The following is a 57671-nucleotide window of genomic DNA, read 5'->3' as shown; positions in this document are numbered from 1 at the left end:
TTTATTTGAGCCTACTCAGATGCAGAATCTCTTTTATAATTCGCCATCAATTTATACGGCAAGAGTTCCAATAAACAGAACGGCACAGTTTGGCCCTGCGCTTGAAGGAAATGCTCCTGTAACTGGAAATTTAGCACTTTCTGTGCCTGCAGATGCATGTACGGCTGTAGCAGCAGGAAGCTTAACCGGTAAAATAGCGGTAGTAACTGCGGCGACTTGCGGTTTTGCAGTTAAAACCAAAAATCTGCAGAATGCTGGTGCTATAGGCGTGATACAATATCACCCCAATAGTGATACTCCGGTAGGTTTAGGTGGTACAGATGCTACTATTACTATTCCGACCATAATGATTGGAAAGACGGAAGGACAATTCTTACAGTCTGAAATTACCAATGGAGCAACGATTAGTGCAACATTAAAATACGATAAATTAAATTACGTTTATAAAGACGGAAGCTTAGACAATGGGGTTATGGCACACGAATACGGACATGGAATCACCAACCGTATGACGGGTACCGGAAACAACTGTTTAAATTACGGAACTTCCAATGAGCAGATGGGAGAAGGATGGTCTGATTTCTTTGCCTTGATGCTAACCAACAAGCCGGGAGACAACGCTTCTGTTCCCAGAGGAATGGCTACTTTTACAGCCAGTCAAACTACAAATGGAGCAGGGATAAGACCCGCGAAATATTCACCTGATTTTACCGTTAATAATTACACCTATGCCAGAACTAATGGGATGAAAGTTAACGATAATGTAAGATTAACTAATGGTACCGTAATTCCGGTTACCAGAGCAGATGTTCACAGTATAGGATTTGTATGGGCAACGATGCTTTGGGATCTTAACTGGAAATACGTAGAGAAATATGGCTATAACAGCAATGTATTGGCAGATCCGAATAGCGGAAGTGCAAGAGTACTTCAGTTGGTAGTTGATGCCCTTAAACTGCAGCAGTGTAACCCGAACTTTATACAGGGAAGGAATGCCATCTTAGCGGCTGACATGGCAAAAACCAACGGAGCAGATAAATGTATGATCTGGAAGGTATTTGCGAAAAGAGGGTTAGGCGTTAATGCAGCACCGGGAGGTTTGGTTGGAATATGGCAGGATTATAATCAGCCTGCTCCGGACTTAAGCGACCAGGTTGAAAATTTCGACGTTCCGGCTGAATGTAATACCCTGGCAGTGAACGAAGCTTCTGCTGCTTCAAAAGGAATATCCATCTATCCGAATCCGGTGCAAACTGAATTCACGATAAAAACGCCATCAGGAATGGATCTTTCAGGGATTACTACCGTTTCAGTGTATGACTTGACAGGAAAATTGGTTTCTTCGGAAAAAATCAATCTGAACAAACAGACCACTGTAAACGTTAATACGCTATTGAACGGAGTGTATATGGTGACCATCAAGGGGAATGCCATTGATTACAGCCAGAAAATTATTGTTTCAAAATAAAAGTAGAATAATAACAGTATAGAGAAGGAAGTCCTGAAGCTCTGCTTCAGGGCTTTTTTGTTGCGGATTACATGAAAGTGGATGGATTTACGTGGTATGGGGTACCGTTTTGAGGGGCAGAGTGTTTTTGGGTTTTATTGTATTTTAGTTGCTTGTTGCTAAACTTAATATATAAAGTCTCATGTCCCATATCTGATGTCTAAAATCTCCTAATCATTCTCCGGATTCAGTTTATTCAGAAAAAGATAGGTGGCAATTCCGCAAATAGCGGACATCGATGTCGCTAAAATAGCACTTCCGATTACATATTGAAGCAGATTGTTTTTAATCAGTTCGAAATTGAGCTCGCTGCTTAAAATATTACTGTCGCCATGTACAAATGGGGAACCTAAAAAGAGAGAAGCCGCAATCACAAAAGGAATAAAAGGCGGAAGACTCACGTTGGACGCCACAAAGGCCAAAACTTTATTCAGCTTAAAAAGTACGGAGAGTGAAATCACAAGCAGGGTATGAAATCCCCAGAAAGGTGAAAATCCGATAAACACACCGAGTGCGATTGAAAATGCCTTCGTCCGGTTGCTGCCGTCACTTTCCAGGACATCTTCTTTTATGAATCTTTTAAAGCTTTTTTTTTTGAAATTATTCACGAAGTTTCGCGGAATAATATAAAGCAGCGTGATGGTTACCAAAATAGTATTCAGAATGCTGATTCTGGTAAAATCTTTGAACGGTCTGAAATGAGAAACCCTTTCTGCAGGATCATATAAAACCTTGATGGGAACATTTTTTACGGGAACATGTCTCCAGGCCGTCCTGACAATGATTTCGATTTCAAATTCAAATTTCGGGGTAAAATATTTCCTGGGAATTTTTAATAGTGGATATAATCTGTAGCCGGATTGCGTGTCTTCCAGTTTTATTCCGGTCTCAAACCAGAACCAGAAATTAGAAAATCTGTTTCCAAAGCTGCTCTTTTTCGGAATTCCATCCTGAGACATATTTCTGTTTCCGATCAAAAGTACATCTTCTTCTTCCTGAATCATTGCCTCTACGAATACAGGAATGTCATCCGGATAATGCTGTCCGTCTGAATCAATGGTAATGGCATAATGATAACCCAGTTTTTTTGCCTTTCTGAAGCCTGTTTTAAGCCCGTTTCCCTTTCCTTTGTTCTCTGGCAGGGAAATCACGGTGATCTGCGGATACTGCGCTAAAATGTGAGATGTAGAATCTGTTGAACCGTCATTGACCGCAATAATGTTTTCAGTGTAATTCAGAACACCGTCTATGACTCTTTTCAGAGTTTTTTCATTATTGTAAGTAGGGATTAAAATGCAAATCTTTTTTTCGTTGATGGCATTTTGTACTTCAGGAAAGGTCATCGTTTTATTTTATAGTGGCTCTTTCTGCGTCTGTAAAGGATTTAGACTGCATCACAAACTTTTTCACATAGCTTTTCAACGTTGCGTTTTGCTTACTGTAATTACTCATCAGGAATGCTTTGTCGTCCTTGATACTGCCTCTGTAACCCACTATTTTCGGGATATTTTCCTGAACACTCAGCCTGATTACGCGAAGTTCTATAGTATTGGGATTACTTTTAATAATGCTTTCAAGACTTGTTGCTCCTGTTTTCACAAGCGCTTTTCTGTTCTTTTTGGTAATCTTGGCCTCCATAATCTGTGCCGCTGCTTTGTAACCGTTGGTTACGGCATCAGAACCCGATTGCTTTTCTGCAAGATTGATGAACGCTTCCGTATTGGCATTGGAAAGATTAGCTTTAGCATAGCTGTTTCTTAACGCTTCAATGTCCGTCTGGAAAAAGAAAATAAAAGCCGTTACAAGAGATAAGAGAAGTTTCATGATGTTATTTTTTATAGCTTACAGACATTTTTAATGCAATAGTCTCGCCAAAAGAAGTGATGTTTTTTACTTTAACATCTTCTTCATTTTCAGTAATATCCAGTTGGAGTTTCAGGTCCGGAGTCTCAAATGGATTGATGATCGCCATGAATTTTACATTTGATGCTGTTTTTAAAAATAATTTTGAACCCGTAAATTCTTCTGTCAGTTCTTTTACGATCTGCATCATACAAACCCCTGGTGTTACAGGATTTCCGGGAAAATGACCTTTAAAAATCGCATGGTCTTTATTCAGATGAATATAAGCGGTATAATTTCCGGTTTCTGCTTTTTCGTATGATTCTAAAGTATAAAAGTCTGTAAGAATAGTCTGCATAAAATTATTTTTTCATGTTAAAGGTATAATAAACTCCCGTTTGAAATGTTACATTCGTATGGTCGCCATTAATATATACAAAGCCCTTTTTAATTCTGGCTTCTACTCCAAAATTTTTGGTAATATCATATCCTGCTCCAAATAATAACCCTAAATCAGCATCTGTTGGAGATTCAATATTTTTATGATCGGTAAGAAGTTCCAAAGTCGGACCAAAATGAATATTGAATTTATCGAAATAAAATTTATTCACTACCGCTCCTCCTATATAAGAAAGGCTCACCGTTTTAGAAGCTACCGCTGGGTTTTGACTTTCATATTTGGCTCCCTGACGGGTATAGTAAATTTCCGGTTGAAGAGCATAGAATTTAGCAAATCGGATATTCGCCTGAAAACCAATATAAAAATCAATTTTTGATTTGATATCATACGTATTGCTTCCGCTATGATAATAGTTTTGATTATCAATGTAATACCAATAGTCGTGAACAGGACCATCCGAAAAATGAGCAATATTGGCGCCCACTCGTATGCCGGGATTAAAAGTTACCTGGGCAAAAGAAAGGCTTGAAATTAAAGCAATTGCTAAAAATAGAAGTTTTTTCATGTTAATTCTGTTCGGTTTCGGTTATTTGAAATAGTTTTATATTGATCTTAAAATCCTTATGCCGGAGGTTTAAGCTGTCCGCGAAGATATGTTTTTTTGCCTCAAAACTGAAATCAATTTTTTCCTTAGTGTTTTTGGTGTAAATGATGTTCTTCAACAATCTGTTTTCTTTACTGAAGAACAGATAATAAGCCTTGTTATCCGCTTTAGACAGATAGATTTTCGACTGATCATTTTCAAAAGATTCACTCACAGGATATGATCTTTTCAACAATTCACGAAAGTCATTTCTTAGAAAATTAATAACGATTTTTTTGTCCAGATCCGGAAGTACATAATTCAGTTTAAAATCATTTTCAGAAATCTCGAAATCAATCAATTTATTTCCAAAATCTGAAGTCATAGCCACACGGTGGGTTGTTTCATTCAGTTTTTTGATGATCAGAATACCACTTACATGATTTTTATAAATATCCATCTGACATTTATAAACATAATCTTCGCCTGATGAAAAATATAGATTTTCAACCGTCTTTTCCGTGCTTTGAACTGGTTTTGCATCTGTAAGCTTGTAGCTTTTACAGGAAACAAACAGTAGAATAACCAGGCTATAAATTAAATTCTGAAGCTGCAATCGCTGCATTGATTTTGGTATTTTTGAAAACAATATTGGTCGTATCTCCTGAAGCTTCCGTCATATTCACCTGCGAAACCGTAGATTGGTTTTTAGGGAAATGTAACTCGATCTGTTTGATGTATTTCAGTAATTGAGCCGATTTCGGAATGAATTTGGCCACATTGAAGTTTCCGTTTTTAAAATAGGTAACGGTAAATTCCGGGTCACTGAACATTTTCCCGTTTGAACTTCCTACGATCAGCTTATTGATCTTCTCAAACGTTTTACTCTTCGCGTCTACAGAAGACTTTTTGCCCTGGTCATTAATGAAAATTTTACTGTCTTTAAAAACAATGCTGTACTGGTAAGGTTTGGTGTACTTCCAGCTCAGCATATTAGGCGATTTTAGTGACATCTTACCGTACGTAACGATATTCTTATCCAGAAAATCCATTTTTTTGGTCTGGGTAAAATCGCTCTGAAGGGTTTTGATCTCCTGAGTTTCAGAAGATACTTTCGTCACAAATGCTTTAGCTTCTGCTCCGGACATGGCTGTCATCTGTGCAGAAATGAACCCGGAAATTAATAAAAATGCTCCGAAAGCAATATTTTTAATCATTTTTATTTGATTTTGTAATTGAATTGACGGTAAACGTCGAATATTTTTTGTCCTTCAAAAATAACAATAAATCGACCAAAACGTTATAAGTCTTTTCAGAGGTATCATGGAGAAGAATAATACTTCCTTTTTTAAGGTTACTGGTAACTCTTTTGTAAATCTTATTTTCATCGTCTGTCACCGTATCCAGTGAGCGGACATTCCAGCCGATGCTTGTTTTGTGGGTTTTTCTAATGGCTTTGGCGATATTTGGATTGGTAACCCCAAAAGGAGGACGGTATAAATCTGTTTTAAGGTGGCCCACACGGAACATGATTTCATCACACTTCTCAATCTCGGAAATCATTTTGACAGCAGATAAAAATCCGGTATTGTTTGAATGTGAAAATGTGTGATTACCAATGGTATGACCTTCAGCAATAATTCTTTGAAAGGTTTCCGGATATTGCTCAATCTGTTTCCCGATACAGAAAAAGGTAGCTTTGATCTGATGTTCTTTAAGTAAATCTAAAAATCGGGGGGTAAACTCAGTGGGTCCATCATCAAAGGTTAGGGCAACTTCATTCATTTTGGTTCTTTTGTGAGTCATGCTATTCACAAAATACCCCAACGTAATATCAAATGAACCCCATACTACCAGAACAGAAAATGCAAATAAACAGACCAGATACACCCAGAAAGTTCCATGAAACGCATAAATGAATACATTGCAGAAAAGATAAAATAGAATAAACGGGTAATGTTTCATCTTCTGTTATTTTAAATTGTCCTTATTTTTCTCCCTGTCTCAAAAAGATCTTTGCTGTTTACAAAGCCCGTTCCAATAATACCAGACTGTGATCGCTTCCAGCCAGATGATTGTAAATAAGAATAGATCGTATCTCCTCTTTTTTCGTGGCATTGATCATCATGACGTCCGGAATCTGTTGTTCTTTTAAAATATGACAAGCCATAAAGGTTGAAAAACCACTCGCGGTATTAAACTCTCCACTCAGATGTTTGTAAAAAAGCAATGCTGAATTTTGAAACAAATCCATTGCTTTTGTATAATACACATCAGATTTTGCATCGCCACTGAAACCTAAAATAACCGCATCAATATCTTCTTTCTTTACCTTATTTTTGGCTAAAAAGCTTTCAATACATGAGTTTATTTCTTCAGTGTTCAATCGGTTAATGATTTGAATATCTTTAAGTTGAGCGTAAGAATTTTCAGTCTTGTCTTTTCCTAAAACAAAGAAGGCCGCGCCTTCACCCCAGATCACCCCGTCCGTCTCCGAATGTAAATAATCAGCGGGAAGATCCTCTTCTTTTTTGATGGTATTGTTAAGACGGTATAATTCCATTGTTCTGTTAGTTTGCTCATCTGCAGCGCCTACAAGAACATTTTCAGCCTCTCCGTCGTTGATCTGAAGTTGAGCATCCAGAAACGAAAATTCCAGAGATGAAGAGGTATTGACATACGTGAAATTGTATGCATGACATTGAAGTCCCAAAGCAATCTGTCCGGCAACCGTATTGTGAGTAGACTGGATAAAAAATGTTGGCGTCAGAAATTCTTCATTATTGTCGATGACATTTTTCAGAAACTTTTCAGAATCCTGTGAACATCCCATTCCGGTTCCTACAATAATGGCGTCCGGTTTTTCAATTCCAGCCTCTTTTAAAGCGTAATTTGAAGCTACTGAGCTCATTTTTACGGTTTTAGACATTCTCCTGATCATGGCAGGAGGAATGAATTCTTTATAGTTCGGATCTATAGCTTTTAAGACCTGAACCGATGGGTCTGCCTTAAGATCCTGAAAAAAATGATCTTTTAAAGTGTCCTGTACAGAGATGCAGGATGCACTGTTGATGTATACTGCACTCATGATTTTGAGAAAATTAAAGTAGAACAGTTTCCACCGAATCCGAAGGAATTGGAAAGAACATGATTAATGTTTTTCTCTTTCAGCTCCGTCACCGGAGTTAAATCAAATTCTGCCATTTTCGTTTTAAAATTCAGATTAGGAAAAATAACATTATGCTGCATAGCCAAGATGGAGAAAACAGCTTCAATGCCTGCTGCCGCTGCCAGTGTATGTCCGGTAAAAGCCTTGGTGGAACTGAATTCAGGAACCTGTCCTTCGCCAAAGATTCTGATCATAGCAATTCCTTCTGAAAGATCATTATTTGGAGTCGCCGTTCCGTGAACGTTGATATAATCGATATCATTTTTTGATAATCCTGATATTTTCAATGCCTGCTGCATCGCTAAAAAGGCTCCCTGTCCATTGTCTGAAGATGCAGTCTGATGGTGAGCATCATTCGCATTCCCGTAGCCGGAAAGATAAGCCAGGACTTTTTTGTTTTCTTTTTTTACCACCTCATCAGATTCAAGAACGATAAAGGCTGCTGCTTCTCCCAGATTCAGACCTTTTCTATCGTTATCAAATGGAGTATTATAAGAATCTGTAAGGATCATCAGCGTGTTGAATCCATTCAGTGTAAATTTTGAAAGGGAATCTGTACCGCCTACAATTACACGGTCTAAAATTCCGTTTTTGATCAGTTTAGCGCCCATCATGATAGCATTGGCTGCAGAAGAGCAGGCTGTACTGATGGTAGAAACGATACCTTTTAGTTCAAGATAGTCTGCGATGGCCAGTGAGGAATTTCCTGCGTCGTGGGCATCGATGTATTTTTGCTTTTCAGGAAAGTCTTCGTAAGTGTAGAAATACTTCTCAGTGATATCCATTCCGGCTACACTGGTAGAGGATATCAGTCCGGTTCTGTATTCATTGATGTCAGAAATTCCGGCTGATTCTACAGCTTCTTTAGCCGCTATCATGCCTAATAAAGAAGTTCTCGTTACATTATTATTTTCAGGCAGCTGAAGCTTCTGTACAAGATCTTCATTAGACCATTTTATTTCGCCGGTTTTGATTGTTCCGGCATGGCGGGTGTCAAACATTTCAATGTCCGAAATTCCATGTTTTCCGGTCTGTAAAGAAATAAAATTTTCCTCCACGTTATTTCCGATGGAAGAAATGATGCCCATTCCTGTTATGGCAATTTTTCGACTCATTTTATCTTAAAATGTAATAATGCATCCATCTACCAGTATTACAATATTGATAAACTGGTAGATGGATACATTGCTAGATTGAATACATTATTTCGTTCTGTTGTCCTCAATGAACTGAGCCATTATTTCGATAGACTGGAAAATTTCCTTTCCTTTTTTAGGATCGGCTAATTTTATTCCATAATCTTTATCCAAAAGAACAATAAGCTCAAGAGCATCGATAGAATCAAGACCCAATCCGCCTCCGAATAAAGGATCTGTATCTTTGATCTCTTCTACAGAAACGTCTTCCAGGTTAAGAACTTCAATAATTTTGTGCTTCAATTCTGTTTTTAAATTTTCCATAATTATTTAATTTACCAATGTATCAATGTACCAGTTTACCAATTTTAGGATTGTTACATTGCTGCACTGTTATATTGTTACATTTTTACAGGGTTAGCAAATATACAAAAGCTTTATAATTTTCCTGATAAAGTTCTGTCCAGCCACAGAGAACTTTTTCTGCTTTCCCGGATATCAGGATCTGTTCTGCATAATCGTTTAAAAATTGTTCATCCAATTCATCCAGAACAAAAAAAGCATTTTCCGTTTGCATTTTATGTTTAATACTGATTTCACCTACACAAATGTTAGGTAACGTGTAAACAAATACGGCAGGACTTGGGAAGTAATTCTCCTCCGAGTTGATGCTTTCCTGGTATTTAAAATCCGTATCCAGACTTGATGATCTGTTGGCCAGAACCACTGCTGTTCTGCTGTGGTCTTCCTCTTTTAAAATCATATCTGCGGCAAGAAAAGCCAGCTTGCTCAGATGATCCATCTTGTGAAACTTGGGATAATTAAGTTCTAAGCTTTTATAGGCTTCTTTCGCAAAGTCATGAAATGTCTCTGTCTGGCTCTCAAAAACAGGATTTCCGTTAACAGTTATTTTTGAGTGTTCTATGGTACAGGTGTCGGTTTTTTTCATCACTTTCATTTTAATATTTTTCCAAAACTATCGCTGCATTGCATCCTCCGAATCCTGAAGCTGTTTTTAAAATATATTGAACCGATGCCGGCTGGTTCTCTTCAATAATATTTAAAGGCTGGGAAACTCCCATTTCTTTAAAATTTTTAGAGGGAATCAACAGTCCGTGACGGGCGCTTTCCATGGAAATAATGCTTTCCAGAAGTCCTGATGCTCCGAGACAGTGGCCGTAATAGCCTTTCATACTGTTTAACGGAACATGTTGAAGTTCCATCCTGTTGAAAGCAATCGCTTCCATCTCGTCATTATACAGGGTCGCGGTTCCGTGGGCAGAAATAAAATCAACCTGCTTTGGGGTTACATGAGCTTCAGTCATTGCATTTCTGATGCTGGCATACAATCCGTCTCCTGTTCTGGATGGTCCGGAAATATGATTGGCATCATTAACGGCGGAGTCTCCCAATATTTTAAACCTAAACTTTTCGTTTTTATCCAACGCAGAAGTAATATACATTGCTGCTGCTGCTTCACCTATGTTGATTCCATTCCTGTTTTTGTCGTAAGGTTTACAGGGCTCTGTTCCAATGGCCTGGAAAGAATTGAATCCTGAGATTACAAACTCTGAAACCTCATCGCCGGCCATTACAAAAGCGTCTTTATATTTTCCGGCCTGGATCATATTTTTAGCAACCGCAATGGCCATTACACCTGAAACACAGGCATTGGAAACCACAATGGGTTTGGTTTTAAACCCAAAATGATCAGCCATCTTCTGGGCTAAATTTGACAGATAAGCACCTTCAGGCAATTCGGTCTGGTTTTTTAACAAGCTGATGTTTCCTTTGGTGGTAGATAATATGAAAGCGGTTTCTTCCGAAATTTCATGCTTTTCTATAAGAGGTTTAAGACTGAGAAGAAACATTTTTTCCAGTCTTGTAAAATTTTGACTATCAAAATTGTTTTTAAATTCTTCTTCAAGCTTTTCGGTATCAATAATGGAAGCATAAAAAGCTTCCTGATTTTCTATCACCTGATGCAGACCCACGCCTGATGTTCCTTCTACCAGATGATTCCAGTTAGAAGTTACATCAAACCCTAAAGGAGTGACGCAGTGGTAGTCTGTAATATAAATTTCTTTCTTCATCACAATCCCATTTTATCTTTCCATGCCTGAAAAAAATCAGGATTATACAGGCACAAGCTTCCGCTACTGTCTAAGAAAACCTGGATGGTTTCACCACTGCATACAAGTTTATCCTCCTGATTGAACAGTTCGTAGGTATAGATGAGTTTTGCCGATACGGAATTCACAAAAGTCGTAACAATCCTGAACGTTTCTCCATATTTTAACGGAAGGAAATGTTCACAGGTGCTTTTCACAATAGGTGTCACATAGCCTTCTCTCTGAATATCAAGATAAGTAAGGCCGTGCTCTCTTCCGAAAGCTTCTCTTCCGTCTTCGAAATACACGATATAATGTCCGTGCCAGACGATACCCAGCGGATCTGTTTCATTGAACCTTACCCTTACTTCTTCCGTACAGGTTAATATGTTTTCTTTAGACTGCATTTTGTTTTTGTTCGTAAAAAATAGAAATAGATACCATGGCAATGTAGAATAAGAACAGGAATGCAAGTTCTTTCGCAATACCTCCAATACCACTGTTTCTTAAAATAATATCGTAGTAGGCGTTCAGTCCCCAGTTCATCGGGGAAAACTTGGCCACGGTCTGCATAAATTCCGGCATTAAAAATACAGGAACCCATATTCCTCCGATAGCGGCCAAAACCACGACTGAAGTAGCTCCAAAAGGGGCTGACTGTTCCTGAGTATCTGCAATAGTTCCCAGTAAAACACCAAATCCTATAGCTGCCAATCCGGAAAACAAAGTCACCACAATAAGCTGGAACATTTTTCCTGAAACATCGAAAGCAGGCAGATCCATATATGGGAAAAGATAGATTCCCACTGCCACCATGAGTAAAAACTGAATGATACAGATGATCAGATAAGTGAATGTCTTCCCTAATATATGGACAAAATAAGGAGTAGGACTGATCCTTGCTCTTACGCTGGTGCCCTGACTTTTTTCCTTAACCAGGTTGATTGATAAAGGAACTACAATAAAAAAGATCGCAAAAAGAGTCCATGCAGGAACGTTGTGCTGAACGGAATTCGGCATGACATCTATGATTCCTTTTTTAGGGGTGATCTCTTTGAAACTGATCAGGCTTTTATTTTCCTCCAGATTTTCTTCAGTTCCGAGCTGATCCTGAAATGCTTTATAGATCTTTTTGTTTTCGATCTCAAAAACCATTTTATTCACTGAATTCATGACTGAATTTTTGAATCCCGCATTAGTAGCAGGGTCAAAATACAGATGAATGTCTTTCGCCTTTGGTGCGGTTTTTTTTACCACGGCAGAATCACCTTCCAGGCCAAATGAACTTACGATCGTCTGAACTTTGGAATCAATATTTAAATTTAAATCTTTTGTTAAATTTTCTGGAATGACGATGGCCATCTGGTAATCTCCGGAAAATACGGCATTCTGCGCTGATTGTTCCGTGTAATTCGTTAGTAACTGGAATGTTTTGCTGGTTTCCAGTTCTTTTTTTATGTTTTTTGATACCTCAGACTTGTCATTATCAATAAAAATAATCGGGATTTTTGAACCTTCCAGATTTTTGAAGGTAGAATCCTGAATTAAGGTAATCGTTACAATAAGCAGCAACGGCATAACGAAAATAATGACTATTCCTCCAATATCTCTCTTCAGAAGAAGGATTTCCTTCACGAAGCTTCTCCAAAGTTTATACAACAACATCTCTTAATTCTTTTCCTGTTAATGAAATGAAAACGTCTTCCAGGTTTTCAGCGTGGGTAATCTGTGACACCAGTTCTTCAGGTGTTCCTACGGCATGAATTCTTCCTCTGTCGATAATAGCGATCTTGGTACAGAATTCTTCTGCCTCGGAAAGGTGATGGGAGGTATAAATAATACACGTTCCGTTTTTATTCAGTTCCTGTAAGAAATCGATGATTACTTTTTTAGACTGAACATCAACACCTACAGTAGGTTCATCAAGAAATAATACTTTAGGAGTGTGAAGTGTTCCTGCGATAAGGTTGCAGCGGCGTTTCATTCCTCCGGAGAACTGTTCTACTTTTTTATCTGCAAATTTTGAAAGTCCCATCGTCTCTAAAGATTCATCGATGGTTCTTTTAAGATCCTTATGCTTTAAGCCGTACAGACTTCCATAAAACATCAGGTTTTCTTTGGCAGTAAGGGTAGGATAAAGCGCGTATTCCTGTGGAACGATTCCGATAATCTGTTTGATTTTAAAATTGTCCTTCTGGGGTGAGAATCCATTGATGGTAAATTGTCCGGAAGTAGGTTTTATCAATCCTGAAAGCATGGAAATCAAAGTGGTTTTTCCGGCGCCATTGGGCCCCAGAATTCCATAGATCTCATTTTTCTCAATATTCAGCGAGATGTCATTGACAGAAAACTCTTCGGAGTTTTTATATTTTTTATAAAGATTTTTAATCTCAATCATATTCTCTGCCATATCAGATCGCTTTTCTCAGTTTTTTATAGAAAGCTTCTTCCAGATCAGCAATGTGAAGCATAGATTTTGAAAGGTTGTTGTAGATATCACTTTTTGAATTCCTGTTTTTGTAAACACGGGCAATATCTACGGCAAAATCTCTCCACAGATCACCAATGGCGGTGATTTCTTTGGATAATTCCTTTAATTCATCATTTTTGAGAATGACTGCTGCTTCCTGAAGAAATGCTCCATAAATAAATCTGAAACCACCTCCTCCCGTCCCAATCTCTTCCTGCATTCTGATCAATTGACCAAGATAGTGATTGGTGACTTTGGTGCCTTTCTTTGCAGCCCATTTCGGGATGCTTTTGGCGACCCATCTCATGGCTTTTACACCAATAAGCGGAACGGGAGCAAGCATATTTTTACAGGTATCCTTGATTCCTTTTTTGATGGCTTCTTCAATGTTTACTTCTTCAGGGATGTAAGTAGGGTAGTACATATGTCCTTTTGGCGGAAGTGCACCTTTAGCATATCTTACTTTTTCCAGCTCGGCCTCGGATAGTGACGTTGTATAATCCATTACCGGATCGCTGATCAGGAATTTTCCGTCTTCCTTTCCATATACCACAAGGTTGTGGGCATTGAAGTGGAATTTATATTCTTCAGGAAAATAGGTAAGGTTGAAAACGCCCACCTGAAGTCCTGTCGGGATATTCTGATTTAAGTTCCGCTCTAAAGCGGACTGTGCCTCTTTAGGGTTGGAAAATTTTTCTCTTTTGATTTTAATGCCCAATCTTTTCGCTGCTTTACTGAAAATAGCACCGGGCATCGGACGATAGCTGAAGCCTGGAGCAAAATTAACTTTCAAAAATGGCAGATAGACAAAAAACAATCCGGAGCCGATCCCGAAGATCATGGGTTCACTGAGTTTTAAGCCTTTATTGAGTAACAGATTGGAGGCGACACCGTTTTCGCAATGCGCGGTCTGATGGTGTTCAAAGTTAATTTTCATTTGCTGCTTTTATCTTTTTCATTGGCGAAATGAAATTGTGCATAAAGTGTATGCTTCATTTTCCGTGTTATTTTCCGTCAAAGTTCTTTAGTTCATCCACTGAAATTCCGAATGCATCGGCATATTTTTTCAGTACGGTTTCGCTTAGTGTTTTGAATACTTTGGGTTTGGTATGTCTTTTCACTCTCCACTGCCACATTCCGACATAAGAAGAAAGAACCCCCAAATCCATTTTATTAAGTTCCATGAAATAAATAATGGGACTTACCGTGTTATTGGCAACCTCCTTTCTGGCCTCTTCAATTCTTTCATGAATAAGCTCCAGAGATTCTTCCAATGCTGCTTTTTTAGCTTCCCAGCCTATGCTGTTGGCAGTCGTATAATTGTCGTTTTCGTCCGTCACATACAAGACTTCGGTCATGTTTGCTGACTTCAGATTGCTTTCATCCTGAGGCAGGTCTTGTTTTTTCATGTAAACCGTATTATTCTTTTACTTTAAGATGAAAAATGCATCACCTTTTTAATGAGTTGGCTAAAATAGTGAAAATACATTATATGTAAATCATATTAAATCCCAATGACCCGGATCGGTATTGTCAGAGTGTAAATTCAATTTTTAAGCCGAAAATCTTAATCTCAGATTTGTAATGAATTTGCTGTAACAAGTGTGCTGTAAATGGAGACTAATAGAACTCTTAGAAATTTGGATTAAATAAATAAGACTTATGAAGAAATTTTTTATTTCTGTATCGCTTTTCTGCATGTTGCACGCAATGGCACAGAAGTTTGATACTCAGAAGGTGACGGACAGCCAGGGGTATACCTATGAAACCGTGAAAAATGATCAAACCGGGGTGAGAGTTTATACCCTGAAAAACGGATTGAAAGTGTATCTGGCTAAAAATGATGATGCGCCAAGAATTCAGACCTATATTCCGGTAAGAACGGGATCAAATAATGATCCGGGTGATAATACCGGTTTAGCTCACTACCTGGAACATATGGTTTTCAAGGGAACTTCTCATTTGGGAACTCAGGACTGGGCAAAGGAAAAAGTACTTTTGCAGCAGATCTCTGACCTTTATGAGCAGCACAAAGCTGAAAAGGATCCTGAAAAGAAAAAATTACTCTATAAAAAAATAGATGAGGTTTCTCAGGAAGCGTCCAAATATGCCATTGCCAATGAATATGACAAAGCGATTTCTTCATTAGGAGCAACAGGAACAAATGCCCACACATGGTTAGATGAAACGGTTTATAAAAACAACATTCCTTCCAATGAGCTTGAAAAATGGCTTAAAGTAGAAAAAGAACGTTTTTCAGAATTGGTATTACGTCTTTTCCACACAGAATTGGAGGCGGTATATGAAGAATACAACAGAGCTCAGGATAATGACGGACGTCTTGTCAACTATGCGATGATGGAGGCCCTTTTCCCAAAACATCCGAACGGACAGCAGACAACAATAGGAACTTCAGAACACCTGAAGAGTCCATCAATGGTTGCTATTCATAAATATTTTGATACGTACTATGTGCCTAATAATATGGCTGTTGTTTTGGTAGGAGATCTGGATTTTGATAAGACCATTAAAATGGTAGATCAGTATTTTGGAACTTTCAAATACAAAGAGCTGCCGATGAAAAAGATGGTATCTGAGCAGCCGATGGAAAGCATTGTGACAAGAACGGTAAAAAGTCCAAGTACACCGAGAATGACGATGGCCTGGAGATCGGACTCTAATGGAACTCAGAACGCGAGGTTGGCTGATGTGGTGGCAGAAATTTTAAGCAACAGAGGTGATGCCGGTCTTATTGATCTCAACATTAATCAGAAGCAGAAAGTACAAAGTGCAGGAGCTTATGAATCCCCTTTCAAAACATATGGTGCTTTTGCAATGTCTGTAACTCCGAAAGACGGGCAGAGTTTTGATGATGCTAAAAAGCTGTTATTAGATCAGCTGGATTTAGTGAAAAAAGGTCAGTTCCCGGATTGGATGCTGAAAGCAATCGTTAATGACAAGAAGGTGCAGCGTATGAAGACCTGGGAGACGGCAGACGGTCTTGCCACTAATCTTTACAGCACCTACATCAACGGAATAAGCTGGGAGCAGGAGCTTGATGATATTAACCAATATGAAAAAATAACGAAGGCAGATGTTGTAAAATTTGCAAATGAATTTTTCAAAGATAATTATGTGGTCGTTTACAAGGAAAAAGGAGTGAATGATAAACTGGTTCGTGTACAGAATCCCGGAATTACTCCGATCAAGCTGAACAGAGATGCTCAATCCCCATTCCTTAAAGATATTTTAGCGGCAAAAGTATCTGAAAGCAAGCCGGAATTTATCGATTATAAGACTGCAATCCAGACTTTCCAAATCAAAGATAAAAAAATAAGCTTTGTAAAGAACAAGTATAATGATGTGGCTCAAATCAGTTATATTTTCCCTTTCGGAACAGATAATGATAAAGAACTTTCAATAGCAGTAACCCTTTTCGAATATCTTGGGACCGATAAATATACTCCTGAGCAGCTGAAAGGGGAGTTCTATAAATTAGGAATCACTTACAGTTTCAGGACGTCCAATGACCAGATCTTTATTACATTAAGCGGATTGGAAAGTAATATGAAGAAAGGCGTAGAGCTGATGAATCATTGGCTGACCAATGTAAAAGCGGATAAAGACATTTATAGCAAGACAGTGAAGACGATTCTGGAGTCCAGAGATGCTGCTAAAAAAGATAAGACAAGAATCATGAATGCTTTGACGAACTATGCTAAATATGGAAAAAATTCCAGAATGGCAGATGTTGTTTCTAAAGAGCGTCTTGAAAGCATCGATGTGGCAGAATTGACCAAAAAGATCAAAGCGCTGAACCAATCACCTTATGAAGTTTTGCTTTACGGACAGGATCAGTCAGGTCTGGAGAAAGCGGTGAAACCTTATATTGCAACAGCGAGCCTTCAGCCTGCAACAGCTAAAGAATATCAGGAGCCTGCAGCAGAAGGAAAAGTATACTTTACAAACTACGACATGGTTCAGATGGAAATGTCTAAAGTAGCGAAAGGAAATGAAGTGAATGTAAGCAACTTCGGAAAAGCGAATGTTTTCAATGAGTATTTCGGAAGAGGTTTGTCTTCTATCGTATTCCAGGAGATCAGAGAAAGTAAGTCACTGGCTTATTCTGCTTATGTTTCTTACGCGAATGCTACCGAAAAAGGGCATGCCAATTATATCACGAACTATATCGGAACTCAGGCTAATAAGCTTCCTTTGGCAGTTAATGCGATGAGTGACCTTATGGCATCTCTTCCGCAGATTCCGGCACAGTTTGAGAACTCAAGAGGTTCTGCGCTGAAGCAGATTGCTTCAAACAGAATTAACAGAACGAATATTTTCTTTAGCCAAATGGCGCTTAAAAAACTAGGGGTTGACTATGATATCAGAAAAGATGTTTATTCTGAAATTCAGGGATTAACTTTGCCTCAACTTACCAGTTTCTATGATACTGAGGTAAAGCCGGTAAAATACAACACGGCCATCATCGGTAAAAAAGAAAACCTGAATATGGAATCTATCAATAAAATGGGAACATTCCAGGAGGTATCTCTTGAAGAGATCTTCGGGTACTAAACTTTGATAATACCAATTTTGTAAGCGGAGCAGCAATGCTCCGCTTTTTGTTTTCTGGATTTATTTTTTTTCTTCCTGTTTCCCTGTATTTAAGGTGAAGGAGTTTTAGATTGGGAGAATTTTCGGTTTTTGAATACTTCGGCAGAATAAGTCTGATCTACCTAATATTGTTATTTTTTTTCTATAAGGCTTTTTAGAAATTTAATTTCTTCATCTTTTTGTTTTAGCCTTTCTTCGTATTGTTCGATGAGTTTGTCTGAAAGATTATAGTTGATCGTTTGGTTCTGAATTACACCACTTCCATTATCATTAGAAGATTCATTGTTATTATTAACCTGAACAAATCCTTCTTCAGGTTTTAAAATATCATCCAAATTTACTTCCAATGAGGTACAGATACTTTCTATATGATTGATCCAGGAATTGGTTTCGCCATTTTCCAGCCGCTGATAGGCAGAACGTGAAATTTTTAGCCTTTCTGCGAGTTCCTCCTGAGAAAAGCCTTTAGCTTCTCTGAAGTTTCTTATTCTTTTGCCAATAGTTTTGTTCATCGGAAGTTTTTTTTAATAATGAACAAATATAATTTTTTTTTGTGATTGTCAACCTTTAATAAATAATGAAAATTTTCAATATGGCGACTGTGAAAAATGAAAAATGATCGTGATAAAAAAGTGTTTGTATAATATTGTTAACATGCATCGAAAATAGGGCAGAAATACCCTGAAAAGAGGTATTGACTTTGGATTTTATTTCACATATTTGTGGAGTAATAAAAAATATTTATATTTAGCTCACTAAAAAAAACACGCTTATGAGAAAAAAAATTATGCTATGGCTATCGATGATGGTAGTTCTGGGTTTTGTGCTTCATTCCTGCGTCCATGATGATGTGATTTCATCCTCTGATCCCCCTCTGATTTATTCTAAAGAATACACCAGTAAAAGTCTGTGGAAAGAAGATGAAACCTACATAAAAAATGTAATGAAGGTCTATCATGAAAATGAAGCTCAAATCAAGAAAGTAAATGGAATACCTCTATGGGATTATGCTATGACCATGGGCTATACCGATGAAAGCTTTTTAGTAGTTCCTGTTGCCAACGGAAAAGACATTGTTGCGTGCATAGAAGTTCCCAGATATGGTGATCAGATAACATTTGTCTATGATAATAATAAGGAACATCTTAAGTTCTTCCAGGGATATACCACTGCAAAAAAAAGAAAACCTGTAGAACAAACCAGAGAACAAAGCTCTATGGCGGGAAGATTAAAATTGTGTTCTGTTACTGTGGTAGAAATGTGGTATCCTGATAATGAAAATGAACCCAATGGTTCTGGTCATTGGGAGGTAACGGGATATATTACTAAATGTGATGAAATGCAAGGCGGAGATGGACCTTCAAATCCTAATCCTCAAGGACCTACGTATCCTTATCCCGGAGGTGGTGGTACTCAATCGCAACCTCAAACGCCTTGTGCTAAGCTAAAAATTCAGAATAATGATGCCACTTACAAAGCGAAGGTTGATTATTTAAAAACAAAAACGGGAGAGTCTTTTGAATATGGTTTTAGAGTAAATAACCCTCCACCTGGACAAACGGCTACACAATATCAGCAATTAAGTAATGTGGTAGGATCAAACACTATAGATTTTAAATTCTTTAATACAACGTACGGATATATGCACAGTCATCATGAAAGATTAATTCCTATATTCTCTCCCGATGACATTAATACTTTCATTAAACTCCTTATTAATGCTAATAATAATGGTATTCCTCAGGAAAATGTGTTTATGAACGTTGTAAACCCAGATGGTACCGTTTATCAATTAAGAGGTGATGGTATAGATGTTGCCAGTTTGTCTATATTTGATCAGAATACGATTGATACTGAGTTAAATAAGAAATATGTTAATGATTACGATTTAGCAAAAGCTAATCAATCACCTGAATTTTATCAGAAAAATTTTCTGAAATTTATGAGAGACAAAATGAATATAAATGGAGCGAAAATGTATTCTATAGATAGTAATGGTAAAAGCTCACAAATTTCATTAAATGGAAATTCATTAGCGAACCCAATACCTTGTCCTTAACTTAAATAAAATAAAACAATGAAAAATATATTCTTACTATTGATATTAATATCAAATTTAATTTATTCACAACAAATCTATCCATTATATACTGAAGGAAAAATTGATTTACCAAGTGGTTCGTATTTTAAAGATTTGAATAATGAACTGAACCCTTATGTTGGTTTATGGAAAGGAAATTGGAATGGGAAAATAGTATATCTAGAGTTTAGAAAAATAAAATACCTTTCTGGAAAATTATCAGATGTCCATTATATCTATTATGATAGAATAGTGGGTGAAAGGAAAATTATTAATTCTAATGGTGCTGTTGAGATAGATAAAATTTCAACTTTTGATAACAATCCATATCATGAATATGATGGAATTAACTTTAAATTCTCCAATCCATCCCAAAAGCAAATTTATTTCGTTACTGGTATATGTGGTAAAACAGCTAATCTGGATGTTACTTTTTTAGATAATGCCCAAACCCAAATGAGCTTACATTTGATCTACAATCCAAGCACTATAGATGATACTTGCCCGTATTACAATTCTGTAATACAGGGTAATGATTTCCCTATTAATTTTCCTAAAGATATAGTGCTAACAAAACAATAAAATAAACCTCCTTTTTGGAGGTTTTAGGATAACGCAATTATGAAAAACATATTTTTATTACTGATAGCATTATCATCCTCAATTTTTTATTCACAACAGATATATCCTTTAAACATTCATGTTGAGGATGCACCTAGAGGATCATATTTTAAAGATTTAGACGGAGAACTCAACCCTTATATAGGATTATGGAAAGGAAATTGGAATGGAAAAATAGTATATCTGGAGTTTAGAAAAATTAAAACTGCTTCAACTGGTAGTCACTCTTATTACAAAGACAGATTATATGGAGAAAGAAAAATAATTAATTCTAATGGTGTTATAGAAATCGATAAAATTACGTATTTTGATAATAATCAATTTCACGAATTTAGCGGAATACATAAAAAATTTGATTCTTCACAATCTCCCCAGCTTTATTTTGCGCCTGACAATATGTGCGGTAAAACAGCTAATCTGGATGTAACATTTTTAAATGCTGCTAAAACCCAAATGAGCTTACATTTGATCTACAATCCAAGCACTATAGATGATACTTGTCCGTATTACAATTCTGTAATACAGGGTAATGATTTTCCAATAAATTTCCCTAAAGATATCGTGCTAACGAAACAGTAAAATGAACCTCCTTTTTGGAGGTTTTAGGATAACGCAATTATGAAAAACATATTTTTATTACTGATAGCATTATCATCCTCAATTTTTTATTCACAACAGATATATCCTTTAAACATTCATGTTGAGGATGCACCTAGAGGATCATATTTTAAAGATTTAGACGGAGAACTCAACCCTTATATAGGATTATGGAAAGGAAATTGGAATGGAAAGATAATTTATATAGAATTAAAAAAAGCTAAATATTATTTAGGAACAACTCCTACCAACGGTGTTTATCAAGATAAAATATTAGGTGAACGAAAAATAATTAATGCAGATGGAAGTATTTTGATAGATAGGATTTCTAATTTTGATAGCAACCAATATCATGAATTCAGTGGGGTTAATGCTAAATACTCTAATCCATCCCAAAAACAATTTTATTTTGTACCGAAAAATATGTGTGGTAAAACAGCCAATCTGGATATAACATTTTTAGATGCTGCCAAAACACAGATGAGTTTACATTTGATCTACAATCCAAGCACTATAGATGATACTTGCCCGTATTACAATTCTGTAATACAGGGTAATGATTTCCCTATTAATTTTCCTAAAGATATAGTGCTAACGAAACAGTAAAATAAACCTCCTTTTTGGAGGTTTTAGGATAACGTAATTATGAAAAACATATTCTTAATATTATTATCATTCATATCAGTATCAATATATTCTCAGGTTTATCCTTTACATACAGAAGGGAAAAGTGATTTACCAAATGGAGCCTATTTTAAAGATATGGATGGTGAACTTAATCATTATATTGGGCTGTGGAAAGGTAATTGGAATGATAAAACAATATATCTGGATTTAAGAAAAATAAAATATTATTTAGGAACTAATCCTAATGATGGAATTTATATTGATAAAATTTTAGGAGAAAGAAAAATTATTAATTCAAGTGGCGCAGTTGAAATAGACAGAATTTCTAATTTTGATGAACAATTACCTGAATTTAGAGGCATTTCCTCAAAGTTTAATAATCCATCGCAAAAACAATTTTATTTTGTACCGAAAAATATGTGCGGTAAAACAGCTAATCTGGATGTTACTTTTTTAGATAATGCCAAAACCCAAATGAGCTTACATTTGATCTACAATCCAAGCACTATAGATGATACTTGCCCGTATTACAATTCTGTAATACAGGGTAATGATTTCCCTATTAATTTTCCTAAAGATATAGTGCTAACGAAACAGTAAAATGAACCTCCTTTTTGGAGGTTTTAGGATAACGCAATTATGAAAAAGATATTTTCAATAATAACAATATTACTAAGCTCATTGTTATTTTCCCAACAAGTATACTCTCTAAATGCAAATGGAGCAGATGCGCCCAATAACTCATACTTTAAAGATTTAAATGGAGAATTAAATCCATATATTGGATTATGGAAGGGAAATTGGAATGGAAAAATAGTATTTCTTGAATTAAAAAAACAAAAATATTTTCTTGGTATAAATGGAAAAGGAATATAAGGATATGATTTTAGGAGAAAGAAAAATAGTTAATACTAATAGCATTATTGAAGTAGATAAAATAACTAATTTTGATAATAATCAATTTCACGAATTTAGCGGAATACATAAAAAATTTGATTCTTCGCAATCTCCCCAGCTTTATTTTGCGCCTGACAATATGTGCGGTAAAACTGCAAATCTAGATGTAACATTTTTAAATGCTGCTAAAACCCAAATGAGCTTACATTTGATCTACAATCCAAGCACTATAGATGATACTTGTCCGTATTACAATTCTGTAATACAGGGCAATGATTTCCCTATTAATTTTCCTAAAGATATTGTATTAACAAAGCAATAATGTAAAGCCTCTGAAGAGAGGCTTTAATAAAATTATGAAAAATATAATAATTTCACTATCGATATTTTTATCAATTATAATATATGGACAAGAATACCCTCTAAATTACGAAGACAGATTGAATATACCACAGGGGTCATATCTCAAAGATTTAAACAGCGAACTCAATCCATATATAGGATTATGGAAAGGAAATTGGGATGGAAAAACTATTTATATACAATTTAAAAAAGTAAAATATCCTTTAGGAAAGCCCAATAGCCCTCATTTTATTTATAGGGATAGAATTGTAGGTGAACGAAAAATTATCAGCTCAAATGGTTCAATTGAAATTGATAAGATTTCTACTTTTGATGAACAATATTCTGAGTTTTATGGTGTTGCTCCAAAATTTTCTAATCCATCCCAAAAACAATTTTATTTTGCACCGAAAAATATGTGTGGTAAAACAGCTAATCTGGATGTTACTTTTTTAGATAATGCCCAAACCCAAATGAGCTTACATTTGATCTACAATCCAAGCACTATAGATGATACTTGCCCGTATTACAATTCTGTAATACAGGGTAATGATTTCCCTATTAATTTTCCTAAAGATATAGTGCTAACGAAACAGTAAAATTAACCTCCTTTTTGGAGGTTTTAGGATAACGCAATTATGAAAAAGATATTTTCAATAATAACAATATTACTAAGCTCATTGTTATTTTCCCAACAAGTATACTCTCTAAATGCAAATGGAGCAGATGCACCCAATAACTCATACTTTAAAGATTTAAATGGAGAATTAGATCTTTATGTAGGATTATGGAAAGGAAATTGGATGGGCAAAACTCTCTATATTCAATTTAAAAAGGTAAAATATTTTGTAGGAACTAACGGAGAAGGGATTTATCAAGATCGAATTTTAGGAGAAAGAAAAGTCATAGAAGCAAACGGAATAGTTTCCATTGATAGAATTGCTAATTTTGATAACCAAAAACCTCAATTTAAAGGAATTAATTTTAAATTTTCCAATCCTTCTCAAAAACAAATTTATTTCGTTACTGGTATATGTGGTAAAACAGCGAATCTGGATGTGACATTTTTAGATAATGCCAAAACCCAAATGAGCTTACATTTGATCTACAACCCAAGCACTATAGATGATACTTGCCCGTATTACAATTCTGTAATACAGGGTAATGATTTCCCTATTAATTTTCCTAAAGATATTGTATTAACAAAACAATAAACTCTAATTATGCGTAAAATATTATTTGTATTTGTCTTTTTACTCTTCTCCCAATCTTTATTTTCTCAGGATGTTTATGTGAAATTTCAACATTCAAACGCAATTATAATTGGAAAGAAGGTTGATATTTCGTTCGAAGCCTTCAAAAGAAATGAAATCATAGTTTTTGTAAAGAAAAACAAAAATATAGGATATAGTTCAAAAATCTCGAAGAAAAGATTGGATAAAATCTGTAATGCAATTCTAAGGATTAAAAATGATACAATTTCAGTGAAGAATAATTTAATGGATGGATCTTTCACAACAATAACTTTAAATGATGATTTTGGAAATAAAAAAAAATATTATGCTTCAGGATTAAACAGTAAATCTCAGAGGAGTGCATTTCAAAAAGATTTTTGGTATGCTACCAAGTTGATTGTAATGGCTGCGGGGCTTAAAATGGAAGATTTAATAGATTATAGATAAACCAAAAATAATGTTATGAAAATCAGAATAAATAGCCCATGTCCTGAACAATGGGAAAATATGCAGGATTTTTTGCAAGATAAGTTCTGTGAAAAATGTTCTAAATGTGTAGTAGATTTTACAGGCAAAACCAATCAAGAGATTCAAAATATTATCACTAATGCCGAAGGTAAGGATGTCTGCGGGAGAATTCCTTCAAAACGTTTATCTATGATTGCTGCTGGGATTATTTTGGTAACAAACCTAAATTTTTCACAAGCTCAGGTTAATAATAACTTTCCTACGGCTGCTGAACAAACAGTAACGGATAGTACAAAAATATCAGGAAGGCTTATTTTTAAAGAATCTCAAAAAGTGATTTCTAATGCGGAGGTATTTTTTATTTCTAAAAGCAAATTTATAAAAACCACTACTAATGAAAATGGATATTTCTTATTAATAGTCCCTAATGATTTTATTAAGAGTGAAAATGTATTGTACTTTAATTTTGACAAGCTTAATGAAACAAGACGAAACGATAATAAAGTACAGGATAGTATCAGTGGTTACGATTACGGAGATCAGTCAATAATTTTCTCAAGAAATGAAAAAATTGAAAATAAAAAATTTGAAATCAACTATGGAGGATTTGAAATTGGAGCTGTTGTGATTGTAAGTGATCCGCCACCAGATTATTACTTCTTTAATGGGGTAAATATTAGTCAAGAAAAATTCGAAAAATTAAGAAAAGAAAATTCTCAATATCAATATTTCTCTTTTAAAGGGAAAGAAGCGGAAATTATTGCAAATGATAGCTTTATTGACACATTATACTTGCTATATTCACAGTAGAGGTCACTCTTCAAGATTTTAGAGGGGAGGCTTTATGTCAAAAAGGAAATAGAATCAGATGATAAATACTCTTTGGTTTATGTTGATTCGGATTTTTGCAACACTACGGGAAATATGATTATCAACTTTACAGATTCTTCCAAAACACAGCTTAACTGGAAACTTAATCTAGAGAGTAACATGATGAAAACGGATTACCAATATTATAATACCATCCATTTCCACAGGCACTTCCTAAAGAAATTATTCTAACAAAACAATGAATGTTTAGAACATGTATTCGTCGGTCCTATCTATTAGAAATTCAACTATGAAAATTACATCTATTTATATCATCTTGTGCTCTCTTTTCTTGCTTTCCTGTACTTCACAAAAGAATGCAAAGGAATATATTCAGCTTAAACATGAAAATGTAATGGTGATAAAAGGAGATCAGCTTTTTGTCACTTTAATCCCTACAATAAGCAAAAGAAAAAAACCTGTGATTGTAAAGTCTTCAAAGAATAATGAACAATATGACAATAGAAGAATTACTATCGCAGAGTATAAAAAAATCTGCGAACTCATCATAAAAACTCATCAAAAAGATATAGCGCTGCCGCAAAGTCCAAATCGGCTGGTGGGTATTTTGGATGGAGGAAATAATTCAATTATTCTAAAAAAAGATTCAATCGAAAAGAAATTGTATGCTCAAGGGATTTCTGAACAATATCATGGGCGTTTTTATGAAGCGGCCAAACTTATTCTAAAAGCAGCGAAGCTTAGAATTGATGAAATTAATTAAATCTTTTTTTTCTCTACCCAAAAAGGTTTTCTTCCGCTACTAAACTTTGATAATACCAATTTTGTAAGCGGAGCAGCAATGCTCCGCTTTTTGTTTTCTACATTTAATATTAAAAAGGGTTTTTACTTCCTTTGTCTGTAATTCAGCTTGACCAGCAAATAGACTTCTTGCTTTTCAAGATCATTGCACCAGGTACGTTGTGAAACCACTGCGTCATTATACAGATAAAGGTCTTCCATATTATTGTAGTATTCTATCCTCTCGGAAGTCTGGTATTTGAAAAATGAAAGAAGATTCACTTCGTCACCTATTACCGGGGCTACCGGAAACTCCACAGAATTTTCAAACTCAAATTCAACCTGATCTGAATAGAATCTTACTTTTACACTCATGACTTTATTTTCATCAAATATATCGAAAAATAAGGGTTATTAAATATTGGGGAGAAAAGCTGGAGATTACTGGTGGTATTTCAATGTCTTATGAGGTTGGGTAAAAGAACAGTAAAAGTGGCTTTGAGAACTTCTGCTAATTCAGTATCTTCTCATTATACAGTTTCTCTCTTTACTACCTCTCAAAGAAAAAACCAACCTTTTCGGGTTGGCTTAAATATTTTAAATCAATTGATTCTTAAGATTTTTAAATATTGGGGAGAAAAGCTGGAGATTACTGGTGGTATTTCAATGTCTTATGAGGTTGGGTAAAAGAACAGTAAAAGTGGCTTTGAGAACTTCTGCTAATTCAGTATCTTCTCATTATACAGTTTCTCTCTTTACTACCTCTCAAAGAAAAAACCAACCTTTTCGGGTTGGCTTAAATATTTTAAATCAATTGATTCTTAAGATTTCACTTCCTGAATAAACAGATTGATTTCCGCTCTGATCAGCAATTCACCTTGATTAAAGGTTTCGCAAAAGATCGTACAGATATTTTCGTACTGAGAGATCAGCGAGGCTTTTGAAATGATCTTATCGCCTGTTTTTGGAAGGGCAAACAATTCAATTTTTTTGATGTTGGTAATAAAACCAATCACTTTGGTATCTGCTTCAGGATTTTCGAAAAAACTCTGTCCGAGAATTGAAGAACAGGTCTGAGCCAGATTTTCAATAAGTCCGGCTTCTACAAATTCATCGTTGTGGACAAAGATATTATCTTCTTTTATTTCAAAGGAAGTCACAACTTTTTCTTTGGTCAGTTCCAGAATATAATCTGCCATCAGCATGGGCTCACGATGCGGCAGAAAGTGATGTATATTGATGAGGTCTTCCTTGATTTCCATTACAGTTATTTTACAGCAGTTTTCATTTGGGATTTTGCAATGATGGTGCCATTCAGTTTGGTTACCACGTCTACCAGCGTTACTCCCATTACTTCATTCAGGATTGCCACTTCCGATGTCAGGCGGTCTCCTGTTTCCGGAAGAGTTTCTGCTTCAAAAGACTTGATAGCACCAATATATCCGGTAGGAGCATCTTTTCCTAAAAGGAAGTACTTGTAACCGGTATGTAAAGCAACACTCTGCGCCTGATGCTCGATAAGCCCTGAAGCCTGGAAAATACCCTCCTGCACAAAGATGTTGTCTTCTTTTATTTCAAATCCGGATATGAGGTTTTCTTCATTGTATTCCATGATCTCATGGACCATGACAAATGGGAAGCGCTGCGGAATAAGACTTTCTACAAAGTTTTGGTCGGATGTGGGTAGTTGATGCTCCATTAGCAAACCGTTAATAGGGCACAAGAATAGGCAAATCTTCCACTTTCAGGAACACACAATAATACTTGCTCTCCTTTTTTCAGCTTTCCTGAATTCATCAGTTCTTCCAATGCGATAAAAATAGAGCCGGCACCAATGTTTCCTACTTCAGAAAGATTATAGAACCACTTTTCTGCAGGGAAATCCATTCCTTTCTTAGCAAATTCTTCTTTAAGACCATCTTTAAAATAGCCTGAAGAAATGTGGGCCAGAACATGGTCAATCTTTTCCGGATCTAGATTATGCTTGTCAAAAGAAGATCTTAAGCTTTCGGCTCCTTTCACCAGGATGTATTTGTCCAGGATTTTGGTGTCCTGTTTGATGGCAAAGATGGATTGTTTCAGCCATTCATCAGAAGGATAATCTGCCCATGATTTCAGGCTTCCGTCTTCCTGTTTGTCACATCCGGCATACATACATGCTTCAATCTCGTGAGCGTAAGAATAAAAATCGATGAAATCTATTCTTAAAGAGATCCCATTTTCTCTTGGCTTATTTTGAAGAAGGAAAGAACCTGCACCATCAGAAAGCATCCATCTCAGGAATTCTCTTTTAAAGGCAACAATAGGTCTTTCTTCCAATGCTTTTAAATTTTCAGCTTCATGGTTGAATTTATCTGCTGTCATCCATGCAGACATTCTTTCTGATCCTGCACATACCGCATTTTCATTCACCCCGGCTTTTACAGAAAGAAATCCGTAGTTCAGGGCATTCATTCCGGAGTTGCAGAGACCTGTAGCAGTATTGATTTCAATAGATTTGCCGATATTCAGCTCACCATGAACCATGGAAGCATGTGAAGGCTGCATCTGATCCGGAGAAGTGGTTCCTACAGATAACAGTTTCATATCTTCTTTTTTGAAATTTTCATCGAATAGTCCTTCTACAGCTTTTGCAGTCAGCTGTGCATTGGTATGAGTAGGATTTCCTTCTTTATCCAAAGCATAGTATCTTGTTGTGATCTTGTTGTTTCTTAAAATCAATGATTTTGCTTTAGAAGGAGCGTCATTTATCAGACCAAGATAAGTCTCCATTTCATCATTTGATACCGGGTTATTAGGTAAATATGTTGATGCTTTTGTTATAAATACGTCGTACATTCTATTTTAAATTAATTCCTTGTAAATATGTTTTCTGTTTTTGTCTTTTAAACCAAAATATGGGGGTTGTCAGTAAGTGTAAAACTAAGACGATAGGTGAGATAATCCATATCGCGGCCATCAAATATACCTTAAAGAATTTTATCAGCAATGGGCGCTTCTCTTTTTTCTTGATAATCAGATTAGACCATACAGTGAAGATCTTGTTTCCTACTTTTTCTACTCTTACCAGAAAAGGACGGATCTCTACAGCTCCGTTTTGTACCAGATCAGGCTGAAGGCCAGACAGGTTTCCGCTGCTGAGATGTTTCTCTATAATAGTGCCATACTTTGAAGATCCTGAAATTTCTTCATCTGAGATCCCGGCAGCAGGAAGCATTCCTGATTTTTCTTTCTTTCCTGTCGTCAGCCAGCGCAAGATGGTGAGTACACTTGTATAGTTGTCGTGCCTGTCTACTAAAGCAATATTTCCTACCAGTTTTGCTCCCAGATCTCTTAAATGTACTTTCAGTTTCTCCTGAGAAAGCATCCACATATTTCTGGTTCCCGAAATCGTAACCACATCTGTGCCTTTCATTATTTTTTCCGCAAAACCACTCTTTAAAAATGAAATGATAGGGATGGATGGGGTAAGATACCATACCTGATATCCGAATAAGATGAGGTCATACTTTTTACCCAGAATTTCTTCAGAAGGGGGAAAGATCTCTTTCGGGATCTGAAGGTAGGATTCAGGGAATGTATTGAAGAAAACATCACCCGGCCATGGGAAAGGAAAATCTTCCTTTAGCTGGATATTGTAGTAGGTAACGTTATATTCCTCCTTTTTAGATTCAAAAGGTTGGGCCATATTTTTTACAATATCTTCCAGCTGTCCGGTCTGAGAATAGTAGATTACGAGTATATTCTTTTTCATTAATATTCTTTAGCGTTTACAAAAATATGCTTTTCATATTTATTTAGTGTTTTTTGAATATTTTTATTGTATTTGAATTAAATTCTAGGGAATAATCTGAATGAGTCATCTCTGTACCGGCGGTATTCAGGAAGATGATGGTACCCGGAAGTTTCTCTAGTGTATTGAGGTCAAAGCTATGATCTGAAACCAAAAGGATATCGATACTCTTATGGATATCAGAAATAGTATTGATGTAATGCAGTTTTCTTCTTTTTACAAGATACGTTTGCATAGCGGTTTGCCTTCTTTCTTCATTCCTGATGAATGAAAAAATTCTTCTTTCTGCCTGGTAAAGAGTCAGCAATATATCTTTTTGTCCGAAATCATCGGCCATATGCAGAATAGTGGCATCTTTAGGAATATGTTTGTTTAATTCGAAATAAACAGATTTGTTGGCATTAAAATCATCCCTGACTTCCTTTACCACTTCATGATCCTTAAATAAATAGCTAAAGAATAATTTTTTCTTAAAGTAATTTTCATCTTCCAGTTCACTTCTCAGCCCTGCAAATTTCTGTCTGAAATAAGCATTGATTTTTTTCGTTCTTTCGGAATAGTTTTGTCCAAAACTTAAATCCTCTTTGCGAATTCTTTCTCCTACTTTCACCGTGATGCTTCCGTCGTAAATAATAAAATCCCCTTTTGGCAGTACTTCAGAATTTCCGTGAATATATAGTGGTAGAATATCCAATCCAAATTGTTCAGCCAAATAAAATGCTCCTTTGTGGAATCTTTTTACATCATTCGTATAAGAACGTTCGGCTTCCGGGAAAACAACCAGAGAATATCCCTGATCAATTTTTTCTTTCAGCTTTTCTATACCATTCTCTATTCCCTGCGACACAGGATAAAAGCCCAAAGCCCTTACCAGTTTTCCAAAAACAGGAGACTCATACACCCAGTCATTGACCAAATATATAATCTTATGGGTAGCCATAGAGATTGCCAGGGTATCCAGAAATGAAGTGTGATTGGCAATGATCACGGCAGGTTTACTAAAATCTTCTGACGGATTTCTTATTACTCTTTTTCGTACAAAAGGAGTAGTATAAAGTACTGATGTTAAAAATTTAGCTAAAATTAATTTAATGATATCTAAAGTTTTCCCTTTCGATCTTTTGACAAACAGGCTTCCGATCAGCGAAAAAATAAATCCACCCAGTCCATAATAAAAGAAGCAAATAACAGATCTAATGAATAGTCGGAAGGTAACAGGCGATAAACCTTTCTTTGCCCTGTTTGTGATCAGTAATCTAAACCAGAAAGGATATAGGGTAGAGGTAATGATAATGACAGAAAACATCCCGATCAGGGCAACCAATGCTAATGAATGTAAAGCAGGATGTTTGGCGAAAATCAAGGAACCGATAGACAATATCGTTGTGAAAACAGCCAGAATAATTGAGGTTCTGTACGTGGGAAGTTCATTTTTCCCGGTCGTATGTTCCTTTTGCATAGCTTTGGTAAGGAATATGCTGAAGTCATCTCCCACTCCGAAAACCAGGGTACAGACTACGGTACTGAAAATATTTAATTCCAGTCCGAGGAAATACAGGATTCCGGCCGTTACCACACCCGTGAGAACAATGGGAAACATGGTAAGAACGGTAAGTTCAAAATTCCTGAAAAAAACAATAATGGTCAATACGATAGCCAAAAGGGAATAATTAATCAGGGTACTGAAATCTCTCTTCAGAAGCCCCAAAAAGTTTTCATTCATCTGTTGGCGGTCGATGGCCAGTGCATCATGATTCTTTTCAACATCCCTTATGAAAGCATCTCTTTTCTTTTCATCTACTTTTACCACATTGGTGACTGTATAAAATCCCTTTTCATGGCTCAGAAACTCGGAGATCTGTAATGCTTTTACTTTCTCATAGTCCTTAAGATTTAAGGCTGTATAATTTTTATTTAAAACTTCATTGAAATTGTCAAAAGCACTGCTGTTGAACCCAAATTGAGTACCGCTGTTCATCAGTTCTGAAACAGTTCTGCTTTTTTTACCGGCATCCCAGAATTGATTCCATACCTCAATTCTTTGTTTCTGATCTTTTTCAGACAGGACAACGTTTCCGAGTGAACTGTAGCTAAGGATCTTTCCTTCTTCCTTCTCTTTCTCCAGGAAATTACTCAGACGGGAATTTCTTGTCAGTGCCTCTTCTTCCGAATTTCCGTAAGAAATGGTATAAATAGATTTTGAAGTGATGTCAGAAAGCTTCTGCAGTTTTGCTTCACTTATTTTTAATTCTTTCGGAATAAAATTAAGAGCGCCTATATCTTCATTGAATCCCACATGCCTGAAACCAAAAATACAGGCAATGATAATGACCGAACAGCCAATAATCAGAGGTTTGTTTTTTTCATACGGGTAAGATCCTATCCTGTCAATAAAATTGGTGTTGTGATGCTCTTCCTTCTGCTTTGGCTTGTAAAGTTGAGGCACGATGATTAATGCGGTAACGGACGATAAAATAACAGTAATAGCAGCGAAAAGGCCAAGATCCTTCAAAGCTTCAGAGCGGACAAATACCAGACACAGAAAAGATACGGCAGTCGTGGCGCTGCTCAGCACGATGGGTTGTGTAATTTCTTTATAAAGCTCTTCTATATTATTGTTATGCTTATAATGCGTAAGAATATGCAAAGCATAATCAATCGTAATTCCGATAAGGATAGCTCCCACGCTTAGAGAAATAGCAGAGATTTTATCTTTGATAAAATAAAGGATAAGGAGAGCCAGTAAAACTGAAAATACAGTCGGGAGGAATACAATAATAGGGGTGAAAAAGTTTCTGAAATAATAAATCAGCAGGACTAGGAGAACGGTCATGGAGATCATAACTGTGTTTTGGATGTCCTTTTTGATCTGCTGTGCATTGGCTACTGCAATAACGGGTGAACCGAAATAACTGAGTTCCGTTTTTCCTTTGAACTGTGTATTGATATGGTCTTTAATCTGATTGAGCTGGTTAATAAAGGCTTCATTACCTTTAGTATCATTACTCTTCTTTTTAGGATCAATGAAAAGGAGAAGGTTTTTGCCGTCCTTCGTGACAATATAACTGTCTTCAAGCTTAAAGTCTTTGCTGATATTTAAAGCATTTAATTTTTTGATTCCTAAGTAGGTAATTCCCAGCGGATCTTTTTTGATGAAATCTTTCATCACAAGGCTCGTTGGCGAAACCAGTGAAACATAATTATTCTCTACCTGTTTTGAAATGCTGTCTTTTTGAAGTTTACGTTCAATTTCCTTATAATCGTTTTCATCAAGAAAAAGAGGGAGATTCTGGTTGACAAAATCAAAGGTTTCTGAGATCTCACTGTCATTCACCTTTCCCTGTACGGAACCAATGTGTTTTTTAAGAGGCTCTATCTTTTGCAAAAAAGTATCGGCTGTTTCAGAAAGAAGAAAGCTCTCTTCATCGGATTTATTTTCAATAATCACAATGATCTTATCAGAAAAATTGAGTTGTTGAAGAACTTTGGCTGTAAGATCTGATTTTTCATTCTTAGGGATGATCTGGTTGATATCCTCTTCAAAATTAATTTTTGAAGCAAAAAATCCGCATAATAAGGCTATTCCTAAAGCAATAATTGCAGAAATAATCCTGTTTTTAGAGATCAGATAATATAAAAATATAAAAAAACGATGCATTACATTGTGAAATCAAGTCTGCAAATTTAATTTTTTCGGTAGTAGTTCAAAACATTTATCTTATAAGTTTTGTCTGAAAATCAACAAAATATTCTAGGCAGAATAAAAAAATAATCTACTTTTGCAAAAGTTCCCTCTCAAAAATATATTTTAAATCAATATTATTATTAAAGAAATAAGAATCTGTTTTAGATATGTTGAAAAAAAATGATGAAAAAATAAACGGATTTCTATGGACCATAGTATTCCCTTTTCCACTGTATGCGATACCTTATTACAGGTCTGGATCTTCTCTGTGCAGATTGCAACAGTTTAAAAAAATAGTAGACTAGCATGAGTATATTACACCCCTATTTTATAGTTGCGATCGCCTACATGTTTTTTTTCAGTGTACAGGAAGTTTTTGGAAAAAAAGTAGATAAAAAATGGTTTTGGTTTTTAGGAATCTACCTTATTCTATTGGTTGGTTTCAGAGATAATGTAGGGCCGGATTACGGAAGTTATCGGGGGCTGTACATTTATTCTGATACGAAAAGTTACACCAGTATATTTATGAAGATGCTTCATATGGAAGGCCCGGAGCAGCTCGATGTAGAATGGCTGTACACCTTGATTAATAAAATATTGTTAGGAGTTTTCAATGCTCCTTTTTATGTCCTTACTTTGGTGATGGCTATCTGTGCTATTTTCTTTAAGATAGAGTATACTGAAGACAATACTTTTTATCCTTTTACTTTCACTTTGTTCATGTTTGTTCCCTATTTTTTTGTAGGAGAAAGTGGGCAGATCAGACAGAATCTGGGAACATTTATTGTTTACTTTGCGATACGGTATATCAAACAGCGGAAACTTTGGCATTATCTCTTCTTTATATTCATCGCATCCGGGATCCATACCGTGAGTTATTTGTTTCTTCCTATGTATTGGCTGGCCCGTATTCCTTTAAGCAAAGCAGCAATGCTGATTCTGATCATCATCTCGATATTTCTTTCGCCCTTTGAGGTATACAGGGTTTTCGGAGATTTTTTAAATGGCATGGCCTCGGATAATGTTTTGGTGGCAGGTTTGAATGGCTACATGGAAGAGTCTGTTGAAAGACTGAATGGTGGCTTCGGAATTCCTGAGGCGATGATGATGATTCTAACCTTCTTCCTTTTTGTTTTCGATAACAAAATGAAAGAGTTATACCCCTATTATGAATATCATAGATGCTACGCCGTTATCGGGATATGCTTTTATTTTATATTCAGAAACAATCCGGTTTTCTCCTCCAGACTTGTTGGTGCATTTATTGGGTTTTCGTACGTGCTGATTCCTAATACAATGTACGTAGTATCAAGTGGCGTCAAAAAAATGATTTACGCGTTTATCATTGCACTTGTTATTTTTAATTTTGTCGTTTTCTCTTCTTTTAATAATATAAAAATTGGAAGATTTACCATTGAACTTTATAGAAATCATATTCTTCCTTAAGAAACTATTTATTCTTTATATAATTTAAAAGACAGCTTTTTGGCTGTCTTTTTTTTGTTTTGGAAATTCTTTGTTTAAAGATTATTTGAAAAAAGCCATCCGCTTATTAGTGTTTAGTTAGAGATTTATTTATATGTATATAATGATTTATTAATGATTTATTCATGATATAATTAATATCTTTGTAAAATAAAATCAATGATATTTATATTATCAATTTTTTATTGACAATAAGGGTTTGAAAATTGTATTTCTAAGTAATAGCACACAAGTTCAAGAATATGAAAAATTTAGTTAAAAATTTTGCGGCAATTTTTTGCTTAGTGTCGATGGGTACCTATTCGATGAATAGTAGGGGATTAAATGAAATTCCGACTTCATCCAGATTTGCAGAGAGAGCAATGTTGAGGAGTGATACTTTAGTTAGTCCAAATAGCAGAGTAGAGGTAGTCCCGGATTGGACCAAAGCTCCTAATAGTTATGTTTTTGACCCCATCCAAAGCGGTGAAGGTCTTCTGGTCCCGGTAAGAAAAGCTTACGCTATGTGGAAGGAAGATAAATACATCAAGGACGGCGGAATTCCAGCCGGCCCGGTAACAGCAGATGTGTTGTGGGAAGATACCCATGGATTGATTAAATCAGGGCCCGGCTACTCGCTGGAGATTATGGATTCTGATCAGAATGCCAAAATAAAAGTTCCAATCAATAAAACCAAAAAGGGAAATGCTGTTATTGTTATGAGAGTCAATAACGAGATCTATTGGAGCTGGCATATCTGGGTGACGGATGATCCTACTAAAGGATCTGTTTATAAAAGTTTTGACAGTATCACAAGAATGAAAACAGATGGGACGGTTGAGCCAATTCCTGATTCCGATTGGCAGTGGATGGACCGTAATCTGGGAGCTTTAAGCAATTCCATTACTTCTTCGGACTGGAACAGAAGCATTGGACTCCTTTATCAATGGGGTAGAAAAGATCCTATTCCACCTTTGGTAACAAGAGGAAATGACTTTTATGAGGTGTCCGGATCGGTAGGGAGAGTAAGGCATAGGGGAGCGAAAAATTTTAACGGTGCCGTAAGTATTGATAATCTGACAAGATTTGTTTCCCTTGCAAATGCCGAAATAGGGAATAATATGAGGATTTCAGTAAAGAATCCCCTGAGCCTAATCTATGTGAATAAAGATGACAACAGTGGACAGGCATATTACAACAACAACCTGAATCTTCCTGTCAACTGGTTTGGCCGTTCAGCTAATCTTCCGGATAACAGGCTGTCAGAACTTAATCTTTGGTCCGACAATTCTGTGGGGACCATCAGCACAGGGTACAATAATGATAGTCAGGCCCGGCCTTACAGAGACAAATCCCCTTACGATCCATGCCCAAACGGATGGAGAATACCATCCATGCTTGTGGCCAATTTAGGCTCACAGTCCTACATTGATGATATAAGGATCGATTTTTCTCCTTTCGGTGTCAGAACCAACATGGCTAAAAATGTTTTCGAAACAAATAAATACCATATTATAAAACCAAATGATACAGGAACTCCCGCATTCATGACGGGATTTCGTATCTATCCGAACCTGGGATTCGATCTTTCGAATGTAGGAGGAAATAATATGGGTATTTTTCCAGGAACAGGACAGTTGATCCGAAATGCCCATCTGGGACAGTACACCGATCAACACCATACTGCCTTATGGACCGCGACGATGGCCCGACACTTTGATGCTTCTCCGGCTGTAAGTGTCAGAGGGCTTTATATGATTCCGGACAAAGGGCAGCCCGATATTCCGGATCCTAATTATCCTGCTATCAAAGGTAGATATTTTTATATGCCGATGTCAGGAATGTATACATCCGAAGCCAATGGATGCCGGTGTATTAAAGATCCGCTTTATATTGTAGACCGCTATGATTTTCCTTCTGAATATCTTGCTCCTCCTATGGAATACAGAGAGGGAATGTACAATCCCAATACGTATCAGTCTATTAAAAATACACAGCCTTACACCATACAAATTCCTGTAAGTAAAGCGTTTTCGGTACAGAGTCAACTTTTAAATAATCAGGAAATACTTAATCCTTCAAGTTTTAATAATCTAAAAGCAAATGTACTATGGACCACCAATACAGTTTTAATAAACAGAATTTCAGTCGTTAATCCTTCTCCTTCATCACTCCAGGCTATTGGTGATACCAAAATTTCAGTTGAGATCACGCCGAACCAAAGTGGGAATGCTGTAGTAACACTCCATAATGGGAGTATTGCTTCCCCGGTATACTGGAGCTGGCATATCTGGATAACAGATTCTTCGATTGGATCCTTTACTTATACAACTGAAGCTCCGGTAGCGGATGCTGTAAATTATGTGAACTATGTAAGTAAAGCTGATGTTGTACTCCAGACAGAATTTATGGACAGGAACCTGGGAGCAGTAGAAACATTTCCTATGGTGGCCAATGCACTTACCCCTACAACTGCAGAACTGGCAAAAATAAGAGCTTCCACAGGACTCCACTACCAATGGGGAAGAAAAGATCCGATTCCTACATTTCAATATGCCGATAATAAGGCTTCTTTTAATGTGTTTTTAGGATCCGCAACAGACAGTGGAACGATTGCATACAGCACCCTTACGCCGGCTATCTACAATAATATGTCAGGGAGTTATATTGTTCCTTACAATGCCTATGCAGCTGCTTCGAATGTGCAGATTGCAGACAGACCGGCAGATAAAATTGCCAAAGTATTGTCCTATTCAGTAAAAAATCCTCTGGTATATATGATTCCCAGTTCTTTTGCTCCATATAACAGTACAATACCTAATTATACCAATGGAACGGACTGGCTGGCCGATGAGCCTAATCTTGCTCCTGACAGATGGGGGCGAGGAGGGGAAAAATCACCTTTTGATCCTTGTCCTGAAGGATGGAGAATTCCGGATATTACAACTGCAGCGTTAATATCTAATCAGGATTTTGGACAGTCGCCCTGGTATAAAAAAGATAAAAATGTAGCTACTTTTTATAGTGTGTCGGCAGACTATTCAGGGTTTAGGGTAAGAAATCCTTCAACGACTTCTACGATAGGTTATATGTTTGTAGGTCCGTCATATATCGTTGGGAATTTTCCGGACTCAGGATCTCGCGGGTTCAGAAGTGTTCTTGCCAATCAATCTCCACAGGGAACTTTTAATACGGTTAACTTTCAGTATCCGGGGGTGTGGACAGGAGCGTTGGCAGCGAACTATCTGGGAAGATCAATCAATGTCCTATTTGATGCAGCAGCTACAGCCAACCGTTTTATCGCTTTCAATGATAATAATGATCCGTATCTGGGAACAAGCTGCCGATGTGTGAGAGTGAAATATGATGCCGGAGGAAATGAAGCAGGCCCGATTCCGGAGTTGCAGGTTGCCGTATTGGCTTCAGGTAAACAGGCTGAGATCCTAAGCAGTGCGGAGGTAAAAGAAAAAGTAGTTCAAAATAGTATTTCTTTCTTTCCAAACCCTGTAAAAGATGTTCTTCATATCAATGCGCCGGAAGAAAATGGTTATTACTATCAGGTGTATAATATGTCAGGGCAAATTGTGAAGAAAGGGAAGTTTGAAAACGGAAAAACAGATCTTTCCACTCTTACTTCAGGAATCTATTTAATAAGAATTAATGATTCTGAAAAGATGGTGAAAATAATCAAACAATAGAATTAAAAAATCAAAAGCAGAGCAGAATAGGAAACCCTATTCTGCTTTTTTATGGCTTCTATATGTTTTACATCTATAATAATTGATGAAAAATTCTATATGATCTATTTTATTGAAGCTGAATTTTACCCTAAACCGTACGCTCTAAAGGACTTGATATCCTTAAAAAGGCCCTTGGGAACGCATCTTAAACGCATCTAAATATCAAATTAAAACGTTTTAACAAAAAGTATATAATAAAAAAGCTTTACTTTTGCAAAAAATTTTTTTAGAATGTCGAAAAATTTAGTAATCGTAGAGTCCCCGGCAAAAGCAAAAACTATTCAGAAATATTTAGGGAAGGATTTCGAAGTAAAATCAAGTTTCGGACACATCCGTGATCTTCCAAAAAAAGGAATGGGAATAGACCTTGCCACATTCAGTCCTGATTACGAAGTTTCGGCTGATAAAAAGAAACTGGTAACAGAATTAAAGGCAGCGGTAAAGAAAGCCGAAATGGTATGGCTCGCTTCCGATGAGGACCGCGAAGGTGAAGCTATTGCATGGCACCTTGCCGATGAATTGAAATTAAAGCCTGAAAACAGAAAAAGAATTGTTTTCCACGAGATTACTAAAAATGCCATTCTAAAAGCTATTGAAAATCCCAGAGATATTGACCAAAATTTAGTGAATGCCCAACAGGCAAGAAGAGTTTTGGACAGGATTGTAGGTTTTGAAATGTCTCCGGTTCTTTGGAAAAAAGTAAAACCGGGCCTTTCTGCAGGAAGGGTACAGTCTGTAGCCGTAAGATTAATTGTAGAAAGAGAAAAGGAAATTCGCGAGTTTATCCCGAAAGCAAGTTTTAAGCTGGACGGAATCTTTTTAAACAAAACCGAGCAGGAAATTTCGGCTAAACTTAAAAAAGACTTCGAAAAAGAAGAAGAAGCAGAGAAATTCCTTGAAAAAGCAAAAACTACAGAATTTAAAGTTCTGAATGTTGAAACAAGACCGGGAACACGTTCAGCATCTGCACCATTCACCACATCCACACTACAGCAGGAAGCCTCTTCAAGATTAGGATATAATGTGACCAATACCATGCGTCTTGCACAAAGATTGTATGAAGAAGGATACATTACCTACATGAGAACAGACTCTGTGAACCTTTCGCAGGAAGCTATTGAAGGCGCTAAAAAACAGATCACTTCAGAATACGGAGCTGAATATTCTTCCCCAAGAAACTATACCACAAAATCTGCTTCTGCGCAGGAAGCTCACGAAGCAATTCGTCCCACTGATTTTGCCGTAAAAAGTGTAAGTGATGTACAATTAAACAGATTATACCAATTAATATATAAAAGAACACTGGCTTCACAGATGGCTAATGCTAAAATTGAGAAGACCGTGATTGAAATAGGAAATGCATCATTACCCCAGCATTTTGAAGCACAGGGTGAGGTAATCATTTTCGATGGTTTCTTGAAGGCTTATGGGATCGTAAAGACAGATGAAGAGGATGAAGAAAATAATGAAAAACTTTTACCTAAAGTAAGTGTAGGCGAAATTCTAAGCTATAAAAAGATCACAGCTTCAGAGAAATTTACAAGACCTAGCGCAAGATATACGGAAGCAGGATTGGTGAAGAAGCTGGAAGAATTAGGAATTGGACGACCGTCTACCTATGCGCCGACGATCCAGACCATTCAGAACAGAGAATATGTAGATAAAAGAGAGATTGATCCTCACACCCGTGAAGTCGTCAAAATGTCTCTGATAAAAGATAAGATCAAAAAAGAAGTTCTTGAAGAAAAATTCGGGGGCGATAAAAATAAATTTGTACCTACAGATATCGGTGAAGTCGTTAATGATTTCCTGACCGATAATTTCAAAGAAATTCTGGACTACGGATTTACAGCAAGAGTAGAAGAAAGTTTTGACGAAATTGCCAACGGAGATCAGAAGTGGAAAGAAATGATGACCAATTTCTATTCAAAATTCCATCCAAGAATTGAAGATGTAGAAGAAAATGCAGACAGAGCGAATGGGGACAGACTGCTTGGAGTAGATCCTAAAACCGGTAAAAATGTTCACGCAAGAATCGGAAGGTTCGGAGCGATGATTCAGATTGGTGAAACTGAAGATGAAGAAAAACCTATTTTTGCTTCATTGATGACCGGACAGAATATTGCGACCATCTCTTTAGCTGAAGCACTGGAGCTTTTCAAATTACCATTTGAACTTAATGAATTTGAAGGGCAGGGCGTTTCAGTAGGAGTAGGAAGATTTGGACCTTATGTCAAATGGGGCGAAACATTTATCAGCATTCCTAAAGGCGAAGATCCTCTTTCTGTAAGCCAGGCGCGGGCAGAAGAGATCATCAACGAAAAGAAGAGAGCAGATGCACCCATCGCTACTTATAAAGGAGATCCGGTAACTAAAGGAACAGGAAGATTCGGACCGTTCATCAAATATAAAGACCTCTTCATTAATGTTCCGAAGAAATATAATTTCGACAATCTTTCACAAAGCGATATCAATGAGCTGATTGATGCCAAGCTGGAAAAAGAAGCCAACCGATACATCCAGCAATGGGAAAAAGAGAAAATCTCTATTGAAAACGGAAGATGGGGTCCTTTTGTTAAATTTGGAAAAGCAATGTTCAAGATTCCGAAGAAAAAAGATGATACAAAGTACGAGGCTGAAGAGCTAAAGGAGGTGTCTCTGGATGAGGTGAAAAAATGGATCACGGATCAGGATAAAAATGCCTTTGCAGAGAAAAAGAAGCCGGCCGCCAAGAAACCTGCTGCTAAAAAAACAACGGCTGCCAAAAAACCAGCTGCCAAAAAGAAGTAATATCAGAATCAATATACAAAGCCGTTGACAGGAGTGTTGACGGCTTTTTTATGCACAAAAAACGACAGGGTAGATGAACTTGCTCCGGTTTTTTTGTATGTTTGTTCGATAAAGCAATTAATACATTAACTTATTCTCAAGTTTTCAGATTATAATATGGATTTTGAAGATTTTATCATTTCACCACGAAATTTCAAAGCAGAAAGCTGGCAGATAGGCAGCCGGATCACGAAGGATATCAAAGAAGACAGCATTGTTCTTCTCTTTGTTTCGGATTACAGAGGAGCGGGAGGCGATGCGGAAGTGCAGGATTTCACAGCCGTAAGAAAAGAATTTTATAAACTTTCACAATTGGATTTTGAAATTCCTGTAGTAGATCTCGGAGATCTGGTTTCCGGAAAATCTGTTCAGGACTCCCATTATATTCTTCAGGAGGTTTTGTCGGCTTGTCATAATAAAAGAGCCATTCCTGTTATTATCGGAGGATCCAATGATTTTGCTTTCTCCCTATTTTCAACATTGAATTTTCATAAGAAAAATATCAATTATACCCAGATCAGCAATATTATTTCCCTGCAGCAGGGGGAAGCTATCAATGAATATACTTTTTTAGGAAAGATATTGGGATCTAAAAATTTTTCCATTAAAAACTATCACCATTTAGGATATCAAAAACATTTGAATGAGGCGGATTCAATAAGGCTTATCAAAGAAGTTGAATTTGATATCATACGCCTTGCCGAAATGATGAATTCTACGGAAAAGACAGAACCTTTTTTCAGAAAAACAGATTTGGTAACACTAAATTGTGACGCTATTGAAAGTTTCAGCGAACCTTTCTCTATGAATCCTCAGGTCAATGGCCTGAACAGAAGAGAAATCTGTGCCTACATGAAAGAAATAGGATTGAGCGAAAATTTAAAGTCTGTAGGAATTTTTAATTATAATATTTATTCAGAAAATCAGCTGAATCATCAGTTAATGGCACAAATGATCTGGTATCTGATCGAAGGAATTAATATCCAGCGCTCACATCCCCGAGAAAGACATTATGAGCTGTTCTATGTCTTGATTGATGAAGATCAGTATGCTTTCAAGAGAGATACCTTCAGTAATTTATGGTATTTTGGAGATGACGATAATATAGAAAACTGTATTCCGTGTTCCAGAAAAGATTTTGAAGACGCAAAAAGAGGAACGCTTAATCCCAGGCTGACCTTTTAAGTATACACAAGATGAAAAAAAAAATAGTATTAAGTATTGTTCTGTTGAGCGGAGTGTTCTGTGTCATCTATTTCTGGAATAAATACTCCTATGCCCCGGAGGAAGAATATTTTCCTTCAGACACAAAACCGGAAACGGGTTTACAGATTGGTATTATTGGAGATAGCTGGGTTGTCCGGCAGAATCTTGATTCTCTTCTGGAAAAAAAGCTTCTGGATAAAGGAATTCAGACGGAGATTTATTCATCCGGGAATCCTGGCGCTAAAACCAAAAGGATCTATGAAAACCTTTTCAAGGAGAATGTAGAAGAATTCTCTTCCAGAAAGGTAATCGAAAAAAAACCGGATTACTGCATTGTGATTGCCGGTGTCAACGATGCTGCAACCCATGTCGGCCCCGATTTTTATGCTCATCACATGATGATGATCATTAAAACATTACTGCATTATAATATCAAACCGGTGGTGGTCTCTCTTCCTGAATTTGGAATTGAAGAAAACTTTAAGAATAAGAATATAATAAGCAGCCTCAGCAATAAAAGTGCGGAATTATTTTTAAATGGAGGTGCTGAATTTAAGATACAAGAGTATAGAAAGGCGCTACTTGAAAATGTAAAGCATAATGGACTGGATAAAAAAGTAGTCATCTTAAATTTCGATGAAGTGACCGTTAATTTTGATAAAGACCGGAATTTATACGCAGATCCGCTTCATTTAAATAAACAGGGATATCAAAAGTTCAGTGAATTTTTAGCCAAAGGGATTGTTAATTTAGCAGATAAGAGATGATGGTTTCAATTATAGTTCCCGTATATAATGTAGAGAATTATCTTGCTAAATGTCTGGATTCTCTGGTTAATCAAAGTCTTCAGACGATTGAAATTATCGTTGTAGATGATGGGAGTAAAGATGGCTCCGGATTGATTATAGAAGAATATGCCCGGAATTTTCCGGATAAGATAAAAGCTTTTAGCAAAGAAAATGGAGGTTTAAGCGATGCCCGGAATTTTGGGCTGGAAAAAGCATCAGGAAAATATATCGGTTTTGTGGATAGTGACGATTATGTGACTGAAAAGATGTTTGCAGAAATGATGCAGCTGGCGGAAAAGCATGAAGCCAAAATGGTGATCTGTAATATTCAGAAAGTGGATCAAAATGGAAAAGTCACTCAAAAGCTGACCCAGATTCCCAACATGCCTGAAAGAATAGAGCTGGATAATCATTTTTCCGTTTTTTCAGATCTTAGCTATTTTGCATGCAATAAACTGTTTAATAGAGAGCTTTTTGCTCATAAAAGATTCAAAGCGGGAGTGCACTTTGAAGATATCCAGCTGATCCCACAACTTCTTTTGGAATGTAAAGTGTTGGCTCAGACGCAGAGTTTTCATTATCAGTATCTGGAACGGACAGATTCTATTACAAAAACACATACAGAAAAGGGGCTCGATATCCTGAAAGCTGTACAAGATGTAGAATCCGTGTTTGAAGGATCAGAATATTCCTATAAAAGGAAAGAATTGAAAAACTTTCAGATTTTTGAAGGCGTGTATTCTTTTCTGGCTTATGTAGCTTTTGTAAAGAATGAAGAAATTTTCAATAAAATGGTTCATGAGCTCACTATTTTCAGGAAGGAAAGAAAAATAAAAATTCAAGATATATTGAGCTATAGTCGTTTTGGTAAGAATTATCTTTTATCTTTGCCGTTGAAAAAAAAGATTTTTTATCTGTTATTTTTTGCAGGACAAAAAAAATTGATAAGAAGAATGTTATAACACAAATGATAAGTACAATTATTTCGGTCAATACTAAAACTTTGACGGAAAGCCTCTTGTAAGGCACTGAAATAAGTTTTATTGGAGGGGTGGATGATGTGCTTGAAAAAAAAAGAATGAAAAATTTTGAATTGTTCTTAAGCGAATCAGGGATTTCTATTTTTTACGTGAAAATAGGGTTGGGCTTTCTGTTTGCTTTTTTAATTACCTTTTTCTCTATTCCCACCATCATTAAAATATCCAGAAGAAAGAATCTTATGGATGAGCCGGGGATAAGAAGCTCTCACCTTAGGAAAATCCCCAATCTTGGCGGGATTGCCATTTTTTACTCGATCGGGATTACGGCATCTATTTTTGCTTATGAACTCTTTGACCTCTATAAATTTTTATTTGCTTCATTAATTATTCTCTTATATATTGGAGTGATGGATGATATTGTCGTAATGCGGGCATATAAAAAACTTGTTGCTCAGATCGTAGTATCTTCTCTTATTGTCATAGGGTCAGATATTAGGATCAGAAGCTTATTTGGAATATTCGGCATCTATGAACTGGGGTATATCATCAGTATAGTGTTTAGTATTATTACTTTTATAGTTCTGATTAACGCATTCAATCTGATTGATGGAATAGACGGTCTTGCCGGTGGATATTCCGTCATTTGTAGTGGTCTCTTCGGAATAAGCTATTATAGACTCGGCGAATACAATTATCCTCTGGTTGTTTTATCAGTGATCATTATTGGTACCGTTCTCGCATTTTTATATTACAATTTATCGAATTACAGAGCCAATAAAATATTTATGGGAGATACCGGATCCATGCTTCTCGGTTTTCTGCTGGCTTTTACATCCATATGCTTTATTGATATTTTTATTGATAAGGAACTTCCTAATGTTCCAAGGTATCACCTTCAGTCGGCACCAGTGGTAGCAGTAGCTATTCTTATTCTGCCCATCGTGGATACCCTGAATGTAATTATAATAAGGATATGCAACAAAAAGTCGCCTTTTGACGCAGATAAAAACCATATCCATCACAAACTTTTGAAATTAGATCTTACCCATAGACGTTCCACTTTTTATATTATTGTTTATTATCTTATGATTGTAACGGTGGCCTACTATTTAAGGCATATCAATATAAATCTACTATTACTGATTGTCCTTTTTTTAGGCTTTTTGGGAGCTTATCTACCAGATGTGATTTATCGTTTACGAAATAATAAGAAAATATCAATTTAATTTTTACTTTTGCAAAACATTCAAACATGATGAAGAACTTAAAGTATTTATTTTTACTATTACCCTTTTTTATTACCTCCTGCATCACCAAAAAAGATGTAAGGTATATGCAGCCCAGCGAAAGCCTGGTGATCAACGAAGAAGGACTTGTTCCCTACAATATTCCTACCTACAGGATTACCAAGAACGATATACTTAATCTCAATATTGTGACCACTCCCAAGGGAGATGCAGCTCAGTTTTATTCATCTCTGAATTCATCCGGAGGAGGCAGCTCTTCATTGATGGGTACGGGGGGGGGAGCCGGTACAGGAGGGAATATGAGTTTCTATTTCAACGGATTAAAAGTTGATTCCAAAGGAGATATTAATGTGTTCGGAATAGGATATGTCAAAGCTGAAGGAAGAACATTAGAAGATATTAGCCAGGAGCTTCAGGAAAAAGTAAATGAAAACTTTCAGGAAGGAAAGGCTGAAGTAAGGTTAAACACAAACGGAATAACGTACTATATTTTGGGAGACGTAGAAACCACAGGTCTTTCTGGAGAAAAAGTAGTACACAAAAATACACTTACCATCACTGAGGCACTTGCTATTAACGGGGGTCTGAACAGAACTATAGACAGAAAGAACATCGTCATTCACAGAAAATTACCGGAAGGAATCAAAACAGCAAAAATAGACCTTACCCGCGAAGATATCATGAATTCGCCTTACTATTATATACAGAATGGCGACGAAATCTATCTGAATACAAGAGGAAAGAGCTTAAACGGATTTGGAAAAGATCCTGTACAGACCTTAACTACTGGGGTGTCCGTGATTACGACAGCATTATCAATTTACCTGCTTCTTAAAAACCTTTAATCATGATTCCAGAGAAAGACACCAAAGTAGGTAAAAACGAGCCCCAGAAGGATAAGTACGGATCGTTTGCATTATTTGATATAGAACATTTTGTAAGAAGAATACTCAAAAACTGGTACTGGTTTGTATTGATGCTGTTTATCGGTTATGTTATTTCCTGGGTATACAGTAAATATTATGCACAAAGCATTTATGCTTCAAACCTTTCTTTAAGCATATCAAACAATACATCAAGCTATTTTACCCCTAACCAGTCTATCAATTTTATCTGGGGACAAAATGGAAATCAGGACGGAGTTTATCTTAAGAAAATGTTATTATCAAGATCTCATAACGAGTTTTTGGTAAAAGAGCTTGATCTTTTCGTGAATTATTCGACCAAGGGTATCATCAAATCAACATATATTGATAAAACCGACTCACCAATTTTTCTGCAGATCGATAAAAAACATCTTCAGCAGATTAATTATCCTATTACCCTGATTCCAAAGGGAGGAGACTCTTATGAGGTAGTTCTTCCGGAGGAAGGTCAGTCTACCAGTTTGTATAGTTATGAATCCGAAGGTTTTCAGTCTATTAACGCATATGCCAAACCTGCGAATAAAATTATAAAGATCAACGAATGGTATAATTCCCCGAATCTTAGATTTAGGCTCCTTAGAAATACCGAAACTCCTAAAATAAAAGTTGACAATATTATTGTGACTCTTGGTTCTGTAAATCAAAGTGTGAATGATATCGTTTCTACCATAGGGGTAGAATTTGACAAGGAGATAGGGACAATTATGATTATTAATAAAAGAGGATTTAATCTTAATAGTACCGTCAACTTCTTAAATAAATCGGTAGCCGAACTTCAGAAAAAAAGACTGGCTGATAAAAACATCGTTAACAAAAACACGGACCTTTATCTGCAAAACAACGTAGATAATATCCGTAAAAAGCTGGATTCAAGTGCAGCGGTTCTGAACTATCTGAAAACTTCGGAAAAACTCTACAATATCAAAGACAGGGACGAAAAATCTCTAGATAAAATAAAAGAGCTTGAAGGGAGAAAAGCCGATATCGTGAGCAAGATTAGTTCTTTGAATAACATCAAAAATACACTGCAGGCTCAGGATTTCGAGAAAATGATCAGCACGAATGCTGCTGGTTTTGAAGATGGGTTCTTCTCTGCCTCTGTGACAGAGCTTAAAGCTTTATATGCAAAGAAAAGAGAAATGGCAATGATCTATAAGCCAAATTCTGAACCTATTAGAGAAATAAACAGGCTTATTGATGAGGCTAAAGCTGGATCATCCGGTTCTCTGAGAAATTATTATACGAAATACTATGATGAAATCAATAAAATAGATCAGCAGGTAGCAGAAGCCAATATTGATTTGAATTCATATCCTGAAAAAGAAAGAAAATATCTTGATGCAGAAAGAGGATACAGCATGATCGAAGCGACTTACAACAGTCTTTTAGGAAGGCAGAATGAAGCGCAGATGAAGGTGGCGACCAACCAGTCTGACATCACGGTAATAGACCCGGCAAAAAATCTGGGACAGGCTCCGATAGGTCCGAATGTGAAAGCAATAAAGATGGGAATTATGACCGGACTGCTATTGCTCCCATTTTTATTTATCCTGATAGGAGAAGTATTGGATAATAAGATCCGTAACATTAAAGAATTGTTGAGTGCCACAAAGATTCCACTTCTTGGTGTCATTGGAAATAATAGTAATGAAAATATGCTTACTGTTTTAGAACATCCGAAATCATCTGTTTCAGAGGCCTTCAGAGGAATAAGGGCAAGCATGAGATTTCTGATGGAGAATAATAGAGAAGACGGTAAAGGGAAAACGATTTTGGTTACTTCATCCATCGGAGGAGAAGGGAAAACATATATTTCTATCAACCTGGCTTCCGTAATAGGGTTAAGCGACAAAAAGACCATCCTGCTTGGAATGGACTTGAGAAAACCTAAGATTTTTGGAGATTTTAAAATTGATAATAAATATGGTATTTCAAACTATCTTACAGGAGAAGTAGGAATAGAACAAATCATTAATAATACCAATATTCCTAATCTTGATGTGGCTACTTCCGGACCTATTCCTCCCAATCCTTCGGAACTTTTAATGAGCAAAAGAAACATCAAATTTATAGAAGAGCTAAAAGAGAAGTATGATTTCATTATTATAGATTCGCCTCCGGTAGGTTTGGTAGCAGACTCTTATGAACTGATGAAGTATTCTGATGCCAATATTTATGTGGTGCGTCATGAATATACTGAAAAGTATATGCTGAAAATGATCACTGAAAAGTACCATAATGAGGAGATTAATCATTTAGGTCTCATTTATAATGACTATAATACAAAACAGGGGTACGGCTACGGTTATGGATATGGGTATGGATATGGTTATGGATATTTTGATGAAGACAAAAATTATGAAGAACCACTATTGATAAAAATACGAAATAAGATACAGACAATATTTAATAAAAAATAGCGTTTTAAACCCTCAGCAAATGGGGGTTTTCTTATACTGTCAGTATTTGGAATCTAAGGAAAAAAGAATATTTTTGGCACTTTGCCGTTTACTTTATAACAAATTATGTTTTTTTGTTTATTTTTAACTATACATTAAGAATATCATTAATATAAAAATGTTTTATATTTGCAAAAATTAAATTTTAAAATAACCATAAATCCATATTCTTTTATGAATAAAAAATTATTGTTTAGCTTTCTTGCCTTCCTTGGAATGGTAAGTGTTAAAGCACAAAGAAACGAATTGGGAGTTCGTCTAGGAATGAGTAACCTAGTTGGGGACGTAGGGAGGACCAATTACATTTTACAAAAGCCGTTGGATTTAGACAGAGTGTCAGAATGGGGATTCCCATTTTATGGAGGTTTATTATACAGATTTAATTTTAACCCGCATCAAACCGTTAGATTGGACTTAGGGTACAACCAGATCCAGTTCAGCGATAAAGCTGCGAAAGAAGAATATAGAGTGAATAGAAATTCATACGGAAAAAATAACGTATACGAAACCAGCTTAATGTTCGAATACAACTTTTTCCCTATCAATAACGAGCAGGTAAGCATGGTAAGCCCGTACATCTTCGGAGGTATTGGTGCTTTAATGTTTGATGCACCTAAAGCGAATCTTGTAAACGACTTTAGAAGAGATGCAGACGGAGTAGCACAGGCTCCTCTTAATGAAATGGATTTTACAAGTACTCCACAATATACAGTAGGAAAAAAAGTAACGATGCATATCCCTTTCGGGGTAGGTTTAAAATATAAGTTCAATCATAATTGGTCTATATTTGCAGAAGCTACATTTAGATATACATTAACAGATCAGTTGGATCACAGCAGGATTATGCCTAAGGATGTAACCTCCAGCTTTAATGCAGATATTTTAGATCCTGCTACTGGCGGTTCGCTGCTGCAGTCCGGAAACTATTTTGCAGTCTCTAAAGAAAGAGAGCAAGAACTTATTAACAAAAGAAATATTGGTGATGAAAGGTCTAAAGATTGGATGAATACAGTTAGTTTAGGACTCAGCTACTCATTCGGAAGACCACCATGCTATTGTGATTAATTAATATGTCGTTGATTAAAGATAAAATAAATTCTGAGAATTTACCGAAACACGTCGCCATCATTATGGATGGCAATGGAAGATGGGCAAAAACTCGTGGCGAAGAAAGAACCTTCGGTCACAAGAATGCCATTAATGCAGTAAGAAATGCCATTAATGCCTGTAATGAGATTGATATACCCTATTTAACACTGTATACATTTTCTTCTGAAAACTGGAGCCGTCCTGCAGATGAAGTAAGTACACTGATGAATCTGCTGGTGGAAACCCTGTTGCTGGAAGCTGAAGAAATTTTCAGCAAAGGACTCAGAATGCATGTGATAGGGAATCTGGAAAAACTGCCTCTCCTGGTGAGAGAACAGCTGGAACGTGTAGTAGAACTTACCAAAGAAAACACAAAAGGTAATTTAGTGCTGGCAATAAGCTACGGTTCACAGAATGAAATAGTAGAGGCTGTAAAAAATATCAGCTCCGATGTCAAAGAAGGAAAAGTGGATATTGAGAATATTGATGAAAAATTATTCGAAAGTTATCTTTATACAAAAGACTTTCCTCCTGTAGATCTTCTGATCAGAACGAGTGGTGAAATTAGAATAAGCAACTTCCTCCTTTGGCAGATTGCTTACGCAGAACTACAATTTCTAAATGTCCTGTGGCCGGATTTTACAAAAGATATCTTCTTCCAATGTATTGTTGATTATCAAAATAAAGAAAGAAGATACGGATTAACTGGCGATCAGATAAATGCCCAATAAATTTAAAGAAAAGAAAGACTCGATAAAATGAAGTTTAGACTATTACCCATCATAATGTTTGCTGCTTCGGCGCATTTTTATGGACAAGTAACTCCTCAGGACAGCACTAAAGTAAATAGTGCAGTACATGCCGAAAATGAAGCAGGAACTTACACTCTTAAAGACATTGTTGTAGATGGGGTAAAAAAATATACGCCAGCACAGATCTTACGATTTACGGGCTTAACAAAAGGCGAAGTTGTAGATATTCCAGGACAAAAAATCAGCAACGCTGTTAAAAAGCTTTGGGATACCCAGTCTTTTTCAGAAGTTGAAGTATATGTTCAGAGTATTGAAGGGCAAACCATAATTTTAAGATTCTACTTACAAGACCTTAAAGAACTTGGAGAAGTAAAATTCACAGGTAAAGGAATCGGTAAATCTAAAAACGAAAAACTGGTTAAAGACAATAATCTGAAGCCGGGAACAAAGATCACCCAAAACCTGATCTCCGGACTTAAGACAAAAGTCCCTAAGGATTACGTGAAAAAAGGATTTGCTGATGCCAAAATTACCATTCAGGATAAGGTCAATGCAAACGATCCGTCTATGGTAGACTGGACCATCAATGTAGAGAAAGGGAAAAGAGTAAAAATCGACCATATCGAATTTGAAGGCAACCAAACGGTTACTGATGCACAACTTAGAAAAAAAGCCTTCAAAGAAACCAAACAAAAAAGATTTGGTATCGGAGGAATTCTGAAATCTTCTAAATTTATTGAAGAAAAATATCAGGAAGACAAGCAGAGCCTTGTAAGCTACTATAACTCTTTGGGATATAGAGATGCTGCTATTGTTTCAGATTCCGTATGGAGAAATAAAAGAAATAACTACGAAATCAACGTAAAATTAAACGAAGGGAAGAAGTACTATATCGGAGATGTTACATTCACCGGAAATACCGTTTACCCTACAGAATACTTACAGAGATTGCTAGGATATAAAAAAGGAGATATCTACGATGCGGTAGGTTTCAACAAAAAAGTTGGAGAAGACGGAGGTAAAGAAGACGATTCAGACATCAAGTCTATGTATATGAATAACGGTTACCTTTTCTCTAATATAACACCGGTTGAAAAATCAGTATCAGGAGATGCCGTAAACCTTGAGGTTAGAATCAATGAAGGGGAACAGGCTACCTGGAATAAGGTAACCTGGCAGGGGAATACCACGACTCATGATCATGTTATACTTAGAGCTTTAAGAACAAAACCGGGACAGCTTTTCAAAAAGACAGAAATTAAGAGAACCTATTTTGATCTTGCAGGGATGTCTTTCTTTGATCCACAACAGGTAGGTCAGGATATTCAGCCAAACCAGCAGGATAATACAGTAGATATCAATTGGAAACTGGTTGAAAAAGGGTCTTCCCAGGTGCAGTTACAGGCTGGTTACGGTGGTAACAGCTTTATTGGTACCTTAGGACTTACCTTCAACAACTTCTCTTTGAAAAACTTCCTTAAATTTAAAGACTTTAAGCCAGTGCCTCAGGGAGATGGTCAAACTTTATCCATTCAGGCACAGGCAGGACAGTATTTCCAAAACTATGGCGTTTCATTTACTGAACCTTGGTTATTTGGAACGAGACCTACTGCCCTTTCGGTAAGTTTAAATACTTCCAGAGTAAAATATAGTGACAGTAGTGGTGGTAGCCAGAAGCTTAACATCTTCTCTGCATCAGTTGGTCTGAACAGATTACTGAACTGGCCGGATGACTATTTCTCATTATACACCGGAATCCAGTATCAGAATTATAAATTCAGTAACTATCCATTCCAGTTTGGGGATACCACAGAATACTATGGGGATGCCAATAACTTAAGTCTTAACTTAGGTTTAAGCAGAAACTCAGCAGGTATCGACCCTATCTTCCCAACAATGGGATCAAATATCGAAGTTTCCGCTAAGTTGACCGCACCTTACTCTTTGTTCAGTAACAAAGACTATTCTACAATGTCTCCTGTTGACAAGTACAAGTGGATGGAATTCTATAAAATCAAGTTCAAGGCTGATGTATATAACGAAGTTGCCGGAAAACTGGTGTTGAGATCTTCTGCTGAAATGGGATTTATGGACGGATATAACAAAAAACTGGGTGCTCCGCCATTCGAAAGATTCTACGTTGGTGGTACAGGTTTGTTTGGAGGTAGATATGACGGTCGTGAATTGATTCCTTTAAGAGGATACGAAAATGCATCTACATATGGAGGAGAAGTGGATGATATTACACAAAAAGGAGGTGGTACAATCTATAACAGATTTACACTAGAATTAAGATATCCGATCTCGATGAATCAAACCGCTAAAATTTATGCACTTACCTTTGCTGAAGGAGGTAACGTATGGAACTCATGGAGCACATACAACCCATTCCAGCTGAAAAGATCGGTAGGTGTTGGGGTCAGAGTATATATGGGGGCTTTCGGTTTGATCGGATTTGACTTTGCTTATGGATTCGATAAGACCGTTTCCGGAACAGAGCCATCTGGATGGAAAACCCACTTCTTGATGAACCAATCATTATAATTCATACCTATGAAAAACTTTAAAATCATTTTCACATTTGTACTTTTACTGCTTTTCGGGTTTTCAAATGCCCAGAAAATAGGAGTGGTGGATACAGAGTATATTTTAAATAAATTACCTCAGTACAAAGAAGCCGAAGCGAGATTAAATTCACAGATCGATACCTGGCAGTCAGAACTTCAAAATCTGCAGTCTGAGTACGAAAGAAAAAGAGCGGCATTTGAAAGTGAAAAAGTTTTGCTTATTGGAGACCAGCTTAAACTTAGAGAAAAAGAAGTAGTAGATCTTGATAAGAATATAAAAACGACTACAAGCTTACGTTTTGGGACCAACGGGGAAATTACAAAGTTGAGAACAAATCTGGTAGTACCTTTCCAGGATCAGATCTGGAGCGCTGTTAAAACAGTGTTTGAAAAGAACGGATTAGGCATAGTTATTGATAAAAGCAACACTAATGTGATTATCCATCAGCCCAGATATGATTATACAGAAAAAGTATTGGATGTCTTGTTAAAAGGATCAAAAGGATCTGATAAAAAAGAAAAGACAAGTAGTAAAAGTAAAAAGTAACTTTTTTAAATTAACTTTTACCTTAAATTAAAATCTAAAAACAAATTAAATTATTTATTTTACCAATTATGAAAAAATTAAGTGTATTATTTGCCGCGGTAATAATGGTTGTATCGGTAAGTATGGCAAAAGCTCAGAAATTAGCTACTGTAGATTTAATGGGGGTGCTTAATGCAATGCCTGAAAAGAAAAAAGCAGATACTGATATAAAAGCTTTCTTAGATGCAAAACAAGCGGAGATCAAGAAAAAAGCTGACGCAGGACAAGCTAAATTAAAGCAGTACAGCGAGGAAGCTCCTAAGAAAACTGCTGATGAAAACAAAGCTAGAGAAGCAGAATTACAAAAGATTCAGGAAGAAATAGCTCAAATGCAGGATAAAGCTCAGAAAGATCTTCAGGCTAAACAAGATGTTGCTTTCGGACCTATCGAGAAAAAACTGAACGATGCTATCGAGAAAGTAGCTAAAACTAGCGGATATGAATTCATTATGGATGCAAATTCTGCAGCATTGGTTTACAAATCAGGTGCAGATGCTACAGCTGCTGTTAAGAAAGAATTAGGGATCAACTAAGAAATTAACAAAGTTTTATAAATTAACCGCCTCTTTTAGGGGCGGTTTTTTTATTTTTGCGCTATGGAAAGAGAAGTATCAACAACCGTAAAAGTGAGGTTCAGCGATTGTGATCCGATAGGACATTTAAATAATGTGAAATATCTGGACTATATGTTCAATGCAAGAGAAGATCACGTAGAAACATTTTACGGATTCACCTACGAAGAGTATACCAAGAAAACGGGATGCACCTGGATTGCCATTCAAAATGAGATCGCTTATTTAAAAGAAGTACGATACAATACTCAGGTAGTCATCAGCAGCAAGACTATAGAAATACAGGACAGAACAGCCAAAGTAGAAATACTGATGAAAAGTCTGGATGAAAAAACAGTTCATGCTGTATTATGGGTTACTGTAATCTATTTTAATATTGCAACAAGAAAATCTGAAGTTCATCCCGAAGATATAAAAGAGACTTTCCATAAGTTCTTTGTAAATCTGGAGCAAAAAGATTTCCAGCCAAGAGTAAAATACTTAAGATCTCAGAACGCAAAAAATTCTTAATCAGACAACGGAAAAAATAATCTTTTGCGATGAAAGGATATATTTTCTTTAGCAGTACCTTTGATAAGTAAAATAATAAATTACAGATGAAAAAAATAGCAGTAATAGGGAGTAACGGACAGTTGGGTAACTGTATCAGAAAAATAGCACCTGATTTTGAAAATTCCTACGAATTCATATTTACAGACTCTCAGACTTTGAATATTACAGACGAAAGTCAGATCAATGACTTCTTCTATGATAATAAACCTGATTACTGTATCAATGCTTCAGCCTACACAGCAGTTGATTTAGCCGAAAAAGAAAGTGATAAAGCATTTGCTGTCAATGCTGATGGAGTAGGATACCTTGCTCAGGCATGTGCAGATCATAAAAGCATTTTGATTCATGTTTCCACAGATTATGTATTTGATGGCGATACCAACCTTTCCTACTCAGAAGACGATTTTACAAATCCAACGGGAATATATGGTGAATCAAAGAGAAAAGGAGAAGAATTGGCCTTGGAACTTAATCCTAAAACCATTATTTTGAGAACCTCTTGGCTCTATTCAGAATTTAATAAGAATTTTGTTAAAACAATGCTCAACCTCTTTTCTCAAAAGAACGAACTAGGGATTGTTGCAGATCAGTTTGGTCAGCCTACCAATGCAAATGATCTTGCAGAAACAATCATGAACATTATCCAAACCCCCAACAAAACCTTTGGTATTTTTCATTTCTCCAACTATCCGGAAACGACATGGTTTGAGTTTGCTAAAAAGATCGCTGAATTTTCAAAAACTTCAGTAAAATTAAATCCTTTAACAACCGACCAATATCCTACTCCTGCAAAAAGACCGGCCAGAAGTACCATGTCTTTGGATAAAATAGAGGAGATTTATAAAATAGAACCAAAACATTGGGAAAATAGCCTCGAAGAAGCTGTCAGAACAATTACACAACAATAATATGAAGAATCTAGCAATTGCCCTTTCCGTATTTTGTATACAGTTGTGTTATGCACAAAAGGTGTATCTTTCAAAAATTGAGAAAACAAATGACAATACAGATAAATTCCTGTATAAAAAAGCGGACGCTATAAAGGGTGCCGAATATTTGGGCGAAATTGATGTTCAGGGATTCTCCAATGATGATGCAGCTGTTTTCTCTTTAATATATAAGAAGGCAAAAGAAATAGGAGCCAATACATTTTCATTTAAACCTTTTGAAAATATAACGGGCATTCCGCAACCTCTTAATCCGGCCAATTATAAAATTGCCCTGTACTATACTCCCAAAGAAAACTTAGCAGGCCAGAAAGGAATGCTTTACGTTTTTGCTTCTTCTGATAAAAATCAAAAAATTAACATCAATGAGAAGGATTATGTGTTAACCCCAAGATCATATCTTACACAGGAGATCATTCCCGGAGAAGTATATACTATATCAACAAAGAAACTTTTGGGCTCTACAATTAAAGTTCAGGCAAAAAATAATGACGAGAATCTATATTTTCAGGTTTCTTCCGCAAAAGTTAAATCAGATACCTCAGGAACAGGAGGCTTAAATCTAAAGTCTGGTGATATTATTGGGTTGGAAAGGTCCTATGCTGACTTTTTAAGCCTTATCTATGTACAAAATAAACAATAGGGCTGCACTTTGTATTCAAGTAGACTTTAAAACTAAACATAAGTTTAAATTTTTCTCTCTGCCTGCCAGTTGTTTATGCATTAATATGACGGGATGATGAATTTTATGTTAAATAAGTTTGTTTTGCGTTGTGATAAGTTGCTATCTTTGCCCCACTGAAAAACGAGAGTTGATTAGTAGCACAGAAGAGCTTTTAGGTAAGCGATACTATTTATGAAAAAGCTTTTTAAGGGCTAGAAAATGATCTGATTAATTTTTAGAAATAAAAGTTGCGGGATTTAAAAATTTTAGTATCTTTGCAGTCCGGTTAAACGGAGCGCAGAAGCAGTAAGGACGGATGTTTGTCAAGAGGTTAAGGTTACTTAAAAAACTTTAAATTTTCTTTGGAAAATATTTTGTCATTTAGAAATAAATAATTACTTTTGCAACCGCAAATAGAGGACAGAACGACAGAAAAGCTTCTCTATGTTTTGCGGAAAGAAAAAAGATCATTGACATACAATATACAACCAAGTAAGAAAAAAACTAAAGCGTAA

Annotated in this window: 56 protein-coding genes (1 of these 56 running past the window's edge); 32 read left to right on the top strand and 24 right to left on the bottom strand. The window is 36.3% G+C overall.

Annotated features, from left to right (window positions below):
- Window positions 1-1468, top strand: the 3' portion of a protein-coding gene (locus BUC06_RS19760) for a T9SS-dependent M36 family metallopeptidase (protein WP_073335742.1). 1205 nt of this gene lie to the left of the window's left edge; 1468 of the gene's 2673 nt are visible here — the last part of the coding sequence; its start codon lies beyond the left edge, outside the window; it ends in the stop codon at window positions 1466-1468.
- A 209-nt stretch (window positions 1469-1677) separates the two neighbouring features.
- On the opposite strand, the gene BUC06_RS19755 is transcribed toward BUC06_RS19760, so the two are convergent.
- The 17 genes from BUC06_RS19755 to BUC06_RS19675 all read right to left on the bottom strand — a co-directional run bounded on the left by BUC06_RS19755 (window position 1678) and on the right by BUC06_RS19675 (window position 14627).
- Window positions 1678-2850 carry a DUF2062 domain-containing protein gene (locus BUC06_RS19755; protein ID WP_073335740.1) on the bottom strand — a complete coding sequence of 391 codons (1173 nt, stop codon included), beginning with the start codon at window positions 2848-2850 and terminating at the stop codon, window positions 1678-1680.
- Window positions 2851-2854: 4 nt separating this feature from the next.
- Window positions 2855-3331: a hypothetical protein gene (locus BUC06_RS19750; RefSeq protein ID WP_073335738.1), complete on the bottom strand. Its 477-nt coding sequence runs from the start codon at window positions 3329-3331 to the stop codon at window positions 2855-2857.
- A gap of 4 nt (window positions 3332-3335) precedes the next feature.
- Window positions 3336-3707, bottom strand: a complete 372-nt coding sequence (locus BUC06_RS19745; protein ID WP_083564140.1) for an ApeI family dehydratase — start codon at window positions 3705-3707, stop codon at window positions 3336-3338.
- 4 nt (window positions 3708-3711) lie between these two features.
- Complete coding sequence (locus BUC06_RS19740; protein WP_073335736.1) at window positions 3712-4314, bottom strand: outer membrane beta-barrel protein; 603 nt, start codon at window positions 4312-4314, stop codon at window positions 3712-3714.
- 1 nt (window position 4315) lies between these two features.
- A complete protein-coding gene (locus BUC06_RS19735; protein ID WP_073335734.1) occupies window positions 4316-4957 on the bottom strand; it encodes a flexirubin biosynthesis protein LolB2 in 642 nt (213 codons plus the stop codon).
- A complete protein-coding gene (locus tag BUC06_RS19730; RefSeq protein ID WP_073335732.1) occupies window positions 4923-5549 on the bottom strand; it encodes a flexirubin biosynthesis/transport protein LolA2 in 627 nt (208 codons plus the stop codon). The genes BUC06_RS19735 and BUC06_RS19730 overlap by 35 nt, the downstream gene beginning before the upstream one ends.
- The gene (locus BUC06_RS19725; protein WP_073335730.1) at window positions 5542-6297 is read right to left on the bottom strand and encodes a polysaccharide deacetylase family protein; all 756 of its coding nucleotides are present in this window, start codon (window positions 6295-6297) and stop codon (window positions 5542-5544) included. The genes BUC06_RS19730 and BUC06_RS19725 overlap by 8 nt, the downstream gene beginning before the upstream one ends.
- Window positions 6298-6355: 58 nt before the next feature.
- Window positions 6356-7420: a beta-ketoacyl synthase N-terminal-like domain-containing protein gene (locus tag BUC06_RS19720; RefSeq protein ID WP_073335728.1), complete on the bottom strand. Its 1065-nt coding sequence runs from the start codon at window positions 7418-7420 to the stop codon at window positions 6356-6358.
- Entirely contained in the window at window positions 7417-8616 is a 1200-nt protein-coding gene (locus BUC06_RS19715) for a beta-ketoacyl-[acyl-carrier-protein] synthase family protein (RefSeq protein WP_073335726.1), read from the bottom strand. The genes BUC06_RS19720 and BUC06_RS19715 overlap by 4 nt, the downstream gene beginning before the upstream one ends.
- An 87-nt stretch (window positions 8617-8703) precedes the next feature.
- Window positions 8704-8961 carry a phosphopantetheine-binding protein gene (locus BUC06_RS19710; RefSeq protein ID WP_073335724.1) on the bottom strand — a complete coding sequence of 86 codons (258 nt, stop codon included), beginning with the start codon at window positions 8959-8961 and terminating at the stop codon, window positions 8704-8706.
- Between the two features lie 85 nt (window positions 8962-9046).
- A complete protein-coding gene (locus BUC06_RS19705) occupies window positions 9047-9586 on the bottom strand; it encodes a 3-oxoacyl-ACP synthase (RefSeq protein ID WP_073335826.1) in 540 nt (179 codons plus the stop codon).
- A 10-nt stretch (window positions 9587-9596) separates the two neighbouring features.
- The gene (locus BUC06_RS19700) at window positions 9597-10730 is read right to left on the bottom strand and encodes a beta-ketoacyl synthase N-terminal-like domain-containing protein (protein ID WP_073335722.1); all 1134 of its coding nucleotides are present in this window, start codon (window positions 10728-10730) and stop codon (window positions 9597-9599) included.
- Entirely contained in the window at window positions 10730-11155 is a 426-nt protein-coding gene (locus BUC06_RS19695) for an acyl-CoA thioesterase (RefSeq protein WP_073335720.1), read from the bottom strand. Before BUC06_RS19695 ends, BUC06_RS19700 begins: the two co-directional genes overlap by 1 nt.
- The gene (locus tag BUC06_RS19690) at window positions 11145-12413 is read right to left on the bottom strand and encodes an ABC transporter permease (RefSeq protein ID WP_073335718.1); all 1269 of its coding nucleotides are present in this window, start codon (window positions 12411-12413) and stop codon (window positions 11145-11147) included. Before BUC06_RS19690 ends, BUC06_RS19695 begins: the two co-directional genes overlap by 11 nt.
- The gene (locus tag BUC06_RS19685; protein ID WP_073335716.1) at window positions 12400-13158 is read right to left on the bottom strand and encodes an ABC transporter ATP-binding protein; all 759 of its coding nucleotides are present in this window, start codon (window positions 13156-13158) and stop codon (window positions 12400-12402) included. The genes BUC06_RS19690 and BUC06_RS19685 overlap by 14 nt, the downstream gene beginning before the upstream one ends.
- 1 nt (window position 13159) lies before the next feature.
- A complete protein-coding gene (locus BUC06_RS19680) occupies window positions 13160-14155 on the bottom strand; it encodes a BtrH-related acyltransferase DarH (protein WP_073335714.1) in 996 nt (331 codons plus the stop codon).
- Between the two features lie 67 nt (window positions 14156-14222).
- Window positions 14223-14627, bottom strand: coding sequence for a flexirubin biosynthesis protein DarG (locus tag BUC06_RS19675; RefSeq protein ID WP_073335712.1), 405 nt, complete (start codon window positions 14625-14627; stop codon window positions 14223-14225).
- 253 nt (window positions 14628-14880) lie between these two features.
- Between BUC06_RS19675 and BUC06_RS19670 the strand changes: the two genes are divergently transcribed.
- Window positions 14881-17793 carry a M16 family metallopeptidase gene (locus tag BUC06_RS19670; RefSeq protein WP_073335710.1) on the top strand — a complete coding sequence of 971 codons (2913 nt, stop codon included), beginning with the start codon at window positions 14881-14883 and terminating at the stop codon, window positions 17791-17793.
- A 170-nt stretch (window positions 17794-17963) separates the two neighbouring features.
- On the opposite strand, the gene BUC06_RS19665 is transcribed toward BUC06_RS19670, so the two are convergent.
- On the bottom strand, window positions 17964-18344 hold the full coding sequence (locus BUC06_RS19665; protein ID WP_073335708.1) for a helix-turn-helix domain-containing protein: 381 nt from the start codon (window positions 18342-18344) through the stop codon (window positions 17964-17966).
- A gap of 260 nt (window positions 18345-18604) precedes the next feature.
- Here BUC06_RS19665 and BUC06_RS19660 point away from each other — a divergent pair, with 260 nt between their 5' ends.
- From BUC06_RS19660 to BUC06_RS19605, 12 genes are all read left to right on the top strand, one after another.
- Complete coding sequence (locus BUC06_RS19660; RefSeq protein WP_073335706.1) at window positions 18605-19891, top strand: hypothetical protein; 1287 nt, start codon at window positions 18605-18607, stop codon at window positions 19889-19891.
- Between the two features lie 18 nt (window positions 19892-19909).
- Complete coding sequence (locus BUC06_RS19655) at window positions 19910-20494, top strand: DUF6705 family protein (RefSeq protein ID WP_073335704.1); 585 nt, start codon at window positions 19910-19912, stop codon at window positions 20492-20494.
- A 39-nt stretch (window positions 20495-20533) separates the two neighbouring features.
- A complete protein-coding gene (locus BUC06_RS19650; RefSeq protein ID WP_073335703.1) occupies window positions 20534-21112 on the top strand; it encodes a DUF6705 family protein in 579 nt (192 codons plus the stop codon).
- A gap of 39 nt (window positions 21113-21151) precedes the next feature.
- On the top strand, window positions 21152-21736 hold the full coding sequence (locus tag BUC06_RS19645; RefSeq protein ID WP_073335702.1) for a DUF6705 family protein: 585 nt from the start codon (window positions 21152-21154) through the stop codon (window positions 21734-21736).
- A 39-nt stretch (window positions 21737-21775) separates the two neighbouring features.
- Window positions 21776-22357 carry a DUF6705 family protein gene (locus tag BUC06_RS19640; RefSeq protein ID WP_073335701.1) on the top strand — a complete coding sequence of 194 codons (582 nt, stop codon included), beginning with the start codon at window positions 21776-21778 and terminating at the stop codon, window positions 22355-22357.
- A 39-nt stretch (window positions 22358-22396) separates the two neighbouring features.
- Complete coding sequence (locus BUC06_RS19635; protein ID WP_073335700.1) at window positions 22397-22633, top strand: hypothetical protein; 237 nt, start codon at window positions 22397-22399, stop codon at window positions 22631-22633.
- Window positions 22617-22976, top strand: coding sequence for a hypothetical protein (locus tag BUC06_RS19630; protein ID WP_073335699.1), 360 nt, complete (start codon window positions 22617-22619; stop codon window positions 22974-22976). Before BUC06_RS19635 ends, BUC06_RS19630 begins: the two co-directional genes overlap by 17 nt.
- Window positions 22977-23010: 34 nt before the next feature.
- Window positions 23011-23595: a DUF6705 family protein gene (locus BUC06_RS19625; RefSeq protein ID WP_073335698.1), complete on the top strand. Its 585-nt coding sequence runs from the start codon at window positions 23011-23013 to the stop codon at window positions 23593-23595.
- A 39-nt stretch (window positions 23596-23634) separates the two neighbouring features.
- Window positions 23635-24210 (top strand): DUF6705 family protein, encoded by a 576-nt coding sequence (locus tag BUC06_RS19620; protein ID WP_073335697.1) that lies wholly within the window; start codon window positions 23635-23637, stop codon window positions 24208-24210.
- Between the two features lie 9 nt (window positions 24211-24219).
- Window positions 24220-24678 carry a hypothetical protein gene (locus BUC06_RS19615; protein WP_073335696.1) on the top strand — a complete coding sequence of 153 codons (459 nt, stop codon included), beginning with the start codon at window positions 24220-24222 and terminating at the stop codon, window positions 24676-24678.
- 15 nt (window positions 24679-24693) lie between these two features.
- Window positions 24694-25509, top strand: coding sequence for a hypothetical protein (locus BUC06_RS19610; protein WP_073335695.1), 816 nt, complete (start codon window positions 24694-24696; stop codon window positions 25507-25509).
- A 310-nt stretch (window positions 25510-25819) separates the two neighbouring features.
- The gene (locus BUC06_RS19605) at window positions 25820-26293 is read left to right on the top strand and encodes a hypothetical protein (RefSeq protein WP_139263404.1); all 474 of its coding nucleotides are present in this window, start codon (window positions 25820-25822) and stop codon (window positions 26291-26293) included.
- A 122-nt stretch (window positions 26294-26415) separates the two neighbouring features.
- On the opposite strand, the gene BUC06_RS19600 is transcribed toward BUC06_RS19605, so the two are convergent.
- Entirely contained in the window at window positions 26416-26685 is a 270-nt protein-coding gene (locus tag BUC06_RS19600) for a hypothetical protein (RefSeq protein WP_073335693.1), read from the bottom strand.
- 96 nt (window positions 26686-26781) lie between these two features.
- Between BUC06_RS19600 and BUC06_RS23920 the strand changes: the two genes are divergently transcribed.
- Window positions 26782-26997 (top strand): hypothetical protein, encoded by a 216-nt coding sequence (locus BUC06_RS23920; RefSeq protein WP_167367440.1) that lies wholly within the window; start codon window positions 26782-26784, stop codon window positions 26995-26997.
- Between the two features lie 134 nt (window positions 26998-27131).
- Here the strand turns inward: BUC06_RS23920 and BUC06_RS19595 are convergent, their stop codons facing one another.
- From BUC06_RS19595 to BUC06_RS19575, 5 genes are read right to left on the bottom strand one after another with little or no spacing between them, the layout of a single operon-like run.
- Window positions 27132-27572 carry a hotdog family protein gene (locus BUC06_RS19595; protein WP_073335692.1) on the bottom strand — a complete coding sequence of 147 codons (441 nt, stop codon included), beginning with the start codon at window positions 27570-27572 and terminating at the stop codon, window positions 27132-27134.
- A 5-nt stretch (window positions 27573-27577) separates the two neighbouring features.
- The gene (locus tag BUC06_RS19590; RefSeq protein ID WP_073335691.1) at window positions 27578-28009 is read right to left on the bottom strand and encodes a hotdog family protein; all 432 of its coding nucleotides are present in this window, start codon (window positions 28007-28009) and stop codon (window positions 27578-27580) included.
- Window positions 28009-29148 carry a dialkylresorcinol biosynthesis protein DarB gene (locus BUC06_RS19585; RefSeq protein WP_073335690.1) on the bottom strand — a complete coding sequence of 380 codons (1140 nt, stop codon included), beginning with the start codon at window positions 29146-29148 and terminating at the stop codon, window positions 28009-28011. The genes BUC06_RS19590 and BUC06_RS19585 overlap by 1 nt, the downstream gene beginning before the upstream one ends.
- 1 nt (window position 29149) lies before the next feature.
- Window positions 29150-30064: a hypothetical protein gene (locus BUC06_RS19580; protein ID WP_073335689.1), complete on the bottom strand. Its 915-nt coding sequence runs from the start codon at window positions 30062-30064 to the stop codon at window positions 29150-29152.
- Window positions 30065-30107: 43 nt separating this feature from the next.
- Window positions 30108-33761 (bottom strand): MMPL family transporter, encoded by a 3654-nt coding sequence (locus BUC06_RS19575; protein ID WP_073335688.1) that lies wholly within the window; start codon window positions 33759-33761, stop codon window positions 30108-30110.
- A gap of 333 nt (window positions 33762-34094) precedes the next feature.
- On the opposite strand from BUC06_RS19575, the gene BUC06_RS19570 reads away from it, so the two are divergent.
- From BUC06_RS19570 to BUC06_RS19490, 17 genes are all read left to right on the top strand, one after another.
- Window positions 34095-35234 (top strand): EpsG family protein, encoded by a 1140-nt coding sequence (locus BUC06_RS19570; protein ID WP_073335687.1) that lies wholly within the window; start codon window positions 34095-34097, stop codon window positions 35232-35234.
- Between the two features lie 281 nt (window positions 35235-35515).
- Complete coding sequence (locus BUC06_RS19565) at window positions 35516-38950, top strand: T9SS type A sorting domain-containing protein (RefSeq protein ID WP_083564138.1); 3435 nt, start codon at window positions 35516-35518, stop codon at window positions 38948-38950.
- A gap of 273 nt (window positions 38951-39223) precedes the next feature.
- Window positions 39224-41782, top strand: coding sequence for a type I DNA topoisomerase (gene topA / locus BUC06_RS19560; RefSeq protein ID WP_073335686.1), 2559 nt, complete (start codon window positions 39224-39226; stop codon window positions 41780-41782).
- Window positions 41783-41938: 156 nt separating this feature from the next.
- Window positions 41939-43006, top strand: a complete 1068-nt coding sequence (locus BUC06_RS19555; protein WP_073335685.1) for a formimidoylglutamase — start codon at window positions 41939-41941, stop codon at window positions 43004-43006.
- Between the two features lie 11 nt (window positions 43007-43017).
- Window positions 43018-43794: an SGNH/GDSL hydrolase family protein gene (locus BUC06_RS19550; RefSeq protein ID WP_073335684.1), complete on the top strand. Its 777-nt coding sequence runs from the start codon at window positions 43018-43020 to the stop codon at window positions 43792-43794.
- On the top strand, window positions 43791-44777 hold the full coding sequence (locus BUC06_RS19545; RefSeq protein WP_073335683.1) for a glycosyltransferase family 2 protein: 987 nt from the start codon (window positions 43791-43793) through the stop codon (window positions 44775-44777). Before BUC06_RS19550 ends, BUC06_RS19545 begins: the two co-directional genes overlap by 4 nt.
- A gap of 116 nt (window positions 44778-44893) precedes the next feature.
- Window positions 44894-46021, top strand: coding sequence for a glycosyltransferase family 4 protein (locus BUC06_RS19540; RefSeq protein ID WP_073335822.1), 1128 nt, complete (start codon window positions 44894-44896; stop codon window positions 46019-46021).
- Between the two features lie 26 nt (window positions 46022-46047).
- Window positions 46048-46887 (top strand): polysaccharide biosynthesis/export family protein, encoded by an 840-nt coding sequence (locus BUC06_RS19535; protein WP_073335682.1) that lies wholly within the window; start codon window positions 46048-46050, stop codon window positions 46885-46887.
- Window positions 46888-46889: 2 nt separating this feature from the next.
- On the top strand, window positions 46890-49388 hold the full coding sequence (locus BUC06_RS19530; protein ID WP_073335681.1) for a polysaccharide biosynthesis tyrosine autokinase: 2499 nt from the start codon (window positions 46890-46892) through the stop codon (window positions 49386-49388).
- Between the two features lie 213 nt (window positions 49389-49601).
- Window positions 49602-50492 (top strand): type IX secretion system protein PorG, encoded by an 891-nt coding sequence (gene porG / locus BUC06_RS19525; RefSeq protein ID WP_073335680.1) that lies wholly within the window; start codon window positions 49602-49604, stop codon window positions 50490-50492.
- 5 nt (window positions 50493-50497) lie between these two features.
- The gene (locus BUC06_RS19520) at window positions 50498-51247 is read left to right on the top strand and encodes an isoprenyl transferase (RefSeq protein WP_073335679.1); all 750 of its coding nucleotides are present in this window, start codon (window positions 50498-50500) and stop codon (window positions 51245-51247) included.
- 27 nt (window positions 51248-51274) lie between these two features.
- Entirely contained in the window at window positions 51275-53812 is a 2538-nt protein-coding gene (gene bamA, locus BUC06_RS19515) for an outer membrane protein assembly factor BamA (RefSeq protein WP_073335678.1), read from the top strand.
- Window positions 53813-53821: 9 nt separating this feature from the next.
- Window positions 53822-54382 carry an OmpH/Skp family outer membrane protein gene (locus tag BUC06_RS19510; protein WP_073335677.1) on the top strand — a complete coding sequence of 187 codons (561 nt, stop codon included), beginning with the start codon at window positions 53822-53824 and terminating at the stop codon, window positions 54380-54382.
- Between the two features lie 68 nt (window positions 54383-54450).
- Window positions 54451-54954 carry an OmpH/Skp family outer membrane protein gene (locus BUC06_RS19505; protein WP_073335676.1) on the top strand — a complete coding sequence of 168 codons (504 nt, stop codon included), beginning with the start codon at window positions 54451-54453 and terminating at the stop codon, window positions 54952-54954.
- A gap of 63 nt (window positions 54955-55017) precedes the next feature.
- Window positions 55018-55503 (top strand): acyl-CoA thioesterase, encoded by a 486-nt coding sequence (locus BUC06_RS19500; protein WP_073335675.1) that lies wholly within the window; start codon window positions 55018-55020, stop codon window positions 55501-55503.
- Between the two features lie 86 nt (window positions 55504-55589).
- On the top strand, window positions 55590-56453 hold the full coding sequence (rfbD, locus tag BUC06_RS19495) for a dTDP-4-dehydrorhamnose reductase (protein ID WP_073335674.1): 864 nt from the start codon (window positions 55590-55592) through the stop codon (window positions 56451-56453).
- A gap of 1 nt (window position 56454) precedes the next feature.
- Window positions 56455-57135, top strand: a complete 681-nt coding sequence (locus BUC06_RS19490) for a hypothetical protein (protein WP_073335673.1) — start codon at window positions 56455-56457, stop codon at window positions 57133-57135.
- Window positions 57136-57671 lie beyond the last annotated feature (536 nt).

This window comes from Chryseobacterium carnipullorum, assembly GCF_900142785.1.
Classification (GTDB): Bacteria; Bacteroidota; Bacteroidia; order Flavobacteriales; family Weeksellaceae; genus Chryseobacterium; species Chryseobacterium carnipullorum.
This window is presented reverse-complemented; position numbering and strand designations above follow the sequence as displayed.

Coding starts and splice junctions, on each gene's coding strand:
- BUC06_RS19755 (WP_073335740.1), bottom strand. CDS start 2,850: ATGACCTTTCCTGAAGTACAAAATGCCATCAACGAAAAAAAGATTTGC.
- BUC06_RS19750 (WP_073335738.1), bottom strand. CDS start 3,331: ATGAAACTTCTCTTATCTCTTGTAACGGCTTTTATTTTCTTTTTCCAG.
- BUC06_RS19745 (WP_083564140.1), bottom strand. CDS start 3,707: ATGCAGACTATTCTTACAGACTTTTATACTTTAGAATCATACGAAAAA.
- BUC06_RS19740 (WP_073335736.1), bottom strand. CDS start 4,314: ATGAAAAAACTTCTATTTTTAGCAATTGCTTTAATTTCAAGCCTTTCT.
- BUC06_RS19735 (WP_073335734.1), bottom strand. CDS start 4,957: ATGCAGCGATTGCAGCTTCAGAATTTAATTTATAGCCTGGTTATTCTA.
- BUC06_RS19730 (WP_073335732.1), bottom strand. CDS start 5,549: ATGATTAAAAATATTGCTTTCGGAGCATTTTTATTAATTTCCGGGTTC.
- BUC06_RS19725 (WP_073335730.1), bottom strand. CDS start 6,297: ATGAAACATTACCCGTTTATTCTATTTTATCTTTTCTGCAATGTATTC.
- BUC06_RS19720 (WP_073335728.1), bottom strand. CDS start 7,420: ATGAGTGCAGTATACATCAACAGTGCATCCTGCATCTCTGTACAGGAC.
- BUC06_RS19715 (WP_073335726.1), bottom strand. CDS start 8,616: ATGAGTCGAAAAATTGCCATAACAGGAATGGGCATCATTTCTTCCATC.
- BUC06_RS19710 (WP_073335724.1), bottom strand. CDS start 8,961: ATGGAAAATTTAAAAACAGAATTGAAGCACAAAATTATTGAAGTTCTT.
- BUC06_RS19705 (WP_073335826.1), bottom strand. CDS start 9,586: ATGAAAAAAACCGACACCTGTACCATAGAACACTCAAAAATAACTGTT.
- BUC06_RS19700 (WP_073335722.1), bottom strand. CDS start 10,730: ATGAAGAAAGAAATTTATATTACAGACTACCACTGCGTCACTCCTTTA.
- BUC06_RS19695 (WP_073335720.1), bottom strand. CDS start 11,155: ATGCAGTCTAAAGAAAACATATTAACCTGTACGGAAGAAGTAAGGGTA.
- BUC06_RS19690 (WP_073335718.1), bottom strand. CDS start 12,413: ATGTTGTTGTATAAACTTTGGAGAAGCTTCGTGAAGGAAATCCTTCTT.
- BUC06_RS19685 (WP_073335716.1), bottom strand. CDS start 13,158: ATGGCAGAGAATATGATTGAGATTAAAAATCTTTATAAAAAATATAAA.
- BUC06_RS19680 (WP_073335714.1), bottom strand. CDS start 14,155: ATGAAAATTAACTTTGAACACCATCAGACCGCGCATTGCGAAAACGGT.
- BUC06_RS19675 (WP_073335712.1), bottom strand. CDS start 14,627: ATGAAAAAACAAGACCTGCCTCAGGATGAAAGCAATCTGAAGTCAGCA.
- BUC06_RS19670 (WP_073335710.1), top strand. CDS start 14,881: ATGAAGAAATTTTTTATTTCTGTATCGCTTTTCTGCATGTTGCACGCA.
- BUC06_RS19665 (WP_073335708.1), bottom strand. CDS start 18,344: ATGAACAAAACTATTGGCAAAAGAATAAGAAACTTCAGAGAAGCTAAA.
- BUC06_RS19660 (WP_073335706.1), top strand. CDS start 18,605: ATGAGAAAAAAAATTATGCTATGGCTATCGATGATGGTAGTTCTGGGT.
- BUC06_RS19655 (WP_073335704.1), top strand. CDS start 19,910: ATGAAAAATATATTCTTACTATTGATATTAATATCAAATTTAATTTAT.
- BUC06_RS19650 (WP_073335703.1), top strand. CDS start 20,534: ATGAAAAACATATTTTTATTACTGATAGCATTATCATCCTCAATTTTT.
- BUC06_RS19645 (WP_073335702.1), top strand. CDS start 21,152: ATGAAAAACATATTTTTATTACTGATAGCATTATCATCCTCAATTTTT.
- BUC06_RS19640 (WP_073335701.1), top strand. CDS start 21,776: ATGAAAAACATATTCTTAATATTATTATCATTCATATCAGTATCAATA.
- BUC06_RS19635 (WP_073335700.1), top strand. CDS start 22,397: ATGAAAAAGATATTTTCAATAATAACAATATTACTAAGCTCATTGTTA.
- BUC06_RS19630 (WP_073335699.1), top strand. CDS start 22,617: ATGGAAAAGGAATATAAGGATATGATTTTAGGAGAAAGAAAAATAGTT.
- BUC06_RS19625 (WP_073335698.1), top strand. CDS start 23,011: ATGAAAAATATAATAATTTCACTATCGATATTTTTATCAATTATAATA.
- BUC06_RS19620 (WP_073335697.1), top strand. CDS start 23,635: ATGAAAAAGATATTTTCAATAATAACAATATTACTAAGCTCATTGTTA.
- BUC06_RS19615 (WP_073335696.1), top strand. CDS start 24,220: ATGCGTAAAATATTATTTGTATTTGTCTTTTTACTCTTCTCCCAATCT.
- BUC06_RS19610 (WP_073335695.1), top strand. CDS start 24,694: ATGAAAATCAGAATAAATAGCCCATGTCCTGAACAATGGGAAAATATG.
- BUC06_RS19605 (WP_139263404.1), top strand. CDS start 25,820: ATGAAAATTACATCTATTTATATCATCTTGTGCTCTCTTTTCTTGCTT.
- BUC06_RS19600 (WP_073335693.1), bottom strand. CDS start 26,685: ATGAGTGTAAAAGTAAGATTCTATTCAGATCAGGTTGAATTTGAGTTT.
- BUC06_RS19595 (WP_073335692.1), bottom strand. CDS start 27,572: ATGGAAATCAAGGAAGACCTCATCAATATACATCACTTTCTGCCGCAT.
- BUC06_RS19590 (WP_073335691.1), bottom strand. CDS start 28,009: ATGGAGCATCAACTACCCACATCCGACCAAAACTTTGTAGAAAGTCTT.
- BUC06_RS19585 (WP_073335690.1), bottom strand. CDS start 29,148: ATGTACGACGTATTTATAACAAAAGCATCAACATATTTACCTAATAAC.
- BUC06_RS19580 (WP_073335689.1), bottom strand. CDS start 30,064: ATGAAAAAGAATATACTCGTAATCTACTATTCTCAGACCGGACAGCTG.
- BUC06_RS19575 (WP_073335688.1), bottom strand. CDS start 33,761: ATGCATCGTTTTTTTATATTTTTATATTATCTGATCTCTAAAAACAGG.
- BUC06_RS19570 (WP_073335687.1), top strand. CDS start 34,095: ATGAGTATATTACACCCCTATTTTATAGTTGCGATCGCCTACATGTTT.
- BUC06_RS19565 (WP_083564138.1), top strand. CDS start 35,516: ATGAAAAATTTAGTTAAAAATTTTGCGGCAATTTTTTGCTTAGTGTCG.
- topA (WP_073335686.1), top strand. CDS start 39,224: ATGTCGAAAAATTTAGTAATCGTAGAGTCCCCGGCAAAAGCAAAAACT.
- BUC06_RS19555 (WP_073335685.1), top strand. CDS start 41,939: ATGGATTTTGAAGATTTTATCATTTCACCACGAAATTTCAAAGCAGAA.
- BUC06_RS19550 (WP_073335684.1), top strand. CDS start 43,018: ATGAAAAAAAAAATAGTATTAAGTATTGTTCTGTTGAGCGGAGTGTTC.
- BUC06_RS19545 (WP_073335683.1), top strand. CDS start 43,791: ATGATGGTTTCAATTATAGTTCCCGTATATAATGTAGAGAATTATCTT.
- BUC06_RS19540 (WP_073335822.1), top strand. CDS start 44,894: ATGAAAAATTTTGAATTGTTCTTAAGCGAATCAGGGATTTCTATTTTT.
- BUC06_RS19535 (WP_073335682.1), top strand. CDS start 46,048: ATGATGAAGAACTTAAAGTATTTATTTTTACTATTACCCTTTTTTATT.
- BUC06_RS19530 (WP_073335681.1), top strand. CDS start 46,890: ATGATTCCAGAGAAAGACACCAAAGTAGGTAAAAACGAGCCCCAGAAG.
- porG (WP_073335680.1), top strand. CDS start 49,602: ATGAATAAAAAATTATTGTTTAGCTTTCTTGCCTTCCTTGGAATGGTA.
- BUC06_RS19520 (WP_073335679.1), top strand. CDS start 50,498: ATGTCGTTGATTAAAGATAAAATAAATTCTGAGAATTTACCGAAACAC.
- bamA (WP_073335678.1), top strand. CDS start 51,275: ATGAAGTTTAGACTATTACCCATCATAATGTTTGCTGCTTCGGCGCAT.
- BUC06_RS19510 (WP_073335677.1), top strand. CDS start 53,822: ATGAAAAACTTTAAAATCATTTTCACATTTGTACTTTTACTGCTTTTC.
- BUC06_RS19505 (WP_073335676.1), top strand. CDS start 54,451: ATGAAAAAATTAAGTGTATTATTTGCCGCGGTAATAATGGTTGTATCG.
- BUC06_RS19500 (WP_073335675.1), top strand. CDS start 55,018: ATGGAAAGAGAAGTATCAACAACCGTAAAAGTGAGGTTCAGCGATTGT.
- rfbD (WP_073335674.1), top strand. CDS start 55,590: ATGAAAAAAATAGCAGTAATAGGGAGTAACGGACAGTTGGGTAACTGT.
- BUC06_RS19490 (WP_073335673.1), top strand. CDS start 56,455: ATGAAGAATCTAGCAATTGCCCTTTCCGTATTTTGTATACAGTTGTGT.